56 protein-coding genes and 3 pseudogenes (1 of these 59 only partly in view) are annotated in these 55635 nt (G+C 68.7%); 14 read left to right on the top strand and 45 right to left on the bottom strand.

From position 1 onward, the window contains the following. Positions 1-209: 209 nt before the first annotated feature. Positions 210-1253 carry an IS630 family transposase gene (locus tag OHA11_RS00005; protein ID WP_266490634.1) on the bottom strand — a complete coding sequence of 348 codons (1044 nt, stop codon included), beginning with the start codon at positions 1251-1253 and terminating at the stop codon, positions 210-212. A gap of 141 nt (positions 1254-1394) precedes the next feature. Further along, the gene (locus OHA11_RS00010) at positions 1395-2288 is read right to left on the bottom strand and encodes an IS982 family transposase (protein ID WP_266490638.1); all 894 of its coding nucleotides are present in this window, start codon (positions 2286-2288) and stop codon (positions 1395-1397) included. A gap of 711 nt (positions 2289-2999) precedes the next feature. Between OHA11_RS00010 and OHA11_RS00015 the strand changes: the two genes are divergently transcribed. After that, positions 3000-3125 carry an ATP-dependent DNA ligase gene (locus tag OHA11_RS00015; RefSeq protein ID WP_266490640.1) on the top strand — a complete coding sequence of 42 codons (126 nt, stop codon included), beginning with the start codon at positions 3000-3002 and terminating at the stop codon, positions 3123-3125. Between the two features lie 351 nt (positions 3126-3476). Here the strand turns inward: OHA11_RS00015 and OHA11_RS00020 are convergent, their stop codons facing one another. Further along, positions 3477-4571, bottom strand: a complete 1095-nt coding sequence (locus OHA11_RS00020; RefSeq protein ID WP_266490643.1) for a cytochrome P450 — start codon at positions 4569-4571, stop codon at positions 3477-3479. 129 nt (positions 4572-4700) lie between these two features. Between OHA11_RS00020 and OHA11_RS00025 the strand changes: the two genes are divergently transcribed. Next, the gene (locus OHA11_RS00025) at positions 4701-4841 is read left to right on the top strand and encodes a hypothetical protein (protein WP_266490646.1); all 141 of its coding nucleotides are present in this window, start codon (positions 4701-4703) and stop codon (positions 4839-4841) included. A 398-nt stretch (positions 4842-5239) separates the two neighbouring features. Next, positions 5240-5443 (top strand): cold-shock protein, encoded by a 204-nt coding sequence (locus tag OHA11_RS00030; protein ID WP_266490650.1) that lies wholly within the window; start codon positions 5240-5242, stop codon positions 5441-5443. A 94-nt stretch (positions 5444-5537) separates the two neighbouring features. Here the strand turns inward: OHA11_RS00030 and OHA11_RS00035 are convergent, their stop codons facing one another. The 3 genes and pseudogenes from OHA11_RS00035 to OHA11_RS00045 form a co-directional block, all read right to left on the bottom strand. Beyond that, complete coding sequence (locus tag OHA11_RS00035; RefSeq protein WP_323186747.1) at positions 5538-6137, bottom strand: isochorismatase family protein; 600 nt, start codon at positions 6135-6137, stop codon at positions 5538-5540. Between the two features lie 166 nt (positions 6138-6303). Beyond that, positions 6304-6492: pseudogene (locus OHA11_RS00040) on the bottom strand (HNH endonuclease); the annotation flags it as partial. A gap of 336 nt (positions 6493-6828) precedes the next feature. Next, positions 6829-7017, bottom strand: coding sequence for a hypothetical protein (locus tag OHA11_RS00045; protein WP_266490655.1), 189 nt, complete (start codon positions 7015-7017; stop codon positions 6829-6831). Positions 7018-7427: 410 nt separating this feature from the next. Here OHA11_RS00045 and OHA11_RS00050 point away from each other — a divergent pair, with 410 nt between their 5' ends. Further along, positions 7428-7583 carry a hypothetical protein gene (locus tag OHA11_RS00050; RefSeq protein ID WP_266490657.1) on the top strand — a complete coding sequence of 52 codons (156 nt, stop codon included), beginning with the start codon at positions 7428-7430 and terminating at the stop codon, positions 7581-7583. Between the two features lie 88 nt (positions 7584-7671). Here the strand turns inward: OHA11_RS00050 and OHA11_RS00055 are convergent, their stop codons facing one another. Further along, positions 7672-8601: a phosphotransferase family protein gene (locus OHA11_RS00055; RefSeq protein WP_266490660.1), complete on the bottom strand. Its 930-nt coding sequence runs from the start codon at positions 8599-8601 to the stop codon at positions 7672-7674. A gap of 92 nt (positions 8602-8693) precedes the next feature. Continuing rightward, entirely contained in the window at positions 8694-9119 is a 426-nt protein-coding gene (locus OHA11_RS00060; RefSeq protein WP_266490663.1) for an HAD family hydrolase, read from the bottom strand. Here OHA11_RS00060 and OHA11_RS00065 point away from each other — a divergent pair. Both OHA11_RS00065 and OHA11_RS00070 read left to right on the top strand, forming a co-directional pair. Then, positions 9094-9345 carry a hypothetical protein gene (locus tag OHA11_RS00065; protein ID WP_266490667.1) on the top strand — a complete coding sequence of 84 codons (252 nt, stop codon included), beginning with the start codon at positions 9094-9096 and terminating at the stop codon, positions 9343-9345. The genes OHA11_RS00060 and OHA11_RS00065 overlap by 26 nt on opposite strands. Before the next feature lie 289 nt (positions 9346-9634). Next, the gene (locus OHA11_RS00070; protein ID WP_323186748.1) at positions 9635-11095 is read left to right on the top strand and encodes an NF041680 family putative transposase; all 1461 of its coding nucleotides are present in this window, start codon (positions 9635-9637) and stop codon (positions 11093-11095) included. Positions 11096-11112: 17 nt separating this feature from the next. Here the strand turns inward: OHA11_RS00070 and OHA11_RS00075 are convergent, their stop codons facing one another. The 3 genes from OHA11_RS00075 to OHA11_RS00085 form a co-directional block, all read right to left on the bottom strand. Continuing rightward, positions 11113-11619, bottom strand: coding sequence for a hypothetical protein (locus OHA11_RS00075; protein WP_266490670.1), 507 nt, complete (start codon positions 11617-11619; stop codon positions 11113-11115). Positions 11620-12054: 435 nt separating this feature from the next. After that, positions 12055-12528 (bottom strand): hypothetical protein, encoded by a 474-nt coding sequence (locus tag OHA11_RS00080; RefSeq protein ID WP_266490671.1) that lies wholly within the window; start codon positions 12526-12528, stop codon positions 12055-12057. 25 nt (positions 12529-12553) lie between these two features. Then, the gene (locus OHA11_RS00085) at positions 12554-13495 is read right to left on the bottom strand and encodes a hypothetical protein (protein ID WP_266490672.1); all 942 of its coding nucleotides are present in this window, start codon (positions 13493-13495) and stop codon (positions 12554-12556) included. 180 nt (positions 13496-13675) lie between these two features. Here OHA11_RS00085 and OHA11_RS00090 point away from each other — a divergent pair. Then, positions 13676-14484, top strand: a pseudogene (locus OHA11_RS00090) (IS5 family transposase). 489 nt (positions 14485-14973) lie between these two features. Here the strand turns inward: OHA11_RS00090 and OHA11_RS00095 are convergent. Then, the gene (locus tag OHA11_RS00095; protein ID WP_266490673.1) at positions 14974-16734 is read right to left on the bottom strand and encodes a S8 family serine peptidase; all 1761 of its coding nucleotides are present in this window, start codon (positions 16732-16734) and stop codon (positions 14974-14976) included. Between the two features lie 485 nt (positions 16735-17219). Here OHA11_RS00095 and OHA11_RS00100 point away from each other — a divergent pair, with 485 nt between their 5' ends. Together OHA11_RS00100 and OHA11_RS00105 are read left to right on the top strand one after the other, a co-directional pair. Then, entirely contained in the window at positions 17220-18281 is a 1062-nt protein-coding gene (locus OHA11_RS00100) for a hypothetical protein (RefSeq protein WP_266490677.1), read from the top strand. Beyond that, a complete protein-coding gene (locus tag OHA11_RS00105) occupies positions 18278-18478 on the top strand; it encodes a hypothetical protein (protein WP_266490680.1) in 201 nt (66 codons plus the stop codon). The genes OHA11_RS00100 and OHA11_RS00105 overlap by 4 nt, the downstream gene beginning before the upstream one ends. A gap of 49 nt (positions 18479-18527) precedes the next feature. Here the strand turns inward: OHA11_RS00105 and OHA11_RS00110 are convergent, their stop codons facing one another. Both OHA11_RS00110 and OHA11_RS00115 read right to left on the bottom strand, forming a co-directional pair. Next, a complete protein-coding gene (locus tag OHA11_RS00110; RefSeq protein ID WP_266490683.1) occupies positions 18528-18908 on the bottom strand; it encodes a hypothetical protein in 381 nt (126 codons plus the stop codon). Beyond that, entirely contained in the window at positions 18905-19162 is a 258-nt protein-coding gene (locus OHA11_RS00115; RefSeq protein WP_266490687.1) for a hypothetical protein, read from the bottom strand. The genes OHA11_RS00110 and OHA11_RS00115 overlap by 4 nt, the downstream gene beginning before the upstream one ends. A gap of 527 nt (positions 19163-19689) precedes the next feature. Here OHA11_RS00115 and OHA11_RS00120 point away from each other — a divergent pair. Next, positions 19690-20502 (top strand): pentapeptide repeat-containing protein, encoded by an 813-nt coding sequence (locus tag OHA11_RS00120; protein ID WP_266490690.1) that lies wholly within the window; start codon positions 19690-19692, stop codon positions 20500-20502. A 143-nt stretch (positions 20503-20645) separates the two neighbouring features. On the opposite strand, the gene OHA11_RS00125 is transcribed toward OHA11_RS00120, so the two are convergent. After that, positions 20646-20873, bottom strand: a complete 228-nt coding sequence (locus OHA11_RS00125) for a hypothetical protein (RefSeq protein WP_323186498.1) — start codon at positions 20871-20873, stop codon at positions 20646-20648. Between the two features lie 166 nt (positions 20874-21039). Further along, positions 21040-21624 carry a transposase gene (locus OHA11_RS48460; RefSeq protein WP_353962943.1) on the bottom strand — a complete coding sequence of 195 codons (585 nt, stop codon included), beginning with the start codon at positions 21622-21624 and terminating at the stop codon, positions 21040-21042. A 622-nt stretch (positions 21625-22246) separates the two neighbouring features. Between OHA11_RS48460 and OHA11_RS00130 the strand changes: the two genes are divergently transcribed. Beyond that, the gene (locus tag OHA11_RS00130; protein ID WP_266490692.1) at positions 22247-23023 is read left to right on the top strand and encodes a thioesterase II family protein; all 777 of its coding nucleotides are present in this window, start codon (positions 22247-22249) and stop codon (positions 23021-23023) included. 207 nt (positions 23024-23230) lie between these two features. Next, positions 23231-23428 (top strand): ferredoxin, encoded by a 198-nt coding sequence (locus OHA11_RS00135; protein ID WP_266506828.1) that lies wholly within the window; start codon positions 23231-23233, stop codon positions 23426-23428. A 93-nt stretch (positions 23429-23521) separates the two neighbouring features. On the opposite strand, the gene OHA11_RS00140 is transcribed toward OHA11_RS00135, so the two are convergent. The 15 genes from OHA11_RS00140 to OHA11_RS00210 all read right to left on the bottom strand — a co-directional run bounded on the left by OHA11_RS00140 (position 23522) and on the right by OHA11_RS00210 (position 38140). Then, the gene (locus OHA11_RS00140) at positions 23522-23965 is read right to left on the bottom strand and encodes a GNAT family N-acetyltransferase (RefSeq protein ID WP_266490695.1); all 444 of its coding nucleotides are present in this window, start codon (positions 23963-23965) and stop codon (positions 23522-23524) included. A 64-nt stretch (positions 23966-24029) separates the two neighbouring features. Then, positions 24030-25565: a UDP-N-acetylmuramoyl-tripeptide--D-alanyl-D-alanine ligase gene (gene murF / locus OHA11_RS00145; protein WP_266490698.1), complete on the bottom strand. Its 1536-nt coding sequence runs from the start codon at positions 25563-25565 to the stop codon at positions 24030-24032. Beyond that, the gene (locus tag OHA11_RS00150; RefSeq protein ID WP_266490702.1) at positions 25565-26401 is read right to left on the bottom strand and encodes a GNAT family N-acetyltransferase; all 837 of its coding nucleotides are present in this window, start codon (positions 26399-26401) and stop codon (positions 25565-25567) included. The genes murF and OHA11_RS00150 overlap by 1 nt, the downstream gene beginning before the upstream one ends. Continuing rightward, on the bottom strand, positions 26398-26820 hold the full coding sequence (locus OHA11_RS00155; protein ID WP_266490705.1) for a M23 family metallopeptidase: 423 nt from the start codon (positions 26818-26820) through the stop codon (positions 26398-26400). Before OHA11_RS00155 ends, OHA11_RS00150 begins: the two co-directional genes overlap by 4 nt. Before the next feature lie 158 nt (positions 26821-26978). Continuing rightward, the gene (locus tag OHA11_RS00160; RefSeq protein ID WP_266490707.1) at positions 26979-28169 is read right to left on the bottom strand and encodes an MFS transporter; all 1191 of its coding nucleotides are present in this window, start codon (positions 28167-28169) and stop codon (positions 26979-26981) included. 76 nt (positions 28170-28245) lie between these two features. Continuing rightward, positions 28246-28974, bottom strand: coding sequence for a phosphocholine cytidylyltransferase family protein (locus OHA11_RS00165; protein ID WP_266490710.1), 729 nt, complete (start codon positions 28972-28974; stop codon positions 28246-28248). Beyond that, the gene (locus OHA11_RS00170; protein ID WP_266490713.1) at positions 28971-30155 is read right to left on the bottom strand and encodes a pyridoxal phosphate-dependent aminotransferase; all 1185 of its coding nucleotides are present in this window, start codon (positions 30153-30155) and stop codon (positions 28971-28973) included. The genes OHA11_RS00165 and OHA11_RS00170 overlap by 4 nt, the downstream gene beginning before the upstream one ends. Then, the gene (locus OHA11_RS00175) at positions 30152-30817 is read right to left on the bottom strand and encodes a CDP-alcohol phosphatidyltransferase family protein (protein ID WP_266490715.1); all 666 of its coding nucleotides are present in this window, start codon (positions 30815-30817) and stop codon (positions 30152-30154) included. Before OHA11_RS00175 ends, OHA11_RS00170 begins: the two co-directional genes overlap by 4 nt. Then, positions 30807-31901: an alanine--glyoxylate aminotransferase family protein gene (locus OHA11_RS00180; RefSeq protein WP_266490717.1), complete on the bottom strand. Its 1095-nt coding sequence runs from the start codon at positions 31899-31901 to the stop codon at positions 30807-30809. The genes OHA11_RS00175 and OHA11_RS00180 overlap by 11 nt, the downstream gene beginning before the upstream one ends. Before the next feature lie 30 nt (positions 31902-31931). Then, the gene (locus tag OHA11_RS00185) at positions 31932-33071 is read right to left on the bottom strand and encodes a phosphonoacetaldehyde reductase (protein WP_266490719.1); all 1140 of its coding nucleotides are present in this window, start codon (positions 33069-33071) and stop codon (positions 31932-31934) included. Beyond that, positions 33068-34210: a phosphonopyruvate decarboxylase gene (gene aepY / locus OHA11_RS00190; protein ID WP_266490721.1), complete on the bottom strand. Its 1143-nt coding sequence runs from the start codon at positions 34208-34210 to the stop codon at positions 33068-33070. The genes OHA11_RS00185 and aepY overlap by 4 nt, the downstream gene beginning before the upstream one ends. After that, the gene (locus OHA11_RS00195) at positions 34186-35043 is read right to left on the bottom strand and encodes an isocitrate lyase/phosphoenolpyruvate mutase family protein (protein ID WP_266490723.1); all 858 of its coding nucleotides are present in this window, start codon (positions 35041-35043) and stop codon (positions 34186-34188) included. Before OHA11_RS00195 ends, aepY begins: the two co-directional genes overlap by 25 nt. Further along, the gene (locus OHA11_RS00200) at positions 35043-36140 is read right to left on the bottom strand and encodes an Ldh family oxidoreductase (protein WP_266490724.1); all 1098 of its coding nucleotides are present in this window, start codon (positions 36138-36140) and stop codon (positions 35043-35045) included. The genes OHA11_RS00195 and OHA11_RS00200 overlap by 1 nt, the downstream gene beginning before the upstream one ends. After that, positions 36130-37251 (bottom strand): glycerate kinase, encoded by a 1122-nt coding sequence (locus OHA11_RS00205; RefSeq protein ID WP_266490725.1) that lies wholly within the window; start codon positions 37249-37251, stop codon positions 36130-36132. Before OHA11_RS00205 ends, OHA11_RS00200 begins: the two co-directional genes overlap by 11 nt. A gap of 4 nt (positions 37252-37255) precedes the next feature. Further along, a complete protein-coding gene (locus OHA11_RS00210) occupies positions 37256-38140 on the bottom strand; it encodes a TauD/TfdA family dioxygenase (protein ID WP_266490726.1) in 885 nt (294 codons plus the stop codon). A 310-nt stretch (positions 38141-38450) separates the two neighbouring features. On the opposite strand from OHA11_RS00210, the pseudogene OHA11_RS00215 reads away from it, so the two are divergent. Further along, positions 38451-38719: pseudogene (locus OHA11_RS00215) on the top strand (UDP-N-acetylmuramoyl-tripeptide--D-alanyl-D-alanine ligase); the annotation flags it as partial. 19 nt (positions 38720-38738) lie between these two features. Here the strand turns inward: OHA11_RS00215 and OHA11_RS00220 are convergent. The 10 genes from OHA11_RS00220 to OHA11_RS00265 form a co-directional block, all read right to left on the bottom strand. Beyond that, positions 38739-39842, bottom strand: a complete 1104-nt coding sequence (locus OHA11_RS00220; RefSeq protein WP_266506830.1) for a peptidoglycan bridge formation glycyltransferase FemA/FemB family protein — start codon at positions 39840-39842, stop codon at positions 38739-38741. A gap of 205 nt (positions 39843-40047) precedes the next feature. Next, positions 40048-41385: a cation:proton antiporter gene (locus OHA11_RS00225; protein WP_266490728.1), complete on the bottom strand. Its 1338-nt coding sequence runs from the start codon at positions 41383-41385 to the stop codon at positions 40048-40050. 108 nt (positions 41386-41493) lie between these two features. Further along, the gene (gene dpgC / locus OHA11_RS00230; protein WP_266490730.1) at positions 41494-42792 is read right to left on the bottom strand and encodes a (3,5-dihydroxyphenyl)acetyl-CoA 1,2-dioxygenase DpgC; all 1299 of its coding nucleotides are present in this window, start codon (positions 42790-42792) and stop codon (positions 41494-41496) included. After that, entirely contained in the window at positions 42789-43430 is a 642-nt protein-coding gene (gene dpgB / locus OHA11_RS00235; protein ID WP_266490732.1) for an enoyl-CoA-hydratase DpgB, read from the bottom strand. Before dpgB ends, dpgC begins: the two co-directional genes overlap by 4 nt. Positions 43431-43456: 26 nt before the next feature. Continuing rightward, positions 43457-44557, bottom strand: coding sequence for a 3,5-dihydroxyphenylacetyl-CoA synthase DpgA (dpgA, locus tag OHA11_RS00240; protein WP_266490734.1), 1101 nt, complete (start codon positions 44555-44557; stop codon positions 43457-43459). 137 nt (positions 44558-44694) lie between these two features. Continuing rightward, complete coding sequence (locus tag OHA11_RS00245; RefSeq protein WP_266490738.1) at positions 44695-45771, bottom strand: alpha-hydroxy acid oxidase; 1077 nt, start codon at positions 45769-45771, stop codon at positions 44695-44697. After that, positions 45768-46829 (bottom strand): 4-hydroxyphenylpyruvate dioxygenase, encoded by a 1062-nt coding sequence (hppD, locus tag OHA11_RS00250; RefSeq protein WP_266490742.1) that lies wholly within the window; start codon positions 46827-46829, stop codon positions 45768-45770. Before hppD ends, OHA11_RS00245 begins: the two co-directional genes overlap by 4 nt. A 126-nt stretch (positions 46830-46955) precedes the next feature. Continuing rightward, entirely contained in the window at positions 46956-48152 is a 1197-nt protein-coding gene (locus OHA11_RS00255) for a cytochrome P450 (RefSeq protein ID WP_266490743.1), read from the bottom strand. A 14-nt stretch (positions 48153-48166) separates the two neighbouring features. Then, a complete protein-coding gene (locus OHA11_RS00260; protein WP_266490745.1) occupies positions 48167-49903 on the bottom strand; it encodes an amino acid adenylation domain-containing protein in 1737 nt (578 codons plus the stop codon). Between the two features lie 94 nt (positions 49904-49997). Continuing rightward, positions 49998-50825: an alpha/beta fold hydrolase gene (locus tag OHA11_RS00265; RefSeq protein ID WP_266490747.1), complete on the bottom strand. Its 828-nt coding sequence runs from the start codon at positions 50823-50825 to the stop codon at positions 49998-50000. 199 nt (positions 50826-51024) lie between these two features. On the opposite strand from OHA11_RS00265, the gene OHA11_RS00270 reads away from it, so the two are divergent. Beyond that, on the top strand, positions 51025-52278 hold the full coding sequence (locus tag OHA11_RS00270) for a PLP-dependent aminotransferase family protein (RefSeq protein ID WP_266490749.1): 1254 nt from the start codon (positions 51025-51027) through the stop codon (positions 52276-52278). A gap of 15 nt (positions 52279-52293) precedes the next feature. Here the strand turns inward: OHA11_RS00270 and mpaM are convergent, their stop codons facing one another. The 4 genes in view from mpaM to OHA11_RS00290 are tightly spaced (at most 15 nt apart) and all read right to left on the bottom strand, a layout consistent with a single transcriptional unit that may run on beyond the window. Beyond that, a complete protein-coding gene (gene mpaM, locus OHA11_RS00275; RefSeq protein ID WP_266490753.1) occupies positions 52294-53115 on the bottom strand; it encodes a daptide-type RiPP biosynthesis methyltransferase in 822 nt (273 codons plus the stop codon). After that, positions 53112-53948 carry a PIG-L deacetylase family protein gene (locus OHA11_RS00280; RefSeq protein WP_266490755.1) on the bottom strand — a complete coding sequence of 279 codons (837 nt, stop codon included), beginning with the start codon at positions 53946-53948 and terminating at the stop codon, positions 53112-53114. The genes mpaM and OHA11_RS00280 overlap by 4 nt, the downstream gene beginning before the upstream one ends. Positions 53949-53958: 10 nt before the next feature. Beyond that, positions 53959-55218, bottom strand: a complete 1260-nt coding sequence (locus OHA11_RS00285; RefSeq protein WP_266490758.1) for a glycosyltransferase — start codon at positions 55216-55218, stop codon at positions 53959-53961. Positions 55219-55233: 15 nt separating this feature from the next. Beyond that, on the bottom strand, positions 55234-55635 hold the 3' portion of the coding sequence (locus OHA11_RS00290; protein ID WP_266490762.1) for a tryptophan 7-halogenase. 1077 nt of this gene lie beyond the right edge of the window; only the last 402 of its 1479 coding nucleotides appear in the window; the start codon falls outside the window, past its right edge; its stop codon occupies positions 55234-55236.

The following is a 55635-nucleotide window of genomic DNA, read 5'->3' on the forward strand; positions in this document are numbered from 1 at the left end:
CGGCGGACAAGCTGCTGATCAAGCCAACGGGGTGGGCCAGGCCGACGCCGACGTCCGGCAGACAACTCGGGCGCACGGCAGGCTGCAACGAACCGCCAATTACCTTGTGGGTCATGCCGGAACGTCGGCGCCGAGCCTGGCGGCAGCCCAACCCAGGCCGCAGCTCGACTATCACAGTTACCTTCTATTGATCCGAAACTCAAAGGGTTCTATTCGAGGGTGCAGCGGACGTGGGGTCCGCCGAAGTAGCCGCGGACGATGTGTGGCTGACGCTGGCGGCGGTGGAAGAACCGGCGGGTCTCGGCGGCGAGTTGAGCCTGGTCACGGGCCCGGCTGTGCATGGGCAGGCTCCGTTTGAGGTCGGCGTTGACCAGCTCGTCGGGGTTCAGCTCCGGCGAGTACGACGGCAGGAAATGCCGTTCGATGCGGTCCGGGTGCTCGGCCAGCCAGGCGCGGACCTTGCGGGAGCGGTGCGCGGAGTGGCCGTCCACGACGAGGTGCACCTTGCGGTCGAAGTGGCCTACGAGCCGGTCCAGGAAGCGGCACATGACGTCGGCGTCGAAGGTCTCGGTGAACACCATGAAGTGCATGCGGCCCTTGGTGCTGATCGCGGACATCGCGTTCACCGAGAACCGGTTGCCTGTGCGGCGGACGACCGGGGTGCACCCCTTGGCGCCCCAGGTACGGCCGGTGACCTGGTCGGAGCGGATGCCGACCTGGTCGGCGAAGAACACCTCTGCGCCCTCGACCTTTGCCCTGGCCCGGATCGCCGGCCAGGTCTCCTCCCGCCAGACGCGGACCGCTTCCGCGTCCTGCTCGACGGCCCGCTTGTCCGGGCGCTGGAAGGACAGCCCCCACCGGCGCAGATACTTGCCCACCCCCTGCTCGGTCAGCCGCACCCAGTACAGCTTCGCGATCAGGTCCCCCACCCCGCCCCGCGTCCACAGCTGCCCGGCCAGCCCCAGGTCACAAGGACGGTGATCCAGTACGGCCTGCCGGATCGCCTGCTGCTCGACCACATCGAGAACCTGATGCTCGCCGACCCGGCGCCCACGCGGCCGGGCCACGAGCGCGTCGCGCCCGCCTGCCAGCCACTTCGCCCACCAGTCGTCCACGGCCTTAAGCGAGACCTGGAACACCTCAGCGACATCCTCGCGAGTCCGGCCCGCCACCAATGCGGCCACCGCCCGCAGTCGAAGGGCCTCCTGCGCCGACGGCGACAACTGCCGTGCGTCCCCCACCAGTTCCCTCACGCAGGGACCAACGACCCAGAACACCAACCGTTTCGGATCAATAGAAGCGACGCATTGCCTCGCGGCGAGCCGCTTGGTGCCGTTCAACCATGCCGACGCTGCCGCAGGCACAGCTCACCTAGACGAGTCATTCCGATGTGATCAGTGGTCGTAGGCGATCAGGGATCGCAGGACCGGCTGGCCGGTCTTGTGGTTGTGCCAGATTGCGGCGGCCATCGCGAGGATGCGCTGAGCGACGCGGACGGCGACGCCCTCGAAGGTCCGGCCGCCGTGCTGTTCCAGGTCGAGCTGGCCCTTGAGGGTGTCGTTGACCGACTCGATCAGCTGCCGCACCGACTTCAGCAGGGACTCGCCCCTGCGCTTCTTCTCACGCTTGAACGACGGCCGCAGCAACTCCGCGCCCCGGAAGGCCAGATCGGCCTCGAACTCCCTGGAGGCGAAGCCTTTGTCTGCGATGACCAGCAGGCCCGGCCGATCCGTGGCCAGGTGCGGCTCGCGGTCCAGCATCGCCGACAGCACCTCCCGCTCGTCCATCTTCGGGTTCGCCAGCGCCCACAGGACGGGCATCCCGGTCGGGGTGCACACCAGGAACAGGCGCAGGCCCCAGAAGAACCGGCTGTGGCTGGCGCAGTACCCGTATCCGGCCCAGCCGGCCAGGTCCGACCGCTTCACCGTCGACCGCGAGCGACCGCACTCCACCGGTGTGGAGTCGACGATCCAATGGTTGTCGAACCAGAAGTCCGTGTCGACGGCCAGCAGCCGTATTGCCTTCTTGACCAGCGGCAACGCGGCCCTCAGCCGCTTGTTCCAGCCCGGCTGCCTGGGCACATACGGGAACATCCCGCCCAAGCGGGAGTCCACGAACCGCAGCCACCGCGACTCCGAAGTGAAGCCCAGCAACGCCTGCGCGACAGCGAGGCAGACAAGCTCGGAATCCGTCAGCTGCGGCGGTCGGCCCAGCCACCGGGTACCCCCGATCTCGTCGTCGATCTTCACGTACAGTGCGGTCAGCAGGGCGTCCAGGTTGTTCGTCACACAACGATCTTGGACGCCCTGTCCGCGTTCCCGGACACACCGTCAGCATTCGGAATGACTCGTCTAGCTTTGTCATTGGTTTGATGGCCCCTTCTTCCGCTCCGCCTCGACGCTCACCGGTTCGCCGGCTTCGCCGATCTGAAGGGACCATTCCCCGCCGCGCACCCGATGCCTGGCCTTCACGCAGCGGCCGCTGCTCACCAATCCATCGGCTACCGCAGCCATAGTCCTTCGCTGCTCTCGGGCCAGCGCTACCCGTCCCCGAACTCGGACTGTCAGCGCACCCAGTCCCACCAGGCCGCTGACCGCCGCCAAGAGCTCACCCGGACCCACCGATTCGATCACCTGGTACCACCGCCTCGTCCCAACCGACCAGCCTTACGTGCTTCATCGGTTGGACTCAGCACAACGGGTACCTGTCGCCGGAATTTTGGGCAGAGCCTGTTGATCTGCGGTCGGTGAGGCAGGTGTTGTCTTCGAGTGCGGGGGTTCCTGGAGCCTTGGCTGATCGCGCTATCGGTCCTGACGGATGCGCGAATGCGTGCACGCAGTGCTCTGAGGGTTGGACGGTGAAGGCCTGCACCTTCACCTTCAGCAAAGCGACTCTGAGCCCAACCTCAACTCACTCGACACACTGAACTTGACGGAGAAGACGCCGGGTGGGACACCCGAGAGACGCTGAACGTCACACTGGTCCGGCCCGAACTGGTCGTGGAAGTCGGCATCGACGTCGCCCGCGACACCTCCGGCCGGTGGCGCCACCCCGCACGCTGGCACCGCGCACGCCCCGACCTCTCCCCCGCCGACATCCCCCGCCTGACGTCACCGCCGCGCTGACGGCGGCGCAGCGCGGAGGCGCGGCGGTGACGCGCAACACGAGCGAGCGCGCCCCGATCCCCGGCAGCGTCCGCGCCGCCCATCCCGCCCCCTCCCTCACCTCAACTCCAGCCAGGGACATGGGCGAAAGCAGCCGCAACGGGGATGTCGGCCTCCCGACCACGCAGAAATGGCGTACTGACCTGCACAGATGCGAGAGGGGATCTACAGGTCCCGCAACGCTCAGCGCAACATCCGGCGCAACACTTGTCGCAACACCCAGCGCAACCTGAAGTGTTGTGGTGGTGTCGCGGCAGGGCCGGTGCGTGTACACGTTTGGTCGGCTGGGCCTTGGGACGCGGGGCGGGCGAGTTATCGGGTTCGCAGGGTGGCGTGCAGCGGTGTGGCCGGCTGGAGCTGCAGTCCGGCTGTGGGTGTCGGGTCGCCTTCGATGTCCAGGTGGAAGCGCTGGGCAAGTGTGGCGAGGACGAGTGCTGTCTCTACCAGCGCGAACCGTGCGCCGAGGCAGGCGCGCTGGCCGCCTCCGAACGGGAACCAGGCGTGCGGAGGCGTGGTCTGTTCGGGGCCGGCGTCCCAGCGTTGGGGGCGGAGGCCGTGGGCCGCGGATGCCGACAGGAGGTACCAGGTCCAGGTCAGCGCCGTGGATGTGGTCTCGTGGCCGCCGATCCAGAGGGTGACGGCTTCGTCGCGTACCTGCGTGGTGGTCAGCGGCCGGCCTTCTTCGTCGTGGGCTGCAAGCAGTCTGCTCAGCAGGTCCTCAGCGCTGCCGTGTCCGTCCCCTGCTGCCTGGCGGGCGTGGATGAGCCGGTCGATCTCGTTGTCGATTGTCGCGACGGCGGCGAGCAGGCGCCGCCGGGCGTGGGTGCGCACCCACGGCGGCAGGAAGAGCCCGATCCCCCGTAGTTCGGCGCCGATCCCCTGTCCTGCCTGCGTCATCGCGTCACCCAGCGCGCGGGCCTGTTGTCCGAGGTCGTTGCCGAACAGCGTGCGGACCACGATCCGCTGGGAGAGCAGCGACATCTGGCGCAGCACATCGACGCGGCTCCCGTCTCGCCAGTGGTCGGCGAGCGCCGCCGCGCAGTCGACCATCGCTGTCGCGTATCGGCGTACCTGGCGGGGCCGGACCGTGAGTTGGACCATGGATCGCTTGCGACGCCATTCGGCTCCTTGGCTGCGCATGACGCTGTTGCCGATCAGTCGTTTGAACGCCCAGCCGGCGTCCAGAGTCTCGTAGCGTCGCTCGTCGGCTCCGAGCAGTTCCGCGATGCGCTCGGGGTGCGCGAGGAAGAGAATCCGCATCGGGCCGAGCGACCAGGTCACCGCGTCCCCGTAGTCGTCGCGCAGACGTTCCAGGAATGCCAAGGGGTCACGCCCGAAGGCGGGCAGGTTTCCCAGCAGCGGCAGTCCGTGCGGGCCGGCAACGGGGCGGAAGGGATGGGTGAGCACTCCTGGCCAACGAGCCGCGCCTGGCACGGTTGCGCCACAAGGAAAGCAGCGCCGCAGTTCAGAGACAGGTTGCTGCCGCGTGTCGGCGGCCGGGGCGCCGGCCCACCATCACCGGCGGCTATCGAACTCATGAGCGCTCTGGAGAATGAGTTCGGCGTGCAAATCTCCAACGGCGATGCCCAGGAGATCAGAAATGGCAAGGATGTGCTTGCGGCGATCGAATTGGCCAGGCAGCGGAAGTATTCGGCGTCCCCGACCGCGCTCATCTGACGGGGTGTGGCGCAGGCCGGGGGACGACGACTCCGACTCCTTCACGCACCCACCGCCCGCTCGGTGCGCCGTGGTCGGCCCAGTGCCGCTGGCTGCCGTCCCACCAACTGCGTACAGCTTCGAGTCGTCGCCGATGACAAAGGTGTACAGCCGCTGGGCCGCGCCCGGGGTGTCCCGGACCGTGACGGAGCCGACCTTTTCGAGGATGGTGCGCCCCGCTGGTACACCGTGCTCGCTCCATTGCCACGCGGCGAGGTTCGTCCCCACGGGTGAGGTGCGGGGATAATGGCGGATTTCACCGCGGCGGGAGGAAATGATCAAGTGCCGGAGTCTACTCGATGGGGCTGCGGCCGGGGCGTCCATATCGCGCCCTGGTATCGAATGAAGGACTGGGACCGATGGCAACAGGCACTGTGAAGTGGTTCAACCCCGACAAGGGCTATGGCTACATCAGTCAGGACGATGGCGGCGCGGACGTGTTCGTGCACTTCTCGGCCATCCAGACCAACGGATACAGGAGTCTGGAAGAGAACCAGCGGGTGGAATTCGAGGTCAGTCAGGGGCAGAAGGGTCCGCAAGCGGAAATGGTCCGCCCCTTTTAATCCCCGGAAGGCGCGCTCCATGGGTCGGCAGAGGCTGCGGCAGGCCCTGTGGGGCCTGCCGGTGGCTGGTGGTCCTGGACGACGTCGCCCGGTGTCAGGACTGTTCCGGTACCGGTGCCTTGCCGGATACCGCAATACCGGCCTGGCGGAAGTCGTTCACGGCGGCAGCTGTCGTGTGCGGGGCAACTCCGACCGAGTAGTCCAGGCGTACGCGCGTACGGAAGCCTGCTGCGACGGCATCCAGGGCGGTCGCACGCACGCAGTGGTCCGTCGCGATGCCCACCACGTCGACCTTCTTGACCTCGCGGGCGCGCAGCCAGTCCGCGAGGGGGGTTCCTTCTTCGTCGGCTCCTTCGAAGCCGCTCTTGGAGGCGCTGTGGGCGCCTTTGTAGAAGACGGCGTCGATCTTTCCGCCGGTGACGGCGGGGGCGAAGTGGGGGTGGAATTCGCTGCCTTCGTTTCCTGCCACGCAGTGGACGGGGAAGCTGTCCTTGAAGTCGGGGGTCTGGGAGAAGTGGCCTCCCGGGTCGATGTGGTGGTCGCGGGTGGCGACGATGTACTGGTAGTCACGGCCAGCGGTCTGTTCCACCAGGTCGGCGATCTTGGTCGCGATCCGTGCACCGCCCGGTACGGGGATACTGCCTCCTTCGCAGAAATCGTTCTGCACGTCCACGACGATCAAGCCTCGGCTCACCATGACCACCCTTCATCAGACGGAACAACCCCCTGCGTTCTACCCGCCCTCGCACACCCCCGGGGACCAAAAGCGGCTGGGCTCACCCGCACGGCCCAGGGGCTTCGCCGCAGGAACGATTCGCACCCGCCGAAGGCCATGCCGCGCCCGGGGTCGCTGCCAGCGGGCCGTCGGACAAATTGGCACCGGCGTTCCAGTGGCGGAAGGCGTCCCGGTCGTAGCCGTCCCGGGACTCCGTCCCCATAGGCAGGTTGGCGACGGCTTCGGTCAAAGGAAGCGTCTGTGCCGCGTGGGCGGGCGCTGAGACAGGGAGGGGCAGGACAGTGAGGGAGGCGGCGGCCAGGCCGCGCAGCACGGCTTTTGAGCATGACCTGATGATAGGACCCGCGACGGGGCGCAATCGCCTGTTTGCCCAGTGCGCCGCCCGTGTGGGTGCAATGGTCATACCGGACCAGGTATGGATCACCCTTCCTGCGAGCCCGCCCCTGATCTCCAAGGGCGGGCCTTGAAGTACGCACTCGGGACGGTGAAGACCGCGCTGCGGCCGGGCCCTCGCCGCAACTCCCAGCTCCCGATGAGGCTTGAGCGCGTGCCATCGAAGTCTGAGCAACCACCCGTGGGGTGACAGAACTGTCCTGGGGCACCGCCGTATGCGGCGACCCCAGGACGCCCGCGACCGCCTTCGTGGCTGCTAGAAGTCCTGCTGGGCGCTGGTGACCTGGATGTTGTCGGCGCTGGTGTTGCCTTCCGAAAGGACGGAGACCGGGACGCGCTTGACGTTGACCAGGTTGAGGATGTCGGTGGCGTGCGCCGGCGCGGTGACTGCCAGCAGGGCGCCGCTCGCGGCGGCCACGGTGAGGATTCGAGAGGTGATCTTCATGACCTGCGTAACGACCGGATCATACGACCGTCACCCACAGCTCCCACCGGACATGCGGGCCTGGGACCGGCACACATACTGCGGCGCTCAGAATTCGGTGGCACGCGCATTCGCTGGCGCCGGACAGCGGAACACACTCCCTGGCACGCTGACCAGCCGTGGTCAGGGCTGGACGCGGCACGGCCGGACCGTGGTCGGGGCCATGGTCTGGTTCTAGTGGTCGGGGCGACCACCGCGAAATCTGGGTTATCCACAGGCCGGAACAGGGCCGGCGGTTCCTTCGTACGCTGCTGCCCGAATCGATCACACGGGGTGTGCGGGATGCGGTACGGCTTGGTGGTGGAGGAACTCGCGGTCGAGGTCATGGCCCTCCTGCCGGACCCCCGGCCCGGCAGGAGGTGCTGGCGCTCGTGGAGATCGCGCGGATGGATCCGCGGGCCTGGCCCGATGTCCGCGACCCGGGCTCCGTGGAGGAGATCCGGGAGGCGTTCGGACGGCGGTGCTGGATCCAGTTCATGCCGCATGCCGGGGCGATCGAGGTCCGTGACATCGGGTGGGTGGGCTGACGCCTGGTCCCCTGCTGACGCGAGATGCCCACGTCACTGACACGGGGTCGACCAGCCACTGACACGAGAGCGAGACAGCGGTTTCAGCTCAGGCGGTAGCCGAGGAGCGCGAGGCCGGCGGCCGCAGCGCGGTGCTGGTAGGCGCGCAGTCCGGGGGCGCCGGGGGGTGCGGACTCGCGGGCGTTGCGGTGCCAGTGGCCGGTGAGCGCGGCGAGGAACGCTGTGGTGGTGTCGGGGCTGCTGGCGGTGGCGGGGTGATCGCGGAGCAGCGGGCGATGTCTGCGGGTGTGTGTCCGGCGAGGATGAGTTGCGGGGCGAGTGAGGCGGCGTCGATGCAGGCCGGGCCGGTGGTGGCGTGTGCCCAGTCCACGAAGGTCACCCCGAGGTGGTGGTCGCGGACCATGTTGTCGGCCCGCAGGTCGCCGTGGACGATGCGGTTGCCGTGGGCTAGGGCGGGCCAGGCGGCTTCCAGTTCGGCGAGCTGCGCCAGGTGGGCGCGGGCGGCGGGGGCGAGGTCGGCCGACGGGTCGGAGAGAAGTTCGTCCCAGCCGTGCAGGGCCGCCGTAGTGGAGGGTGTGGTGCTCACCGCCGCGGCGTACGGGGTCGGGGCGGGGCTGGAGGTGAGCTTGTCCAGCAGAGCCCAGGTCTGTTCGGCGTCGCCGGACTGCGGGGAGAAGTCGGGGTGCGGGCCATCGAGGTGGGCGATGACGACGGCGGTCCAGTCGGCCGCGCGGTGGATGCCCAGCAGGTCCGGGGCCGGGGCGCCGGGCGGCAGCGCATCCAGGACAGCGGCCTCGTGGACGTTGGCGGCGGTGAGCGGGTCGTCGTCGGGGGCCGCTTTGACGAAGACCCGTCGGCCGCCCTCCAGGGTGAGCGCGGCAGCCAGCTGGTGGCCGAAGCCGCCTGCAGGAGTGACCGTGTCGGTGACGGGTGCACCGAGGGCGTCTTCGAGGCGGGCGCGCAGGGGCGTGGGGACGTCGGTCCATTGCAGACGGCCGCTGGTGGGCGGTACAGGCATCGGGGCAGCTTTCAGAGGTCCGGAAAATCGGTGAGCGGGGTGATGGGGTGCGCGCCGAGCCAGACCGCGAGTCGGGCTGAGGAACGAGGTCCTCAGTGCTCCAGCTCGACGCCGGGTGCTCGTCGCCGCATCACGCGCATTCGCCTGTGTCCTCTGAGTGCAGAAGTGCAAAGGGGCGCCCGTAGGGGCGCCCCTCCACTGTAGTGGTGGTGCTGGGTCACGCGCTGCCGATTAGGGGCAGGTGGTGCAGCAGGGACGGCCCGATGCTGGCGGGTTCGGGCCGTGAGGTGATCGGCCCCGACGGCGCGGAGTGCGGCGGGCGGGTGCCAGCCCCAGACCGCTCCGAGCGCGACGACTCCGGCGGCGCGGGCGGCGGTCATGTCGGTGGGGCTGTCCCCGACGTACACCGCGCGCTCCGGTGGGACGTCCAGCTGGCTCAGGGCGGCGTGCAGTCCGTCGGGGGCCGGTTTGGGCCGGGTGTCCTGGCGGGTGATGACGACGTCCAGCAGTTCGGCCACCGTCGGCGGCAGGAGCCGCGGTCAGGAAGTCCGGCAGGACGCGCGGGCCGGGTTCCCGACCGGCGACCTCGAGGACGGCGAAGCCGCCGACCTCTGCACGACGCTGGTGGAGCACATCGCCCAGGCCGCCGAAGACGGGCCCCGCATGGTGTGGATGGACCGCGATGAGGACACCAAGGGCGTCTGGTGGAATCACGGACCCCTGATCGACCGCAGCGCCCGCTGACGAACGGGCCCGCGCTCCGGGCCCGGTCCTCCTGAGGGAGGGCCGGGCCCGGCTGTCATGAGAACGTCGCCTCCGCGAGGGTCAGGGAGATCCCGCTACCACCAGAGCCCCGTCGCTCGCCCTTCGGGTCTCACTGAGTGTCAGCTTGTCGTTTATCGACCCAGTGTCGAACGGCGCTCGAACTTGAGCCTTGTTTTCGCAGTTCAGCGGACATGCGGGCGGCCTTCGCCCGATCCTGTGCTCCGACCAAGGAGCGCACGTGACCGTAACGAAGGCCGTGGAATCGAGTCTGCTGGATGAGGATGTCCGCCGGGAGGCGTTCGCGGAAGCGTCACACTTCCGGTCGGAGTTGTATGCGTGCCTGACCAGACGGGGCGACGAACTGTTCGAGCTCTGCGAGGCACTGCTGTGCTCCGACGGGCCCGTGAAGACTCTGGTTGATCTCGCGCTCGCGCCTGAACACCGGCGTGGGCACGGCGCGTTGTATGGCGGGCTCAACCGCGGCCGCGTCGACGTCGCACGACTGCGGAGAACGCTGGCCGGGCTGCCGCTGCCCCGGGCCGCGGACGGGCGCCTGGTGCTAGCGGCGGATGTCAGCCCGTGGCTGCGGCCGGACGCGAACACCTCGCCGGACCGCTCGTTCTGCCACACCTACGGCCGGGGCAAGAACGAGCACCGGATGATCCCGGGCTGGCCGTACTCGATCGTCGCGGCACTGGAGGTGGGACGCACCTCCTGGACCGCGCTGCTGGACGCGGTCCGGCTGGAGCCGGGTGCCGACGTCGCGGCGGTCACCGCCGTCCAGGTCCGCGAGGTCGTCGAGCGCCTGGTCGCCGCCGGCCAGTGGAAGCCCGGCGATCTGGCCATTCTCCTGGTCCTGGACGCCGGTTACGACGTTCAGCGCCTGTCGTTCCTGCTGACGGACCTACCCCTTGAGCTGTTGGGCAGGCTGCGGTCGGACCGGGTGATGCGCCGGCCCACGCCGCCGAGGATCTACGACCCGAAGGGCGGGCGGCCGCCCAAGCACGGCGGCGAGTTCGTCTTCGGCCAGCCGGACACCTGGGGCGAGCCCGACGTCCGGACAGTCACGGAGACGGAGCGGTACGGCACCGCGGTGGCCACTTCCTTCGACCGGCTCCACCCGCGGCTGACCCGCCGCGCGGCCTGGCTCACCCACCGGGACGAGCTGCCGATCATCGAGGGCACCGTGATCCGGCTCAAGGTCGACCGCCTGCCCAACGGAGCGGACCCCAAGCCAGTCTGGCTGTGGTGGTCGGGCACCGGCGCGAGCGAGACGGATATCGACCGGCTCTGGCACGCGTTCCTGCGCAGATTCGATCTTGAGCACACCTTCAGAATGATCAAGCAGACGCTCGGGTGGACCCGCCCCAAGCTTCGTGATCCCGAGGCCGCCGACCGGTGGACTTGGCTGATCGTCGCCGCTCACACCCAACTCCGTCTCGTCCGTGGCCTGGTCACCGATCTCCGTCGTCCCTGGAAACGGCCGGCTCTGCCGAACAAGCTCACCCCAGCCCGGGTCCGGCGAGGGTTCAGGAACCTCCGTATGAAGTGCCCCTTGCCAGCCCGTGCGCCCAAACCCACCAAACCCGGCCCGGGCCGCCCGCCCGGCGTGAAAAACCGGTGCCGGGCCACCGTTCAGGACGTCGGTCTGGTCCTCAAGACCGGAGAAGCGCATTCACGCCCCAGTCATCACAAGAAGGGCACCAAGCCCAGACGCGTCACGGGATGAGCGGCAGCGTTCCCGGATCAGGAACGGAGTAGTGAGGCATGGATGCGGGCGATGGCCCGCAGCACCTCGTCGCGGTTCTTGGCCTGCTGCATCCATGCGGGCAGGCGGGCCACCACGGTCATCTTCCGGCCGTGGTCGTGCCAGGGAATCCCTTCACGCAGCGGCGCCTGCACGAATCGCCTGATCAGGTCCAGGTGTTCCAGGTTGTAGGCCCATACCCACCCGTGCCGGGTCTCGGTCTGCAGCCACAGACGGACGCCGAAGTACGGGTCCGTGGCCGGCTCGTCCCGGTCCCGGTGCAGGGCCACACCTCCACGGCTCCATGCCTTCGCCGCCCCGCAGTTCCGGCAGACGAGACGCCTTGGCGCAAAGAGGTCCGGATCGTGCACCCCGGCCGGCTCCGGTCCTGCCACGACGTGAGCGATCTTCTCGCAGCCGGGACAGCACACGAGGACCGACGCGAGAAAGTCGTACTTCGTGCTGCGTGGGTCCCGGAACCGATGGTGTGTGGAGATCGAACTCATCGGACCAGTATGCGAGCCAAGCGCCGAAGGCTCCTACAGGATAAATCTCAAGGTCAGTGCCTGTGTCAGAACCGCTGATCAGTGACGCTGCCGTGACAGAAGGGCGGCATTTCGTCGGTTGCCCGGACAGGAACGCTGCCCGGACCTACGCAGGGATCTCGACGGCGGCTGACGCCATCTGGGGCTGATGGGCGGATTCGGTCGTCTGGCAGTGAGAAGACGGCCTGAAGTCACGGGGGCTGGTGCGGACGCCTGGTGGCAGGCGGGCCGGAGCCCTTCTCGGCAAGGGACCACGCTATGGCCTGCGGGGTGCGCTCCCATGGGTGCCACCCGGACCGACCGGCCGGGTTCGGGCCTCGCCCTACCCAGGACGAGACGGTCACAACGGTGGGACCGTGCCGGGCCCCCGTCCCCGGCACGGTCGACATCGGCCGGTCAGCAGCCGTCGGTCCAGGAGTGCGAGGAGATGTTGTCGTTGACCGACTCGTTCTTCCCCGACCACCACGGCAGGCCGTTGTTGAAGATGTAGTCCCCTCCCGAAAGGTCCTGCCACGCGTCACCGTGACCGAGGCAGGCGTACACCCCGCTCTGGTCCTGGTTGTAGTAGAGGTCGACGTCGTCGTAACCGCCCGCGAATCCGCGGTTCTCCAGCGACGAGGCGAGATTGCGCATCGGCTGGCAGTTGCCCGTCACACCGTCGTCGCCGTAGTCCCAGTCACGCTTGTTGCCCTCCCAGGAGCAGTGGGCGCCCCGCTGGTAGGGGTCCGCCCACGCGTGCAGCCTGCCGTCCTCGGCGGCCGCCGCGCGCGGCGCGGCGGCCGGTCCGTCCGCGGCCTGCGCGGCGGCGACCGGGCCGACTGTCGCGAAGAGCATCGCGGCACCGGTGGCGAGCAGAGTCAGTTTCTTCATTTCCTCATACCTCTCAGATGGGGAGTCAGCTGGCCTTGACGATGTCCCGGGCACGGCTCAGGGCCCCGGACTCCAGCGTCTTCCTGTTGATGAACTCGGTGGAATGGTCGGACTTGGTCTTCGCCTGTTCGGCGCGCGTGAGCGTGCGGGCCGTCTTCGCGAGACCCGAGGTGCCGGCGCACTGGGCCTCCGCCCTCGCGGTCGCGATCTCGGTGGCGCGGGACTCGCCGGATCCGGTCGCGCCCGCTGGCCGCACGAACCGCTGACGTGCCTCCATGGGAGAGCTGTACGAGTGGCCCTTGGTCCGCATGCAGGTCGACCACCGTGAGACCGCCGCCGTGAAGCGCTCGTCCCGTGCGACCGCGGGCGGTACGGACCGCTCGAGAGCGTCCGTCACCTTCCACGCGCTGTACCACTTGCGCAGGTCCAAATAGAGGGACCGTTGCGCCTCGGACTCGCAGCCCTGATCGCTGTGCCGGACCGTGCCCATGCCGGGAACCCGCGCTTCCAGACCCGTCGGTTCCGGGCCGTTCAGCGCGTCCACGGCGGCGTCCCTGCGCTCCGCGGAGAGGCTCCGGAAGTAGAGCTGGTTCGGGTTCTTCGCGGCGAGGGTGTCCCGTTTCCGCTGGATGTCACTGCCGTAGCCGTGCTCGGCGGCCCAGCCCTCGTCGTCGACGACGTGCGGGAAGAGGCGGTTGACCCCGTCCGGCAGGTCTTCGACGACGTGGAAGGAGAATCCCCGCTCCTCCATGCAGTTCCGCGTCAGGAGCGTCTCGGCCTTGGCCAGGGTCTGCCGTTCCGCGGGCGTGAGTGCGCGGGCGGCGACGGTCGGCTCGGGGACGGGGGTCCTGGGAGACGGGGGTGGTGGTGCGGCCGTGCAGGCCGAAAGCACCGGGGCTGCCAGACAGAGCAGCAGTGCGGCCACGGCCTTGCCCCGCCCTGGACAGGACCCGGTGTGTCCGGCCATGTTCGTCCCTCTTCCCACGAAACGCTGCGACACCTCGAACGGTAGGAGGACCGGCTCGCCCGCGGTCCTGACATCTGTCAGGGCCGCGGGCGGTCGCGGCTGTAAGAGCTCGTAACACGATCTTGTTGAGGTGTCCTGGTCGGGCGTGACCGGTCTGATGATTTGGCCGTTCGTGATGGTGTGAGTACTCGGCCGTGGATCGTGGACGACGACTTGCGGGCGCTGATCGGGCCGCTACTGCCTGCCTGGCCCGAACGGTCGCCCGGGCCACGGCCGGTGGCAGACAGGCTCTGCCTGCAAGGCATCCTCTACGTCCTCTGCAACGACATCGCCTGGCAACTCCTGCCACTGGAGCTGGGGTTCGGCTCCGGGCAGACCTGCCGGCGCCGCCTGGAGCGGTGGCAGCAGGCCGGCGTCTTCGACCAGTTGCACCGAATCCTGTTGTCCGAGTTGAACTCGGCCGGCGAACTCGACTGGTCACGGGCCTGCGTGGACGGTTCCCACATCCGCGCGAAAAAGGGGGTGCCAACACCGGTCCGTCGCCGGTCGACCGGCGCAAGACGGGCAGCTAACACCACTTGATCTGCGACGGACGCGGCACCCCGCTCAAGGTCATCACCACCGCGGCCAACGTCGACGACGTCACCCGGACCCTCGCCCTGGTCGACGGCATCCCACCCGTCGCAGGCCGCCCCGGCCGTCCCCGCCGACGTCCAAAGGCTGTGCTCGGCGACAAGGGCTACGACTCCAACCCCAACCGCGACGAACTCCGCAAGCGCCGGATCCTGCCCGTCATCTCCCGCAAAGGCGCCCCGAACATCAAGGGCATCGGCAAGCTCCGCTACGTCGTGGAGCAGACCTTCGCCCTGCTCCACCACTTCAAGCGCCTCGCCGTCCGCTGGGAACGCCGCACCGAACTCCACGACGCATTCGTCTCCCTGGCCTGCAGCCTCATCTGCTGGAGACGCCTCAAGAAGACCCGCTCATGATCGTGTTACGAGCTCGAAGGCGCTGGCGATCGCAGCTGTCAATCCCTACCCCAGGCCAGGATCACAGGACCTTTGCAAACGCATCAGGCACAAACAAACGATGCGCAAGGAGTGGAACCGGTAACCAGACCGATGAGCTGTTTCAGCTGACCAGATGGGATAGCCACCAGCGATGCGCGTCAGGGGCGAGGGTTGGAGGCTGACCATTCCTGGAGTTCGCGATGACGGAACTGGTAGACCACGCCAGAGATTCGCAAAAGACCCGCCCCGTAGGCCCAATGGAGAAAAGATCCCAGCCGCCACGGAAGCCGACCCCGACAACAACAGAGAAAGACCAAATATCGGCGCGCCACCGAGGCCTATATGCCCTCTGCCGCCCAGCAGTTCGCAGCCCTGGCCGAACAGACCGCAGCTCCCCGCCCGCGGCCGCGGGCGGGGAGCTGTCGCCGGCACAGTGCGTGCTGTACGCGGGCGTTGCCGGACCCTGCGCTAGAAGGTCAGGTTCCAGGCGTCGGTCTTGCCTGTGTCGGAGGCGGCGTTGTCGTTGACGCGCAGCTTCCAGGTGCCGTTCGCGACCTCCGAGGAGGCGTTCACGGTGTAGGTCTGGGCGATGTTGTCGGCGCTGCCGCCGGCGTGGTTGTGCAGCGTGTAGACGGTGCCGTCCGGCGCCACCAGGTCGACCTTCAGGTCACCGATGTAGGTGTGCTTGATGTCCACACCCACCTTGAGGGTGGCCGGGGCGTTGCCGGTCACACCGGTGACGGCGATCGGGCTCTCCACGGTCGCGATGTCGTTGATGGCGAAGTCCGCGAGGTTCTCGAAGTACTTGCCGGGCGGCGGAGTGGTCCCGACGGCCTTGAGGGCGTCGACCTGTCCCTCGCCGAAGAACGAGTTGTTGGCCGTCGTGCCCGTGCAGCGGCTGTCCGAGGGGCAGGCGATGTCGTTGGCCTGGGCGGCCAGCTTGGCGCGGATCTGCGCCGGGGTGATGCCCGGGTTGGCGCTGGCGATGAGTGCCGCCACGCCGACCACGTGCGGGGTGGCCATCGAGGTGCCGCTCTTGCTGCCGTAGCCGCCGCCGGGGACGGTGGAGTACACGCTGCTGCCCGGCGCCGCGACGTCGATGACGCCCTGCCCGTAGTTGGAGAACGAGGCCTTGGTGACGCCCGTGCCGTTGGCCGCGACCGTGACCACGCCCGGCAGCTCGGTCGGGATGTCGAGGCAGGCGTTGGTGATAGTGCGGGTGACCGGCGTCGAGTCGTTCGGGCTCGCGGAGTCGGTCGTCTTGTGGGCGAGGTCGTAGTTCTCGTTGCCCGCGGCGGCGATCTGGAGGGAGCCCTTGCCCTCAGCGTACTCCTGGGCGCGCTTGACGCCCTCGATGATGGCGGCCTGGTCGATGTTGTCCGGGCAGTTGAACTGCCACGGGTCCGTGTAATAGCTGTTATTGGTGACCTTGAAGCCGTGGTCACCGGCCCAGACGAAGCCGCAGATGGTGTTCTCGGCGAAGAAGAAGGAGTTGCCCGGCTCGGCGACCCGGACCGCGGAGATCGTCACCCCGGGGGCCACGCCGACGACGCCCTTGCCGTTCTTGGCCGCGGCGATGGTGCCCGCTACGTGGGTGCCGTGCGTGTCGACGTCCCGCCAGGCGCCGGCACGGGTGTCGGGCTTGCCGTAGGCGCAGGAGACCGAGTCGGCCGCGTTGAAGTTGGGCGCCAGGTCCTGGTGCTGGTCGTCCACACCGGTGTCCAGGATGCCGACCTTGACTGAGGCGGAGCCCGGGTTCACGGCCCAGGCCTGGTCGGCCTTGATCTGGCTCATGTCGGCCCGGACCGGTTCTCCGGCCGGGGTCGAGGCCTGAACCGGATTGGCCGGGAGCGCCGGGTTGTAGGCGTCGGCCGGGACGTCCGAGGTGCGCGTGGCGCCGACCTGCTGCACACCGGCGACGCCGCGCATGGTGGCGGCGAATCCGCTGGACGCCGAGTGGGCGACGATCACGCCGATGGCGTCGAAGTCCGAGAAGACGGTGCCGCCGTTGACCGCGATCGCGGAGCGGACCGCCGAACTGTCACCGGGGGCGGTGATCACGAGGTAGGCACGCGTGCCGGCCACCCAGGTCGCACTCCGGGAAGCCGGCACGGCGGCCGGAACGTGGGCCTTGGCGGCCGACGCGGTGGAGGGGGCGACGGGGAGCGTGCCCGCGAGGGCGCCCGGGACGCCGAACGCGAGGGCAGCGCCGAGCGTGGCCGCCAGCACCAGCGTGCGTCTAGGCCAGCTGGATATGTGGGGTATCAAAGCGTCCTCCGGAGACGGCCCGGCCGTGCTGAGGGCACCGGCCGGGCCGTACGAAACGAGTGGTGGATGCAAGATGTCAGACGGGCCCTCCTGTACGGAAGTACCTTTCCGTACCGCGACGTTATAGAGGCATGGCTGAAAAACCCCGCTGGGAGTGCTGGCGCAGTACCGAACGGCCGCCACCGAGCAGATGCACCGGGTGATCGCTCCCTCTGTGCGTATCGAGCAGACCCGGCGGCGGCTGGCCAGACCGCGCGTGGAGGGGCCCGCCGACCGCATCACCCTGCCGCAGGCCGGACGGACCGGATATGGATCCCCACGGCGTACGGCCTGCAACTCACCTCCGAGAGGCCCGAAATGAGCGGGCACCGGCCCTCCAGGCCCCTCTCCGATCCGACCGCCCTGCGGATGATCGAGCGGCCCTTCGTCCGGAAAACGTGTTCGCCTTGTGGCCGTTCCGCCTGCACGGGCTGGTCCGCTCCACCATCCGCACCGCCGACGACCACACCGACGACCGCTGGAGCCCCGCCGACTGGCAGCAGGCCGCCCAGCGGGCCTTCCACGCCCTGGGCGAGCAGTGGAGCTCCGGCCCGGACCGCGACCGCATCCTGTGGTCGGAGCTCTCCGCCAGGGCCTGGCTCTGGCCCGCGACTTCCGCCTCGAACTCGACTGGCTCACCGGCGCGGCCTGGCACTACATCAGCGACTCCGTGTGGGAACCCCTCGCCCCGCCCACCCCGGCGACGGCGGCCGCCCCGCTGGAGACCGCCGCGGACGCCCTGGTGGAAACCCTCAGCACTCGCCCGCCGCCAGCACGAACACCGTGCCCGCACCGTAGAGCGGCTGGCTTCTGTCATCGACGCCGGCCAACTGCCCATCGAGCTGAACGAGATGGCCGTCTACTACCGGGCCAAGGCCCAACGCGACCTCGGCCTTTCTTCCGAGTCCCGCCAAGGGATGCAGTACGTCGCCGACCGCGACGGCCGCCTGGCGCCCGCCGCCCGTCGCGGTCTGGCTCACCTCGCCCGTCTCGCTGGTGACCTTCCCGCCGCACTGGCCACCGCCGACACCCTCGGCTGGGCCGGCCGTCACCATCGCGTCCGCGGCGACATCTGGTGGCCCCATGGCGACATGCAGCGCGCAGCCGCCGACTACGCCGCCGCTCGCGCCGAAGCCGAAGACAACGGCATCGCCGGCGAGCGCGCGACATCCCAGGCTCAGCGCGCTTTTGTCCTCGCCTTCACCAGCCCCGGTCACGCCGCCGACGAAATCGACCTCGCCCACCAGCTCCTGACAGGGCTCGTCCTGCGCGTCACCACCGCGACCGTCCAGCTCGCCGAACTCATCCGCGACGCCGGCACCAGCCAGGACATCGAAGACCGGGCCGAACGGCTGCGCACCGAGATCCGCACCTTGCCGGCGCCGCCGTCGCCGTCGCCGTCGCCGAACCCATCCTCGAACTCGCCCTGGCCTTTCACCACGCCGTCCTCGACAACAGCGCGGGCGTGAGCACCTGCATCAGCCGCCTGCGCGGCCTGACCGCGTCCGGCGACTACGCCTACTACCTCGATATCGCCCACTTCTTGGCCGGGCTCCCGCTCGAGTCCCCCTCACCAGCAGGGTGGCTCCATGGACAACAGATCGCGCGCCAGCGGTGGCGGGGCCTGGTCACCGGCCGGCGCAATCACCTGCGCGCCACCCGATGAAACAGTGCGGCCCCGCCAATCCGGCGGGACCGCAGGCGTCTGCCGCTGATCAGGGAGTGAGGTCCAGTACCCGGACCGGCTCGCCGACCCACCGGTTCGGGGCGGTGGTGGCGATGATCGCGCCGTCGGGGCGGTCCGGGGTGGGCTGCGCCGTGTAATGGCAGTGGGCCGCCGCCCACGTCTTTTGCCGCGCGAGGGCCAGGGCTGCAGCCAGATCCAGATCGAGGACGGTGACGCCGGGAAGAGAGGCAAGGTGCTCGGCCGTGCCGGGCCGGGCGCGATCGGCTTCGACTAACGCGCACGCTGGGGCGTACAGGAACCAGCCCGATTCGGCGTGAGCGCGGTGGATCAGACGGGAAGCAAGGACGTTGCCCTGGCCGGCCGCGGCCATCGCGGTGTCGTCCAGAACGATGTGCACAGCGTCGCTCACCAGTTGGTCACCTGGGCCAGGCGCCGGTCCAGCTCGTTGTCCAGGTCCTGCTCCTCGGCAGCGGTCGGCGCGTAGCCGTTCCACTCCTTCAACGCGGCCAGGGCCTTCTCCGCCCGTTCGGCACGCTCGTCCGGAGTCAGCAATGTCTCAGCGAGACGGGCGAGATACGCGCGCAGCGACAGCCCCTCAGCGGCAGCTATAGCGGCGAGCCGGTCCTTGGCTTCCTCGGGGATACGGACGTTGGCATCGGACATCGTCGTGCTCCTTCCCATCCCTCAAGGCTACGGGTACGTACCCGTAGCCGTCATGCACCCGATTCCAGTCACAACTCTGTCGCCTGGCCGAATCCAGTGCCATGCTGTGACGGCGGTGATCCTCCAACCCCCGTGGAGGCCCCACCCCTGGTCCCGCCCGCGTGCTGCCACCTGGGCGGGACCGCGCCGTCCCTCCCGGCCTCCCTACGGGAGGGCCGACGCCTGCAGGAACGCCCCTCGGCCGCCCCGTCCGAAGGCAGGGTGCTGTTCGTACGGGTGCGGACGCTGTGTGAAAACCTCGGAGCCGACGCACCCTTCCTGGGCGTGACCGCGCACTCACGCCCGACGTTCATCTGACGATGACCACGAACCGCCGCTCCACGCACCGCCCTCGCACCGCAGGTCCTCGCATCCCGGTACAGCGCAATGCGCGCGGCCGGCCAACGCCTGCGACACCCAGCCCGACGTCACCAGCAGAACGCAACTGGCACCAGCACATCAGCGCCGCCGGCACGACACTCACAGCCTTGGCAGCCGTCGCCGCCCTCCTCTTCACCGGAGTCTCTGTGCAGCAGGCCAACGGTGAACTCGACAACCGGCGCAAGGAACTGGAGATCGCTCAAGAAGGGCAGGTCACCGAACGCTTCACCACAGCTGTGGGGCAACTCGGTGACAAGTCCCCGGATGTGCAACTCGGAGGGATCTACGGGCTGCAGCGCATTATGAAGGACTCACCACGCGATCAACCGGCGGTGATCGACATTCTGTCGGCATTTGTGCGCACCCACGCAGTGAAGTCCAAGACTCATCCCCGTGTCGGGGCACCTGCGGATGTGCAGGCCGCAGTGTCAGTGCTGGTCAATCGCGACGAGCGGGAGGACGGACCGGCGCGCGTAGATCTCGGTGGCGCAGTCCTGTCGGCAGCCAATCTCCACAGGACCGTCGACGAACGCGGGGTGCCACTCGCAGGTGCGGTTCTCAACGCCGCGAACCTGTTCGGTGCAGACTTGTGGGAAGCGGATCTGGCAGGAGCCAAGATGGGAGGCGTAGATCTGCGCCACGCCGACCTGAGGGAAGCCGACTTGCATGGTGCGTATTTGGAAACAGCTGTCCTAGGGTCCGCGGATCTGACAGGCGCGAACCTGGATGGGGCTTTCCTGGTCGGCGCCGATCTGGGCGGCACCGATCTGCGCGAGACCACAGGGTTGACCGTCGAGGCCCTGATCTGGGCCGATCCTCCCGAAAAGGACTACCCGCCAGACCTCCCACCGAAGCTGGCGAAAGATCCTCGCGTAAAGAAGTGGCTGGCCGGCAAGGGCCCGCAACCGGCGCCCGCCTAGTTGTGGTGTCCAGTCCACCGTTCTTTCGCCGAGAATGGGGGGCGGCGTCCCCGGGCCTCACCTCAAGCACATGGGGACGATCGTCCGGCTGAAGCCCCATGGAGCCTTTCGCCGAGAGGCGACCGCCCTCCGCGCGCCACCGCTCAAAGTCCCGGCTGTCTCTCCCCCCGTCCAGCCGGGACCTTGTACTGTCCTCGCCGGGCGCTACGCGGCGGGCTCGTACGCCACGGACCCAGCGGGCATCCGCCGGCGACGTCCCGCAGGGCCGCGAGTTCGGCGTCGTCGGCGGCCAGACCCCAGCGCAGCTTCGTGCCCACCCATTCCACGGCGTACTGGCAGCGCACCGCGTCGTCGGGGCGGGCGGCAGCCACTCGGCCGGGTCCTGGTTGTGATCGGCCTCGTCTCAGAGTTGTTCGGTTTGATTCCCTGGGCGGACCCGCGTTGACCTGCGGACGGGCGCCACAAGGGAGGGGCGCCGGGCAGCCGGAGGGGATCTCACCCTCTGGCCCCCACAGAGCCGCGCGTAACGATCTCTCGTTACACGGCTCTTGTCGCTCTGATCACCAGGTCATGGCCGGTGCTGCTCTCGCACCTCACAGCCTCATATGACGACGCGTCTACCGCCGAGCCCTGGTGGCGCGCTATCCGCGGTGCTTGCCCCGGCCGGCTGGCAGGATCGCCTGACGAAGACCGCGAGCGGCCCGTTTCGGGTCCTTTCCCGGGCCTGGTTCCCCAGTGGCGTCTGGCGTGTGGTCCTTTCGCAGGGGCACCAGTTCCCCGCTCGTGGCCGGTTCCCGGAGGGCGGCGGACCGTCTTGATGGTGATGTCGAGGTACTTCTTCGCCCAGCGGAACAGTAATTCTCGTGCGAAAAGGGGGTCCTGGGCGTCAGCGGGGGTGACCATGACCAGTAGGACAAGGCCGCGGTGGTCACAGATGAGGTGCCGCTTCCGCCCATTGATCTTTTTCCGCCGTCCTACCCCCGGGGCGCTTTGCTGACGGTTTCGAATGCCTCGCTGACGCCGTCTGGGGTGTTTTGCCCGCGGCAAGGCGGATGCGGCGGCGGAGCTGGTCACGGATGATACCGAGGACGCCAGCGGCGGCCCATCGTCTGGTGAACCCATGAATCGTGCGCCAGGGAGGGTAGTCGACGGGCATCGCTCTTCATGTGATCCCGTTATCGACCAGATAGCGTGTGCCGTCGACGATCTCCGGCTCTTGGGGAAGGGCCGTGCATGCCCGGCCAGGATCCCGTTGATCACGCTGCTGATCTGCGTGGCCTTGAGGAAAGCCCCGGCCGGGCGGGGGAACACCGGCCGGGGCAGTCTGGGGTGGGAACTGGTTCGGTTACCGCGCGGGGCGCTGCCGTGGGTTGTGGGTTACCTCTCCCACATGGGCGCAGGCGCTCTGACGGAATGGGGGTACGTCGTTGGGATCTCCGCGGCTGAATCCCAGCGCCTCTACCCGGGCGGAGCATCTTCCTTCATGTTGCGCGCCTTTCGGCGTGTGAGCGCAGGGACAACTTAACTTGGGTCGCCGTCGTCGCGGCCACGTCCAACTGCGGGTTTCTGGCCGCCCCTTCCGCAGGTCAGGCCAGTTGACTTGCGGAGTGCGTGCGTTATTCGATGCGGGGGCATTCTAGGCCTGGGCACCGCTGGCACCCCGTCGACCCGTGGCGCCTTCTGTGCAACGCTGGGCGGATTCGATTTCGTATAGGGGCGCGCCCGTTGGAGGGGGTCTATTGGCATGCTTGAAACAGCTTCGAGTTCGGAGGACTGGATCAGCAGTTTCCATCCGGCGCCGGACAGTCCAGTGCGGCTCGTATGCCTGCCGCACGCCGGCGGGTCGGCAAGCTTCTTCTTTCCGGTTTCCAAGGCTCTCGCACCCGCGGTGGAGGTACTGGCGATCCAGTACCCCGGTCGTCAGAATCGGCTCGATGTGCCGCCGATCGACAACCTTTCAGAATTGGCGGATGAGATCTTCGGCGCGCTACGGCTCAGGATCGATGACCGGCCGCTGGCGCTGTTCGGGCACAGCATGGGTGCTGTGCTCGCGTATGAGGTAGCGCTTCGTCTGCAGCGGAGCGGTCTTCCGTCGCCGGCTCGGCTCTTCGTCTCCGGTCGGCAGGCCCCGTCCTGCTATCGAGACGGGCGGATCCATCGGGCGTCCGATGACGAGGTCGTGGCTTCGGTGCAGGCGCTGAGCGGCACCAGCCAGGCGATTTTGGACGACCCGGAGATGCTGGCGATGATCCTTCCGGCGATCCGCAGCGACTACCATGCCGTCGCGGGGTACCGGCACGAACCGGGTCAGGTACTCGACTGCCCGGTGACCGTGCTGCACGGCGGCAGCGACCCGCAGGTGTCGATCGACGAGGCACGCGCTTGGGCGGAACACACAACTGGGCAAACCGACGTGGAAGTGTTTCCGGGGGGTCACTTCTTTGTCGTCGACCGCCGTCGTGAGGTGATCGGACTGCTGTCACGGGAGTTGAGCGACCTGTGCGCGGGACTGAACCGATGAATCATCTTCGGGGACACCAGCTCGCGGCGAGCAGTGTCTTTGCAGGCGTATCCGGCGGGCCGCCGCCCTGCGGTCGCATGCTCGACGGCTGGATCAACGGCTTTGGGCTCTCCCACAGCCCGTCCGGAACGATCCGACTCCACGTTTCGCTGCCGCCGGCGTTCCAGGCAGGAGTCCGCCCCATACAGAGAAGCAGGGAGAACAATGATGCGTGTTGAAGTCGACGTTCCCAGCTGTGTTGCTTCGGGCCAGTGCGTGATGCTCGCCCCCGACGTCTTCGACCAGCGTGAGGAGGACGGCAGCGTTGTCCTCCTCGATGACACTCCGCCTTACGAACTTCACGACGCCGTGGGCGACTCGGCCACGATGTGCCCCGCGCAAGCGATCCGGCTCGCGGAGTCGTGACCGCCGCCGCCGAGACCCTCCACCGGTCGGGCCACAAAGGAGACCCTGTCCGGCGCCTGGACCCCTGTCCGGCTGCCCCTGCGCACTGGCGGCTCAGCCCGGGAGGTTCTTCCAATAGCGGGCGGAAAGCGTGCAGCGGTCGTCGTATCCGTGGTGCTGGTAGAAGGCATTGGCATCGAGCCGTGAGCGCAGGGTCGTCACTTCGACGGCGGAGCAGTCCCATTGCCACGCCAGTTCCTCGGCGGCGCTGATCAGCCGGCTGCCCGCTCCTGTGCGGCGGGCCGCCTCGTCGACGACGAGGCTCTCGATGCGGGCCCAGCGCCCGGTTTTCTCGAGGTACGGGACGGCGTGCAGGGAAAGGCAGCCGACGACGCGTCCACTGTGCTCAGCCACCAGGACAGCGCTGAACGGATCGTCGAACCAGAAGGTGAAGCGCTTTTCGACGTCCGGTGCCGTACTGGGGTACCCGAGTTGGCACAGCAGACCGGCGATCTGGTCGGCATCCGAGAGAGTGGCTCGGCGTACGGTGACTGTCACGTCGTCAGCCTACTGCGGTCCAGGTCGCGGCGCTGCGACCGTCCGGCGGTCCTCGCCGGCCCCGTCACCGGGGACCCGGACTGCCGCCAGGCGCCACGACATCGAAGTCGCTGTCCCATCCCGTGCTGGGGGTCTCGGCGGGAAGGAGCGCGTCGGCTATCCGCCAGAGTGCGGCTTTCCGGGAACCCTTGAGAAGCACGACGTCGCCGGCGCGCAATTCGTTACGCAGGAGCGCCGTCGCGGCTTCGACGTCCGGCACCAGTTGGGTACGGGTGTCCTTGCTTGCGCTTCTCGCCGCGGCTTCATGGATCTGCCGGGCGTCCTCGCCGATCACCACGATCCGGTCGGCGGACTGCGCGGCGAGCCGTCCCCAGCTGTCATGCCTGGCGTCTCCGGAGAAGCCGGGTTCGTGTACCGTCCCGAGCAGCGCCCACTTTCGTGCATCGCCGGTCATGGCCATCGCGGCCAGGGTGCGCAGGGCAGCCCGCACCGATCCCGAGCTCACGTTGCGCGCGTCGTCGATCACGGTGACCCCCTCCGGCGTCCGATGGACCGCCATCCGGTGCGGGGGCGTCGAGCAGTCGTTCTGCAGACCCGCGATGACCTCGTCGTGCGTGGCACCGAACTCCAGCGCGACTGCCGCGGCGGCCAGCGCGTTGTCGATCTGGTGCTCACCGTGCGTCGGCAGGGCGACTCGCGCGGAACCACTGATGCCGGGCAGGTCGAGCCGCATGGTGAACCGCGGTCTCGCTTGGCTGTCGAGCTCGATGCCGGTGGCGCGAACGTGTGCGTCGGCGGTGCGTCCGGTCAGCACGACTCGGGCCGAGGTCCGATGCGCCATGGCGGCGACGCGCGGGTCGTCGGCGTTGAGAACGGCGACCCCGCCGGCGGATGCGTCCGGCAGTGCCTCGACGAGCTCGCCCTTGGCGGCGGCGATGGCGTCCTGGGAGCCGAACCTGCCGAGATGGGCGTCACCGACGTTCAGCACGACGCCGACACGGGGCGGCGCCGTCGCGCAGAGCGTCACCAAGTGACCGATGCCCCTGGTGCCCAGTTCGAGGACGAGGTGCTGGGTGTCTTCCTCGATCCGGAGGACCGTCCACGGTTGTCCCAACTCGTTGTTGAACGACCGCGGTGACGTGACGGTCGGACCGAGCCGAGCCAGCAGGTGCCCGATCAGGTTCTTGGTCGAGGTCTTCCCGACCGACCCGGTCACCCCGACAACAGCGCAGTCGGGCACTTGACGCAGCACGTGGCTTGCGAGCTTCGCCAGTGCGGCCAGCACCGCCGCGCCGGATCCGTCGTTGTCGCCCGCCAGCGCGAGCACATCGGTGGACACGCAGCTGCCCAGGGACGGCACGACGACAGCCGGTGCTGCCACCTCGCGCGCCGTGAGCACCGCGACGGCTCCCCGCGCGACCGCCTGCTCGGCGAACTGGAGGCCGTCGGAGCGTTGTCCCGGCAGTGCCACGAAGAGCGATCCCGGCCCCACCTTCCTGCTGTCGAACTCGACGGTGCCGCGAACATGCTGCGAGCCGTCCGCCCGGTGGAGGCGGCCACCCACCACGCCCGCAACGGCGTTGAGATCGAGCGGGATCATTATTCCTCCACGGAGTCGCTGTGCCGTGCCTGCGGAACGTCGGTCAGGCACAGGGTGGTGTCCTCGGGCCGTGGCGGCGGGCCGGCCTCGTGGTAGGACGGATGGTCGAACAGGTGCTGACCGCTCAGATCGTTCTGCCGGCTCAGAAAGAGCTGAAGTTTTTTTCGGTCGTCCGACCAACCGAGACCGTCGAAGAACTCCATGCCGGTGAACCTCGTCTTGTACCGGGCGCCTTCGTAGTAGCACGTGCCCAAATACACGTGGGAAAGGCCGCGGCGCTGTAGCTCGCCGATCACACTGCTCATCAGGTGCGAGCCGACACCCGTCTTCCGGTACCGCACGTCGTAGAACGCCAGAGCGTAGTAGGCGATGGGAGGTTCGACGTACAGGGCGCCCAGCGCTGCCGGCGAATTGTCGGAGGTATCCGTCAGCGTCAGCAGATGTGTCGTCATGGGCGAGTCCAGCCGGGCCATCAGGTCTGCGGTGCGAAACGGACGACCTCGCCGCGCGAGCCACCACGAACTTTCGTTCATGTAGCGGACACACATGTCCGCCCAGTCATCCGGCCCGGCGAGCTGCGCACGCGGGAGAAATACGCGGCGGAGCGTGTCGCACTGTCTCCTGATGTAGCGTTCGCGTCTGCTTTCCGTGTACCTGCCGAGGTCGACGCGCACACTGCGGGCCAGGTAGAACCTGGTCAGCTCGCGGTTGCTCGGCAACATGCCGTAGCCGAACGCGGTGGCGGCCGTCTCGCCGTCATCCGGAAAGCCCAGTACCTGGTACGGCGCGAGATGGTTCTCGTAATCAGGGGTGGTTTCCGAGAAGGCCAGCCTCATGGAACGTATCCATCGACTTCGAGGCCGGTTTCGATGAGATCGAACAGGCGTGCCGGATTGGCATTTACGTGGTCGCCGTCCGGGTGGTACTGAAAATGCAGGTGTGCTGCCCTTGCCGGAATCGACCTGCCGTCGGCGACAGCGCCGCCGGTGTGGCCGAGGTAACCGATGACCGTTCCCGCGGCGACGGCAACCGACCGTTCGCTCTTGCCGATGAATTCTGCCGGGAACGCGTCTGCCGGGCACGCGGGGTCGGTACCCAGGTGCAGGTAGTGGTAAAGGGCGCCGCTCGCCCCGGTCAACCGCACACGATGCCCCCCGCTTCGGCCTTCCACGGCCAGGATGAACTCCGCGGTTCCCCCTTCCACGGCCAGCAACGGGGTGCCGATCGGGGCCTTGAGATCGATGCCCTTGTGCACGTGGCTTTCGCTCCTCCGGTGGTGCCAGCCGCCTCGGCCCGGCTCACCGGCATCCGCCCCCCGAAGTTCCGGCCGCTCCCGGAAGTCTGTCCAGCTCATTCCCGCGACAGGGAACACCAAGTCCGGCACGTATGTCACACCCCTTCTTCGGTTCTTCATCAGTCGACTCGGCTGCGGAGGCCCATGGCCCGGTGTGCCGGGGCCGCCGCTGCCGTAAGCGCACAACAGGACACAAGGACGGCTGCCGCTACGCCCCAGCCGGCGATGCCAAGGGTGGCGACGACGCTGGCCAGAACCGATCCGGCGATGTTGCCGACGGTCCGGCCCAGGGCGAAGACCGACTGGTACCGGCCGTGCATCGCCGGGTCCGCCAGCTCGTAGCTGTAGGTCCACGCCGCCGCCGCGGTCCACATCTCGCCCAGCGTGAACAGCACGATGCCGGTCACCAGCATCGCGATCGCGACACCGGTCGCGGTCGTACTGGCGAAGGCGATGAGGGTGAATGCGCCGGCAAAGGCAGCTCCGCCGAACAGCGTCACCTTCGATGCGCCGGCCAGATCGGCAGCGCTTCGGGACAAGCGCACCTGGAGCAGGACCACCACGGCGGTGTTCAGGAACAAGAGAAACCCGGTGAGGCCCACCGGCGCGTGCGTGTGCGCGACGATCCACAGCGGGACCGCCACGGTGAGTATCCTGGCGCGCGCGGTGAGAAGGCCGCACAGAACGGCCATCACCACATAGCGCACATCGGCGATCGCCGTTCGGGGCGACTTCCGTTCGGGAGCCGTTTCCGGACAGGGGCCTTTGACAGTGCACGGGATGGCCGCGGCGATGGCGAGCGCCGTACACAGGAAGATGGCCGTGTAGGCCGCGCGGGTGTCGGCCTGCAGCAACGGCACGACGGCCAAGGTACCGAACGCGTACCCGACATTCGAAAGAGAGCGGCCGTAAGCCTGGTACCGGACCCGGTCTTCTGATCCCATGACGCGCCCGACCAGCGCACGCTGCCCGACCGACATGCCGAGCAGCGCGGAGTTCGAAACGCTCTCGAAAAGGATGAACGTGAAAAGAGAGCCGATCCAGACGAAACACGTCGTTGCCGTGGCCGCCAGGACAGTCGAAACGACAATTACCTTGCGCGGGCCGAAATGGTCCACTGCTGGGCCGATCACGAACAACGCGGCGAAGCTGATCGCCCCGACCGCGGCCATGCCGATACCGACATCGGCTTCCGGAAGATGCACGGAACGAACGAGGAAAATGGCTGCTGTGGCCAGGATCGCTCCGGTGCCGATGGAGGTGAAAAGCTGCCCCAGAAGCAGGTAGTTGGACTTTCCGAACGAGGTCAACGGCGCAGCTTTCCCGTGCAGCCATGTTCCACGCATGAGATGAAGTGCACCCCCCGCTTGATCAAGCGCTGGCCGGTCAAGGGAAGTTCACCTCGTCGCGTTCGACGAGGGCGGCCGCCACGGGGACGTCTTGGGCGGAGTCGACTTCGGCCCATTCATCGGAGGTCGCGTGCAGCACGTCCAGCCCATGGGTGATCGCCAGCTTCCGCATTGCGAACTCGTACCAGTCACCGACCCGGCCCGCCGCGAGCATCTCGTCGATGGCCGACGAGAACCGGGCCGCATTGGCTCCGCTCCACCGGCTTACGCCGAAGAACTCGCCCTGGCGCGGCGACGGTTCGAGGTCCTTTCCGAAGTCGACGGCCCTGCCGTCCTGGATCCGGACCTTCATGTCGATGTCCGCGTAGGCCTTGCTCGTGTCGACCGCCAGGACATCTCGCGGGGAGTCGACCATCCGCTGCAGAAGGTCGCGACCGACCAGCACGTCCCCGTCGATCACGCAGAACGGCTCATCCCAGAACGGCCTGGTCAGCGCGAGGGACACGATGCTGTTGGTAGTGGCGAAGTCCGGGTTCTCCACTAACCGCAACGGCGGCGCCTCGGGGCAGGCATGCAGTGATGACCGGAGCATCTCGGACCGGTAGCCGCAGACGACCACCACCTCCGAGACCTTCACCTTGGCCAGCCGCCGCATGGTGTGCCAGATCAACGGTGTACCTGCGACCGGCACCAGAGCCTTCGGCGCCTCCTCGGTGTATGGCCGCAGCCGCGAACCGGTCCCGGCCGCCGGAATTATCACTCTCACTCTGCCAGCCTCTCCAGTGCGCGGTCGAGTTGCCCCGGGCCACCCGCGAACGACATGCGGACAAACCGTTCGCCCGCCCGGCCGAACGCCGAGCCGGGCACTACCGCCACACCACACTCGTGCAGCAGGTACTCGGCCACCGCGGAGCCGATCGAATCCTCCACGTGAATACCGCGTAGCCGAGCGAACTCACCTACGTCGACGAAGGCGTAGAACCCACCGTCGGGAAACGCCGTCCCACCCAGGCCGGGGAGCTGGGCGACATCGGCCAGGAACCGCTCGCCGTGGCGCTGTATCTCCGCGGCGTGAACGGACAGTTCACCGTCCGCTTCCGGGTCGCGCAACGCTGCCGCGGCCGCCAGCTGGACCGCATGACTCACCGCGAGCATGAAGAACGTGTGTGCCTTGGCCGCCTCGGCGATGACCGCCGGGCTGCCGACCATCCATCCGATCCGCCATCCCGACACGCCGAATCGCTTGGAGAGGCTGTTGACCGCGATGCCGTGGCCGTGGTGGTCCAGTGCGGCGACCGAGCGATGCTCGATTCCGTAGGCGAACCGGTCGAGCACCTCGTCATGGATCACGTACAACCCGTGTTCGGACGCGAAGGTGCAGAGATCCGCCAGCTCGCCCCCGCCGGTCACGCGTCCGGTCGGGTTGCCGGGCGAGTTCACCAAGACGACCCGTGAGCGTTCCGTGAGGTGTTTTCGCAGGTCCGGCACGTGCAAGGCGAAACCGTCGGCCGCGCTGGTCGGGACGCGGACGACACGCCGGCCAAGCAGCTCGATCATCGGTGGGTAGATCATGTAGGCCGGATCGGCGAGGAGAACCTCGTCACCGGGCTCGGTCACCGTCAGGACCGCGATCCAGAGCGCGCCCGCCGCCCCGTTGGTGACCAGCAGCTGCGTGTCCGGATCGAGGTCGATCCCCTGTTCCGACCGGTATACCTGGGCAATCGCCGCACGAAGCTCGATCGCGCCCCGGGAGTGCGCGTAGCGGTCCTCGGGCCGAGCACTTTCGCCGGGACTGCCCGACAGCACGGCCAATCGCTCGCCGAAGGACCGCGGCGGGCCGAACGAGGGAAGGCCGACGGTCAGGTCGATCGTTCCCGGATGACGCTGAGCGTACTCCGAGATCCGCTTCGACGAATGTGGCGCAAGTGCACTCAACGCACCGTTCACAACTGGTCTCCTCTCGCCATCGACGTGACCCGGTAACCGCGGACCAGCAGATTCAGGCCGATCGCGCCCGTCTCGACCCAGAGAACCGCCAACGCGGGAGCCGGGCCCCAACCCGCCCACAGGACAAGGGCGATCGTCAGCACCAGCAGCCGGGCGTCGCTGCCGGCGCTGATCCAGATGAAGGGCTTCTCCGCATGCTTCTTCGGATATCGCCTGCCGAACGCGGAGTGGAACTTTTCGGAGCTCACCGCGAGCAGCAGGGCACCGGCCAGGGCCAGGAGGCCGGCCCGGAGTGCCCCCGTGCCGACCGACGAGGACAGCCTGACGGCAAAGGCGATGATCAAGACCGTTTCGACGATCCGGTCGGTCATCGTGTCGTAGAAGTCGCCGATCGCCGACGGCTCTCCCCGGATCCGGGCGACCTCTCCGTCGCAGCAGGACAGCACGCCGAAGACCTGCACCAGCAACCCACCGGCCAGCAGCTGGCCGGTCAGAATGCAGGCAGCGGCCGCAATGCCCGCGAGGAGGTCGAACGTGGTGACCGTGTTCGGCCCGAACCGGCGCGCGAGCACCGGTGAGACGAGGCCGGACAGGCGCCGTTGCACGACTTGGCAGTAGACGCCGTCCACGGCGGCCTTCGCATCTTCGACTTCACTGCCCACGCCGCAGTCCCCCCTCGCCGAGCACGGCGCCGAGCGCGGCCAGCACATGCGTGACGTCACTGTCGCCGACGTATCCCATGTGGCCGATGCGCAGCGCACTGTCCTTCCATGTCCCTCGCCCGGACGCAATGTGCACCCGGTGTTCCGTCGCCATCCGCTCCCGGAGGTCGCTCGCCCGCACCTCGGCCGGCACGAAGAAGGACGTCACGGACGGAGAGGCGTGCGACTCATCGGCCGCGAGCGGCAGCCCCAGGCCGACGAGCCCGCTGCGGCACTGCCCGGCAAGCTGTTGGTGCCGGGCGAGAACCCGGTCCCAGCCTTCGTCCGAGATCATCCGCAACGACGCCTGGAGCGCGTGGAAGACCGGGATGGCGGGTGTATAGCTGGTCGTGTTCTCTTCGACGGCCCGCGCCATCGCGCTGAAGTCGAAGTAGTACCGCCGAGCCGGGTTCGCCGCAGCCGCGTCGAGGGCTCGCGTGCTCACGCCGATCAGCGCCAGTCCAGGCGGCGCCATCAGGGCCTTCTGGCTCACGCCGACCGCGACATCGATCCCCCAGTCCCGCATGAGCACCGGTGTCGCCCCGAGGCTGCTGACGACGTCGACGATCAGCAGTGCGTCACTGCACTCACGTACCACGCGACCCAACTCGGGCATCGGGTTCAGCACACCGGTGGACGTCTCGTTGTGCGTGATCAGGACCGCAGCCACGGCACGGAACCGCCGGAGCACGATCTCCAGATCCCGGGGATCGACCGCCTGGCCCCATGGCACCTCGACCAGCTCGACAGCCAGGCCGGCCATCCGGGCGATCTCGGCCATGCGGCGTCCGAAGTACCCGGTCGACACCACGACGACTCGCTGCCCCGGACTCACCGTGTTGACGACGGCCGCCTCGAGTCCACCGGTACCCGAGCAGGTGAAGGGCAGAATGGTCGCCGGACCCCCGAAAACGGGGGCCAGAGCACCGAGAACTTCCGCGACGAGGTCCCGGAACCCCGCCGATCTGTGGCTGATCATGTCGCTGGACAGGGCCGTGCGGACCTTCGGCGGCAAGGGTGTCGGTCCGGAAATCCGGAGGTTCACGGTGTGCACCTGATGTCTCCCCTCGATCGCTCACAACCTGGACCGCAGCAACCCGAGAACCGGGTCCTTGCGGAGCGCGATCGGATGGTTCTGCGCGCGGTTGTTGCTCAGCGCTTCATCGAACATCGGCTCCAGGTCCGAGGCGCGAACCCCGACCTCGCCGAGCCGGGTCGGGCAGCCGGCCAGGGACAGCAGCCGCGCGAGGGCGGCTCCGGAATCGGCAGCTGTCCGGGCACCGAGAAGCGTCAGCATCTGGTCGGTCTCCTCCTTGGCCATGCGGGAATCTGACGGCTCGCGGTCGAGTTCACCGAGCGTGAAAGGCAGCAGCCAGACCAGATGCAATGCGCACGCGAGTCCGTGCGCCACCCCGAACTGCGCGGTCGTGGGGTATGCGAAGGCGTGTGCCGCTGTCGTGCGGGTCAGATCGATCGCGTGACCGGCCATGACCGCGGCGTTGCTGAGCAGCTCCCGCTGTCGCGCAGTGGTGTCACGAAAGCCCGTTCGCAGGATGGGAATCAAGTGCGACAGTGCCCCTCGCGCGAGCGCCCGCGACGACGAGCCGGCGCGTGGCGACCACCACGACTCGATGGCGTGCGCGGTGGCATCGAGCGCGCAGTGCGCGGTCAGCGTCGGCGGGCACGTCCGCGTGAGCACGGGGTCGATCAGCGCCACATCCGCCCGCACGGCCGGATGGTCCAGTGATTGCTTTCGCCTGCCGAGGTAGATCGTGGCGAACGTCGTGACCTCGCTGCCCGGACCGGCCGTGGTGGGGATCACCACGAGCCTCGGTGGTCTCGTTGCCCGCACGGGAGCCACGCCGCGGAGGACTCGCTCGGCTTCCGCGCTGACCGGCGGCAGCAACCGGACAGCCTTCGCCGTGTCCAAAGTGGAACCGCCACCGATGCCGAGCACGACATCCGGCCGGTACCGCGCCACGGCACCCGCGCCTCGGACGACGTCCGCGGCCTGGGGATTCGGCACGATGTCGTGGAAGTAGTCGTGGTCGTGCCCCACCAGCCACCCTGCCGCGCCGGTCCGGAGCACCGTGTTCCGCGTCGCGACCACGAGAACCCGCTGGGCTCTCATCCTTCGGAGCACCTCCGGCAACTTCGCGGCGATTCCGGCGCCCGCCATCACCTCAACCCGGCGCTGCTCGTCCAGTTCACTCACTCCAGCCGCCCCCCGCGCGCGGCGGCCAGCTCTTGCTCGAACCTGGCCCGGATCCCGGCGAGCGGCAGGTGCGCACTTGCCCGCGGCGGCACATCGGTCTCCGCCGCCCGGATGCGCACGGCGACCAGGCACGGACCCGGTTCCGTCAGGGCCTTGTCCAGCGCGGTTGGCAGCTCGGAGCCGTCGGCGCACGACCAGGCAGCGCGATAGCCGGTGGCGCGCGCCAGCTCCGGCCAGTCGACCGCGGCGGAGGTGGTCGGCTGGCTTCCGGTGGAACCGTAGGTCCCGTTGTCCAGCACCACATGCAGCAAGTTCGCCGGAGCGAGATGGCCCACGGTCGACATGGTGCCCAGATGCATCAGCGCCGCTCCGTCGCCGTCGAGGACGACGACGCGTCGATCGGGCCGGCGCAGTGCTGTCCCGAGCCCCAGGGCCAGCGCGTGTCCCATCGAACCTTGCATGTAGAAGTTGCCCGGCCGATCGGCGGCGGCGAACAGCGCGCGCGAGGTGTAGCCGGTCGTGCCGTAGATCGCGGCGTCCGCAACCCGCGCCGACACCATCCGGACCGCCTCGGCACGGCTCAGCGTCCTGTCCGGACCGACGGAGATCGGGACCGGCTCGGCCGTTTCGACCGTCCCCTTCGGCACCAACAGGAAGTACGGCTTGCCGGTCGCCTCGGCCTCCCGCGCGCACGCCAACGCTTCCTCCAGCGAGGCGGGCGACGGCTCGAGAAGCATGCTCGGCACGCCGTAGAGACCGGCCGTGGACTCGGTCGTGCGTCCCATGACGCTGTGCTGCGGTTCGTCGGTCCCCACCGGCCAGCCGCGGAGACTCACCACGATGAGCACCGGGATCTCGTAGGCAAGCGCCAGGGAGGTCAGCGGGTTCACCAGGTTTCCGAGACCCGAGTTCTGGATCAGGACGGCTGAGCGGGTGCCGGCCATCCGTGCGCCGGCGGCGACAGCCAGGGCGGCACCCTCGTTGGCCGCCGGGACGTAACGGCCTTCGTGGCCGGACAGGACCGAGACCAGGCCCGCCAGACGGGAACAGGGAACACCGGAGAAGAACCGGTAGTCCTGTGCCAGCAGCGCTGCGGCGAACTTCTCCGCGCCGATCACCGTTTCTCCAGGTGCAGCCATTTGTCGAGGTGGGTCAGCTCGAACACCTCGGAGACCGGGGAGATCAGGTCCTCGACCGCGGTGGACGTGCCGGACGACTCGATGCTGGTCAGCACCCGGTACATCGACCTGACCGCGGCCCGCAGGGCGTGGTTGGCGTAGATGACCAAGGACACTCCGGAGCTCTCCGCGTCCGTGAAGTGCCAGTCGTGGTAGGTGGTGGGCACCACGACCACCGGTGCTCTCGCCTGCCAGGCATCGAGGAACTCGATCACCTCGCGGGGGGAGTCCTTCTTCGAGTGCACCAAGATCACGTCGGCACCGGCATCGACATAGGCATGGGCGCGGTGCAGCGCCTCCTGCACGTCGTGTCCGGCGATCAGTGCCTCCGTGCGTGCGACGAGCACGAAGTCCGGGTCGCGTTGCGCGTTCTTGCCCGCTTCGATCTTCCGGGCGAACTCGTCGACGGCGAGGAGTTCCTGCCGTCGATCGACGAAGCTGTTGGTCTTGGGGAAGACCTTGTCCTCGATGCAGACCCCCGCGACGCCGGCCGCTTCGTAGCGCTGGACCAGATACGCGACGTTGGGGGCGCCACCGAAACCGGTGTCACAGTCGGCGAGAATCGGTACCGAGCAGACCGCCGCCATCCGCCCGGCCGCCTCCAGGAAGTCTGCCATCGACAGCAGGCTCATGTCGGGCAGGCCGTTGGCCGCCGAGATCGTGAAGCTGGAGGCCCACACCCCGTCGAAGCCGCTGATCTCCACCAGGCTCGCGCTCAGCGGATCATGAGCTCCCGCCAACCTGGCGATCTGCCGGCTCGCGATCAGTTCGCGAAGCTTCGTAGTACTGTTCATCAATCCCCCACTCCGGTGTCCTCGACAGGCGTGCCAAGCGGTGCCACACCACACTCCTCCGCTACGCGCACCAGATCCGTCACGACAGCGGGCCTCAGCGGAATGCCAGCCGCCAGCCGGTGCCGCTCGATTTCGTGCTCGCGCTCGCCGGCGACCAGGATGCGGTCGTGCCCGCGCGCCTTGGGCGAGGCCCGCAGTTCGTCGAACATCCTGTTGGCCTCGGCCTGGAAGTCCGCGAGCGTGGTCAGTGCGGCCACTTGACCGCAGAGGAAGAAGTGACCGAGGCCGGCTCCTTCGGCTCCGTACACGTGGCGTCCCCAGCGAGCACCCGCAAGTGGTCCGCAGAACAGCTCCACCACGGTCGCGAGGCCGTATCCCTTGTGCCCACCGTGCGACTCCCCCGAGCCCCCCAGCGGAAGAAGGGCGTAACCCTCGCGGGCTTTCAGGCCCTCCACGACCCTCGGGATGTCCGTGGTCGACTCGCCGCTCGGGTCGACCGCCCACCCGGATCGCATGTCCCGCCCTTCTCGATGCAGGCGTTCCAGCTTCCCTCGCGGGACGACGCTGGTCGCGGCGTCGAACACGAAGGGCTGGTCGGCGTCGGTCGGGAAGGCGACCGCGAGCGGATTCGTCCCGAACATGGGCGTGGCACCGTTGGTCGGCGCCACCTGCGGTGACGCGTTGGTACCGACGATGGCGAACAGGCCCTGCCGGGCGGCGCGCAGGGCGTAGTAGCCGGCGATGCCGAAGTGGTTCGACCGGCGTACGGTCGCCATGCCGATGCCCGTCTCGACGCTTTTCGCGATGGCCATGTCGACCGCCTCGCACGAGGCCGGCTGGCCCAGGCCATTGCCGGCGTCGAGGGCCACGGTCGCCGCCGTCTCGGCCAGGACGGTGGTCCTGGCATCGGGCAGGATCTTGCCGTCCCGCACTCCGTCGACGTACCTGCACAGTCTGGCCACGCCGTGACTGTCGACACCGCGCAGGTCCGCTGCCGTCAAAACGTCGGCGACCAGCGCCGCGTCCTCCTTGAGCACGCCGACGGCCAGCAGGCACCGGCACGTGAAGTCGTGCAGTGATCGGTGGTCAACTCGCATGAGGCATCGCTCCATGGGCGAGGGCCGACAGCGCCGCGCGCTCGAACGCGTGCCGGCGCTCGGCGGTCTCCGCGTTGGCCGGTGTCGGCGGTTCGAGCCCCAGCTCCACGCAGTGGACACCCGAGGGCAGGTCGCCGGCGGGCACCGCCAGCTCGCCGACGATGATCACGACAGGCTTGCCCTGCTGCCTGGCCATGGTGGCGACCAGTCCCGGGACCTTGCCGTCCCACGACCCGCGGTCGAACCGTCCCTCGGCCGTGAGCACCAAGTCCGCGCGCTCGATCTGACCGGCGAGCCCGGCGAGCGAGGCGAAGAACTCGCCTCCGTGGCTGACCGGCGCGTCGAACGCGGCGCGCAGACCGGCGGCCAGGCCGCCGCCTGCACCGAGGAACGGCTCGGCCAGCAACGTGTCATCCTGTCGGCCGAGCGCGGCCAGCAGCGCGTCCAGCATGTCGTGCAGGACCACCGCGTCCGGCGGGGTGATCCCCTTCTGGGCACCGAACCGCTCGATGTTGTGCCGCAGCGGAGTGGACACGTCGCTCAGCACTTCGACGCACACGTCGCGAAGCAGTTCCACGGCGGGACCGGTGTCGACGCGTCGCACATGCACGAGGTCACGCGGCGTAGGCGTGAGCAACCGGCCGGCGGAGTCGAGAAAGCGAACTCCCAGTGCGGCAAGGGCACCTGCACCGAAGTCGACCGAGGCGGTTCCGCCCGCCGTGACGACCACGCGAGTCGCTCCCTGCCCGACTGCATGCGCGATCAGCTGTCCGGTCCCCTTGGTGTTCGCCACGAGGGGTTGCCGGGGACGGCCGGCGACCAGCCGCAGTCCGCTCGCTCGAGCTGTCTCGACGAACGCGGTTCCGTCGTCCGTCAGGAGGTAGTCCGCCGACACCGGCGCGCCGAGGGGATCCTCGGCCGTCGTCCGGACGCGAGTACCGCCCAGCAGTTCGGCAGCGATGTCCAGTGCGCCGTCACCGCCGTCCGACAGCGGGATCGTCACCACGCTGTCCACCAATCCGGTCCGCACCAGGCCGCTCGCCAGCCCTTCACCCACCCACCGTGCACCCGGCCCACCGCGGAACGCGTTGGGCGCGACCAGAACTCGCATACGATCACCGCCCGGCGGTGTGGTGGACTGCTGGCGTTCGCCGAATCCACGTCCGGTAGAGCAACCGCGCTCGGCCGGGGTCGGGGTGGTCGTCGAACGTGGTCCTGCCGTGCAGAATCCGCAGGTTGTTGAAGACCGCGAGCTCGCCGGCGGCCATGCGGCCCTCGACCGCGCTGGCCGGGTCCTCGAGCACCGCGTCGAACGCGTCCAGCGCACCGCGTTGTGTGGGCGTCAGCGGGTCGGCGCCGGGCTGACCGTGCCCGATCTCGATGTACTGCCGCAGATAGGTCACGGCGTGCCTGTCGTCAGCAGTCCTGAACAGCACGGGTTTGCGCACCGTGGCCGACTCCCCCGACGCCTGGTCACCCCGTCGGTCGAAGTGGAAGTCCTGTTCCAGCACCGCAAGCGCGTCGGGCCTGTCGGCAAGGAGAGCCCGGAGGCGGTCCACCGGAACGAGCCTCAACATGCCGCCGGCCTTCGCCGGCCGCACGCACAGGAGGGTGAAGTAGTCCGGCAGCGGGAAGGGCCGCTCCGCGCCGTCGGTGTGGAGGTGACCTCCGTGCCGCGAGTCCGCGTAGCGAGCCGATCTGCCCTCGCCGACCACAGTGCCGCGGTTGCGCACGGATCTGATCCGCGTGCCCGCTTTATCCTGGTCCATCACGGTGCCCAACGCCTCGGAGGCCCACAGCAGCACCTGCTCGCAGATGTCCTGTTCGGTCACCTCGAGGCCCGTCATGACCAGAAACCCGGCGCCCGCGTCAACGTGGTCCCGCACGAGCATCCGCACTCTTTCACGCTCGGACTGGGCCGCACTGCCGTCGAACTCTCCCTGCCGGACGGCGGCGAGGAAGCCTTCCGACCACCTGTGTCGTTGCCGATCAAAATCCACGCGGGTTCACCTTCGCAGGCTATGGAGTACACGACCGTGGAGCCACTCACATTGGGCGCACGCCGTGCGTCCTGCGGGCGCATTAGTCACGTTCCGTGGTTTGCGCTGTTTGGTGCCGTGAAGGGTGGCAGCGTATTCCGGATACCAGGGCGTCCACAAAGACGCGTTGCCGGAGAGTCCGTAGCGCCCTTGCTCCAGAATGAGCAAGTTCCGTGCACGCTGCTGTTCGGCGAAAGCCATTTGTCCGCTCGATGAGTTGCTGCGGCTGGATGTCGTCGAAGGCATCTTCTACGCCGAGGTGGGCCACTCCGACGTTGAGGGTCCCCGGGTGGTCGCGATGCGCGCGCTCACCGACGGTTCGGTGCTCACCTTCGGGCGGGCCGGGCACGCCGACGCCTCGGGTCGGGACGGGCTGCCGCTCGTCGATACCCACCAGGCACTCAACGCGTCGGCCGCCGCGGCGGCGTTGGCACGGTCTCGCTGTCGAAGTGGCGGATGGGGCTGCGCGACCTCGCCCGCGGGGCGACGCTGCTCAACGACTCCTACAACGCCAACCCCGACTCGATCCGCGCCGCGCTCGCGTAGTGGGCTGTGCGGTTCAGCGTCCGCGCCGTTTCATATAGAGGTCGAAGACCCGGTAGACCACCGGCCGCAGCGGCAGGTCCCACTCACCGACGTACGGCACCGCCTGGCCGCCGGTGCCGACTTTGAACTGGACGAGGCCGACGTGCGGGTCCTCCCCGTCCAGCGTCGGCGTGATACCGCGCAGGTCGTAGACATCGCAGCCGGCGGCGGGCGCGTCGCGGATCATCGCCCACTGGCAGGCGTTGGAGCCGCGCAACTCGCGCTTCGCGGTGGCGGAGGCACCGTAGGCGTACACCGCGTGGGCGCCTACGCGGACCAGGATGGTGGCGGCGACCAAGTCGCCCTGATGGTGGGCCAGGTAGAGCGTGATCCGCTCGGGGTCCTCGGCGCTCAGCGCCGCGAACATGGTCTCGAAGTAGCGCAGCGGCCGGGGTGTGAAGTGGTCACGCTTGGCGGTGTGCACGTAGAGGTCGTGAAACGCCTTCAGGTCTTGCGGACCCCCGTCGCCGACCATGACCTCGACGCCCTCCTTGGCCGCCTTCTTGATGTTGCGGCGCCACTGCTGGTTCATGCCCCTGAGCAACTCGTCCTCGGTCCTGCCTGCCAGCGGGACCTCGTACTTGAACTGCGGATGCCCGACCCCGAACCCGTCCAACGGGTTCTGCGGCAGCCAGCCCGCGTCCTTCAGCCTGCTGCTCACGCGGGCGCCGACCGGGTCACACCACTGTCCCGGCAGGTCGGTCAGCCGCCGGATGTCCGGGCCGGCGATACCCTCCTTGACCTGGGCGGCGCTCCAGGTGTCCGTGACCACCGGCGGGCCGAGCCGGATCGCGAACGCCCCGTGATCCTTGAGATACGCCGCCAGCGGATCGAGCCACGCACCGATGTCACCGCTCCAGTCGATGACCGGGCCCTCGGGCAGATACGCCAGCGTGAAACGGTCGAGCCGCGGCACCGGTCGGTGCAGGACGAGCCCGGCATCGACCAGGCGCCGGCCGTCGAACCAGCCGAGGGACTCACTGCGCCAATCGGTCTTGACGCGGGCCCACGCCGGGGTCTGCAGAAAGCTGACCGACCGCTGGGCCCGCACGAACACCAGATGCTCGACGGCGCTGATCGGCCTGACGACAAGATTCCCGGCTGCAGTTCACATTGGTTCGCTGGAAGGGTTGTAGGACATGGCGCCAGTCAATGTAGCGGGGTGTTGCCCGGGCGCAAGCGATTCTCGATACGCCGACGATATGTCACGGCAGCGACCGCCTCCTCCGAACTATCGCCCCACTCAACCGTGTTGGTCCGGAACTCCGGCGGGTACTTGCAGATCAGCGCATGTCGGTTGGCGCCAAGGAACGGGGTGCCGGCGCCGGGATGGGCGCTCCGCTGCCGAGTTGCGTCTCCAGCCGCTTCGGGAGCGCCCGGCGGTACAGCGGCAGGGCCGCGGCGCTCGTGACAACGGCGACCACGACGAGAACGGAGAACACCGGCTTGGTGATAAGTCCCTGCGCCAAGCCGATGTTGATGAAGATGAGGATCATCATGCCGCGGGCGTTCATCAGTCCTCCCACGGCGAAGGCCTCGCGCCAGCTGAAGCGGAGCGTCCTCATGGCCAGGGTGCTGCCGAAGTACTTGCCCGCGAATCCCGCCAGCAACACGGCGACGCCGAACAGCAGGCTGTCGGCCGAAATGCCCCGCAGGTCGGTGGTGAGACCGGACAGGCAGAAGAAGACGGGCAGCAGCAGCGTGGAGACGGTGTCCATCATCCGGCTGTGCAGCGCCTGGCGAAACCGCGGGTCACGGGGCATGGCCAGGCCGGCGATGAATCCGCCGAAGACGGAGTAGATGCCGATCAGGTCGGTGAGGTATCCGCAGACGAGCGGGACGATGACGACGACGTACATCACGCCGGGGCTCAACGTGCCCTGCCGGCCGACGTGCCGCGCCAGCGGCCGCAACAGCCGGTTCACTCCGAACAGCATCACGGCGGTGAACAAGAGGCTGTAGCCGATCATGGGGAGAGCGTCGGCGGCCCCGGAACCGGCGTGCACGGCCGTCAGCACGGCCAGGAAGCACCAGGCCGCCGCGTCGTCGATGGAGGCGGCGACCAGGGACAGCCGCCCCAGGCGGGAGTTCTGCAGACCCCGCTCGTACAGCATTCGGGCCAGCATGGGGAGCGCGGTGAGGGACAGTGCTCCGCCCACGAAGAGGGCGAACTCCCACCGGCCGACATCCTCGCGCGAGAGGTCGTCCCACATCAGCAGGCCGACGAGACCGCCGAGGACGAGGGAGGGCAGGAACCCTGAGGCGGCGAGGACCGCCGGGTGGTGCTTGCGATCGGACTCGTGGCGGCCGGGGTCGAGACCGGCACCGACGAGGAACATGTAGAGCGTCAGCCCGATGGTGCTCAGGACGTACAGCACCGGCCGTGCGTCCGCCGGGAAGACATCCGCCTGAAGATCGGGCGCCAGCCAGCCGAACAGTGTCGGGCCCAGCATGATGCCGCCCACGATCTCGCCGAGTACCCGCGGCTGTCCGAGCATGGCCGCGAGCCGGCCGGCCACGGCCGCTGTCAGCAGGATGACCGCCAGTGCGGGAAGCACGTCGAGCGCCAATTCGAGGTTGGTGTCGCTCGCGGCCAAGGACACGTGGTCCTGCATGGGCATGGGGCCTCCTTGAGTCGGGTGCCGAAGGCTGTCGTCAGTGAGGGACCGGACAGAGGCGGTCGCGGGTGACGTGGGTGGCATGGTCCGTCTCGGCGTACCGGATGTGGTTCATGTTCGCCTCGCGGCGAACCGGCCCACCTTGTCGATGACGTCGGCGCCGTACAACCGCAGCGCCTGCTGGAGCGCGAACTCCGCCATGTAGCGGCGGAACTCCTCGGGCGGCTCGTCGGACAGGTTCAGCATCCGACGGTTGGCGAGTACCGCTTCCCCGCCCAGCCGTTCCAGGGCCCGTTCGATCGCGGCGTCCAGGTCGGCTGGTTCGGCGACCTCGTCGACGATGAGACGGGCGTCCGGTTCGCTCGCCCACAGCCGTCGGCCGCCGAGGATCACCTGCCGGGCGGCGCGCGGGCCGACCGACCGGGTGAGGCGGAAGTTCGCGACGCCCGGGATGATGCCCTCCTTGGCGGCGGGCAGGCTGAGGAAGGCGTCGGACGCGGCCAGCACATGGTCGAAGACGAGCAGCAGCTGGGTGCCGCCGCCGATCGCGAACGCGTCGACGGCGGCCGCCCACGGCTTGGCCGCGTACGGCGGCCGCCAGTCACCGTCGTCCAGGCGGAGCCCGCGAACGATCTTGTTGATGTAGCCGAGCTCCCGGCGGAGCAGGAACCCGACGAGCGGAATGTCGCCCGATGACAGGTACTTGAGGTTGATTCCGGCACTGAACACGCGCCTGCCCCGGTAGCGCGGGTGGGTCATCTCGCCGCCGCGCACGAACCCGACCTTGACGTCGTCGTCCAGCAGGGCCAGGTCGACCGCGGTCTCCATGTCCTCGACCTGTTGCTCGTCCTCGGCGTTGAGGCGGTCGCAGCGGCACATCGTCAGGTGGGCGACACCGTCGCGCCGCTCCAGCCGGACGGCCTCGGTCTGCAGGAGGCCGGTCCGCCGGAACTCCGGGAGCAGTGCGAACGCCCGCGCGGTCGGCCGGAGCATCGCGTCGACCACGTGTGGGCCCGTGACGGGCGAGCCGAGCACCGCCCGCAGGAAGATGCCCTGGTCGATCTCCCGGCCTTCTTTGTCCGCCTGGGTCCGCGACCGCTCGTCCGCGAGCTGTGCCGCCGTCGGGACCAGGCCGGGGAAGACTTCGGCGGCCTGCGTGACCAGGGCTTCGATGCGCAGACTGCGGCCGCCGGTGATCCCGGCGTACACCTCCTCGACGTGCTCGGCCAGGAACCGCGAGCGCAATCGGCGCACCTCGTCCTGGGCGGCGGCGGCCTCGGCCCGCCGGCCGGGGGTCCGTCGCGTCGGCTCGGGCAGGGCGGCGAGCAGGTCGTCGACCTGCTCGGCCGCCTTGTGCAGCGCCTCCGCGGCGGCGGTGAGACCGCTCGGGAGTTTGCTCGCGATCGTCATGCGGACGGTCCCGTGCGGCGCAGGGTGCGGTCGCAGGCGGCGAGGTGTCTGCCGAGCGCGTCCTCGAAGGCCGTCGAGCCGGCTTCGAAAATCAGCTGCCTGCGCATCGCCACCTCCGTGCCGTCCACGGCACCGGCCGCCTCGGCCAGGTGGGCCAGCGTCGTCGCCGGGTCCTCGGTCACCTCGTCGATCAGGTGGAGCGCGAGCGCGCGGTCCGTCTCGATCGGGGCCCCGAGCAGCACGGCCCGCCGGATGCCCGCCGCACCGGCCTGCTGGGTGAGCCGGTGCACGGTCATCCCCGGCCAGGTGGCATCCCCTGCCCGGGAGAGCAGCAACCGGGTGTCAGGAGCGACGATCCGGACGTCGGCGGCGAGGAGGACGTCCAGGGCCGTTCCGGCGCAGTCGCCCGACGCCACCACGACCGTGAGGCGGCTGAGCCGTTCGAACCGGCGCACCACCCGTTCCCATTTGGAGAGCAGGCCGACGGTCAGCTCCGTCCACCAGTCGGCCGGCGGGACACCCGTGACGTGGAGGGTGACCGGGCCGGATTCCCGATGGTCCTCGGCGCGGTCGCAGAGGTCGTCCATCTCCTCGACCGACGCGGCCGACAGGGGCCGGGTGCCGTCCAGGCGCAGCATCAGTTCGCCATCCGTTTCCCCGGGCGTCACCACTGGATCAGCGCCGTTTCGATCGAGGAGCCGGGCCCCATGGTCATCAGCACTCCGTAGTCGCCGGGCCGGGCGATGTCCTCCTCGGCGAGTCGCTCGTAGGAGAAGAGGAAGGAGCCGCTGGAGAGATTTCCGTAATCGCGGAGCACACCGGTGGTGTGCCGGACGTCGTACCGGCTCAGGCCGAGGTTGACCACGACGGCGTCGATCACCTTCTTGCCGCCGGAGTGCACCAGCCAATGGCTGATGTCGCTGCGGCGCAGCCCCGTACCGGACAGCAGCCTGTCGACGACGATCTCGGCGTGCGCACCGACCACGTAGGGAATCTGCGGATCGAGGAAGAAGCTGAACCGGTCCTGGTCCCGGTCCCATTCGTAGCGCATCGCGTCGATCGCGTCGGTGATGAGGTAGCTCGCGGACTTCAGCATGCGTGTGCCGGGTGCCCGCCCGTCACCGGAGACGACAGCGAGGGCGGCGGATCCGTCGCCGAACAGGCTGTTGACCACCGCGGTCCGCATCGTGCCGTCCAGGGCGTACGCGGCGGAACACGCCTCGCTGCACAGGACGACGCCGAGCTCACCCGGGTGCGCTGCGGACCAGCCCGCGACCACGTTGAGCGCGTTCAGACCCGCATTGCATCCCATGCCCACGATGTCCGAACGGCTGCAATGCGGGTCTATACCGAGTTCACGGATGATCAATGCGCTCAGGCCGGGAGTCAGGTAGCCGGTCGAGGTGACGCAGCACAGGTGACGCAGGTCCGAGAGCGTCGCTCCCGCCGACTTCAGGCAGGCCTCGAGCGCCCGGCATCCCATGTCGACAGCGATCTTCTTGTGTTTGTCCAGGAGATCGCCTTGGGGTTCCGATACGCGCACTCCATCGGGGCCTTCCTGCGGCAGCGTGAGAAAGCGCCGTTCGATCGCGCTGTTCAGGAAGACCGATCGGACCCTGGGGTCCTCGATGTCGAGGATGTCGAGCAGTTCGGCTTGCGAGTAGGACGTGTCGGACACGGCGGTCCCGACACCTGCGAACCTGGTGATCTCGGTGAGTCCGGTGAGGACGGAAGGGTCCGCAACCGGCGCGACAGTGGTAGTCATCGGTACATCCAGCCCCAAGTCCTGAGCTTGCTGCGCAACACCGGCTTTATCTGTGACGCGGTCATTGATCTCACCTTTCGTGTTTCGTCGTGCGTAGGTGGAGGGTGCTTGTGACGCCGGGCCCCTTCCGCGGAGCATCAGCCGTACCGGGGTCTCCTCGTGCTCAGCCGTCCGGCCGCGTACACCGACTCGCAGCCCGCCAGGCCCAGTGCGTCCCGGAGCTCCGCGGCGAGCAGTTCGAGCACCTGTCGGGCGCCGTCCTGGCCCGCCGTGGCCAGCCCCCACATCAGGGGCCGTCCGATCAGCACGGCCGACGCACCGAGGGCGACCGCCTTGAGGATGTCTGTGCCGCTCCGGATTCCCCCGTCCAGCAGCACGTGACAGCCGTCGGCGACCGCTGCGGCGATCTCGCCCAGCACCTCGATCCCGGGCACGGCACCGTCCAGCTGACGGCCTCCGTGGTTGGACACCACGATGCCGCTGACACCGGTCTCGACGGCACGGCGGGCGTCCTCGACAGCGAGAATCCCTTTGAGTACCACCGGCAGGTTCGTGCGTGCGCACACCGCCGCCACGGAGTCCCAGTTGGCCGGGGCGAACTCGCGCGCGGTGTGGTCGGCCACGGCCGAGACGCCCGGAATTCGGCGGTGCGCGGCCGCGGATGCCTCGAAGTTGGCAGCCGTCACCCACTCCGGCAGTGCGAAGCCGTTGCGCATGTCGCGCAACCGCCGTCCCATCCACGGCACATCGACGGTGAACACGATCGCCTCACAGCCGGAGTCCTCCGCCCTGCGCACCAGATCCAGAGATCGTTTCTGGTCACGCAGCCAGTACAGCTGGAACCACGGCCGACCGCCGACAGCCGCGATCTCCTCCAGCGGCACGCTGCTCATGGTGCAGATGGTGTACGGCACGCCGGCGTCCCGGGCCGCGCGGGCCGCCGCGAGCTCGCCCTCGGGATGGAACAACCGCTGGTACGCGATGGGCGCGACCGCCAGCGGCAATGCGGCGTTGTGGCAGAGGACCTCGGCCTCCGTGCTGCTGTCGGTCAGGTCACGCAGCATCCGGGGCACCACGAAGATCCGCTCGAGCGAGGTGCGGTTGGCCACCAGAGATGCCTCGGCGCCGCTGCCCCCGGCGAGAAAGTCCCAGGTGTGGCGGGGGAGGACATCCCGGGCGGCACGTTCGAGCTCCTCCAGGCGAAGGTACGTCATCGTCGAACGGCGCCGGGATCGCTCTGTCCGGTCCGTTCCAGCTCCACGGCCTCGTACAGGGCCTTGATGTTGGAGCTGCCGAAGGTCTCCGCCCCCTGCCTCTCGATGATCTCGAAGAAGATCGTCCGCCGAGGATGAACGGAAGCGGTGAAGATCTGGAACATCTGGCCGCCGTGATCCTCGTCGGCGAGCACGTTCGTCGTCCGCAGATCATCCAGTTTGTGCGTCTCCAGCGCGATCCGTTCACCGAGCATGTCGTAGTAGGTCGTCGGCGTCTTCAGGAACTCCACCCCGCGCCGGGACAGCGCCTGGACCGAGCGGACCGCGTCGTCGCTGGTGAATGCGATGTGCTGGACACCAGCCCCGTGGTGCTCCTTGAGGAAGTCGTCGATCTGGCCCGGGTCGGCGCTCCCGTCGGGCTCGATCAACGTGAGGGTGATCGCTCCCGACGCGCTCTGCACGACGGTGGAGTTCATCGCCTGGGCGCCGACCACGATGTGCTCCTCGAATATCTGCCGGAACCCCAGTGCCCGCTCGTAGAACCGCACCGTGGGGCCGAGGTCGCCCCCGCTCAGACAGACCGCGAAGTGATCGATCCCCAGCAGGTCCACGTCTCCCCCGCGATGGCCGTTCGCGTGCGGCGGGGCGGGAGTTTCGTCCCTCTGGACCAGGGTGTGCACCACATCCCCGAAACCGAGGATGGCGGCCGTGACGGCCGGTCCGTGCGGCTCCGCTGCGCTGCGCCGCGCCGGTTCCCGGACAGCGACGGCCCCGCCCCGCACGGCAGCCTCGAAAGCGGCGGCCACGTCCGACGTACGCAGCGCGACGTCGGCCACACCGTCGCCGTGCGTCTGGAGGTAGGCCGTCGCCGGATGACGATCCGACGTCGGCTCGGTGAGAACCAGCTTGATCGGCCCCTGGCACAGCGTGACGCTCCGGTGGTCCGCCGAGCGGCTCGTACCGGCGACGGCGAAAGCGTATTGATCCACCCAGCCGAACGCGGCCTCCTCGAGATTCCCGACATATATCTCCACATACTCGATCTCGAAATTCTGCATAGCGCTCAAGACTTCCTCCAAGAAACGGATAGATGCCTATTCACAGCATGACTGCGAGGCAATTTCGCATCAACGGTGTCAAATTGACACCTCCTCGGCGCAGGCGTCCTGGATACCGGGTCCGGGTCAGCGCCCTGTGAACCGCACCGGGAGTTCCCGGTACCCCTGCACGGCGATCGCGCGCAACCAGGTGGGCTCCTGCACCAATTCCACCCGCGAGACCCGCTCGGCCAGTGTGCGCAATACGACCGACAGTTCAATTCGGGCGAGTGCGGAACCGAGGCAGTGATGCACCCCGTGGCCGAACGTGATGTGCCGATTGGGCTTTCGCCCGGGGTGGAACGCGTCGGGGTCGTCGAACTCGGCTGGGTCCCTGTTCGCGGCGGGCAGCCACGCGACCACCGGTGCGCCCGGCGGCAGGTGACGGCCGTTGATCGTGACCTCGCTGGTCGTCACCCGGAGCACGTGCATCGCCGGCGAGGTCCAGCGCAGCACCTCCTCCACGACAGTGCCGACGTCCGCGCTCCCGTCGCGCAGGCCGGTCAGCAGGCCGGGCACCGTGGCGAGCGCGTGCACCGCGCCGGTGATCGCGTGCCGGGTGGTCTCGTTGCCGCCGATCAGTACGTTGTCGCAGTTGAGCAGGGCATCGTCGATGGTGAGGCTGTCATCGGCCATCAGCGTGCTGACGAGGTCCGCCCCGGGGCGCTCACGGCGCTCGGTGATCAACTCGTAGAAGTAGACGAGGATCTCGGTGTGGGCCTGACGCGGCGTCATCCCGTCGAACAATTCGTCCGCACCGCCGAACGCGTGGTTGGTCAGCTCGATGAGCAAGTCCTGGTCCCCGGCCGGTACGCCGAGGATGTCGCACACGACCGCGGCCGGAATGCGTGAGCCGATCGCCGGGGCCACGTCGCACACGCCGCCGTCGAGCGCCTGGTCGAGCACGCGGCGCACCTCGGTCCGCACCCGCTCCGCCAGCTCCTGCGCGGCCACTCTGGAGAGCAGCGGTCCGACCAGCCTGCGCAGCCTGCGGTGCCGCTCCCGTTCGGAGACCACCATCATCCGGCCGCCCGAGGTGTCCGGATGATCGCGGTCGAAGCCGATCATCATCCCGTACTCGGAGGTGAACGGTGCGGAGGGCGCGAGGACCGCGGCACACGCGCGGTGCGAGAACACGGACCAGAAGCCGGTGGGTGAACTGCCCGGATCGCTCCACACCATCGCGTCCTGCGCCGCGAGTGCCCGCCAGCGGGCGTGCCGGTCGAGCGTCGTGTACAGGTCGGGGTTGCCGAGATCGGTCCTGTCGGCGGTCTTTGTCCACATGGAGGATCTCCAGGTCACGTCGGTGCGCCGTCGAGCACCTTGGCGAGCTGTGCCACGGTCGGCGCGTTGAAGAAGGCCTGCACCCGCAGCCGGACGTGCAGGCTCTCGCGGATGCGGGCCACCAGCCGAGTCGCGAGCAGCGAGTGGCCGCCGACCTCGAAGAAGCTGTCCTCGACGCCGACGCTGCTGACGCCGAGCACTTCGGCGAACAACGTGGCCAGGTGGATCTCCGTGGGGGTACTCGGCGCTCGCCCCGATGTCGCGCGTCCGGCGTCCTCGGGGTCGGGCAGGGCGGCTCGGTCGACCTTGCCGTTCGGCGATGTCGGCAGACGCGGCAGGGCGACGACCACGTCGGGTACCAGGTAGGAGGGCAACCGTCCGCGCAGCTGTGCCAGGAGGTGTTCGGTCGGAACCGGCGTGCCCGCCGTGCCGACCACGTAGGCGACCAGCCTGTTCTCGTGCTCAGTCACCACCGCCTGGGCCACTGTGTCCACTTCGAACAGGGCGGCCTCGACCTCGCCCGGCTCGATCCGGTGACCACGGATTTTCAGCTGGTCGTCGGCGCGGCCGACGAAGACGAGCTGACCGTCCGAGCGCGCCCGCACCCGGTCGCCGGTGCGGTACATACGGTCGCCCGGAGTGCCGAACGGATCCGGCAGGAACCGCTGCGCGGTCTGCGCCGGCCGGTTCAGGTAGCCGCGGGCGAGACCGGGGCCGCTCATGTACAGCTCGCCCACGTCCCCGTCCGGGACGGCTCGTAGCCGGTCGTCCAGGACGTACGTGCGGACGCCGGTGATCGGCCTGCCGATCGGCGGCGTTCCGTCGCCGGTCAGTGGCTCGCTCGCGGTCACCGCGACCGTGGCCTCGGTCGGGCCGTACGCGTTGATCATCACGCGGTCGGTGGCCCAGCGTTTCGCGACCGGTGCCGGGCACGCCTCGCCCGCGACCAGGAGGGTCAGCCCTGCGGGCAGACCGCCGGCTTCCTCCAGCGGCGCCAGCGCCGACGGCGGCAAGGTGATGTGGGTGATGCTCTGGTCGCGCACCAGCCGGGCGAGCGGTTCACCCGGGACCAGGTCCGCCGCGGGAGCCAGCACCAGGCAGCCGCCGGCCAGCCAGATCGGCCAGAACTCGGCGACGGAGGCGTCGAAGCTGGGTGACGCGAACGCCAGCAACCTGCTGTCCGGCAGCAGCCGCTGGCGGCGCACGTAGTCGGCGGCCAGGTTCGGGATTCCACGATGCGTGACCAGCACGCCTTTCGGCCGTCCGGTCGAGCCCGAGGTGTAGATGACGTACGCGGGGTGGTCGGGAAGCAAGGCGCCGAGCCGGTCGTGGTCGGCCAGGTCCGGCACGGACCGGGACGGCTCCCGTTCCACGCTCAGGGCGGCGGGGGCGCCGGCCACATCCTGCCCCGGCAGGGACAGCACGCAGTGCGCTGACGCGTCGTCAAGCATCTGCCGCCTGCGTTCCTCCGGATAGTCCGGGTTGACGGGCACGTATGCGGCACCGGCCTTGTGCACGGCCAGGACCGCGATGACGAACTCGATCGACCGCGGCATCACCGTTGCGACCAGCCGTTCCGGGCCGGCCCCGTGCTCGACGAGGCGACGCGCGACGAGGTTGGCCTCCCCGTTCAGCTCGGCGTAGGTCAGTGTGGTGTCACCCATCACCACCGCCGGCCGGTCCGGCTGCGCCGCGGCGGTCGCCTCGAACAGTGCGGGCGCCGTGGACGGCGGCACGATCGCGCCGGTCATACCTGCTCCTTCGCGGCTCCGGGCGCATCGGCGCTCGTGTCGACGGGGCGTCCGGCACGGCCCGGCTGACTGTCGCGGGCTGACTCAAGGGGTGTCATGCGGTCTCCTCCCATCGCGCGGGCTCGGCGCGCAGGAACCGGATCAGCTCGCGATTCACCGCTTCCGGGTTCTCCAGGTAGCCGAAGTGCCCGCACCCGGGGATCGTGCGGTGCGTCGCGCCGGGTATCGCGGCGGCCAGCTCCCGGCCGGCTGCCGGCGGCGTCACGAGGTCGTGCTCGAACGAGACGACGTGGCAGGGCACCTTGATCGCGCGGTAGGCCTGGATGCGGTCGGGCAACGCGCTCAGCAGCAGTTGGGCCCGGATCCCCGGGCCCCCCGTACCTGACGCCTCGAGCAGGTCGAGCCAGTCGGCGGTGAGGTCGTCGTCGGTGAGCGTCGCGGGCCCCAGATTGTGCATGGCGCGGACGGCGGCGAGGTACCTCCGCGGCAGCTCCGTACCGCGTTCGATCAGCTCCGCCTCGGCCTCCGCCAGCAACCGCTGGACGAGACTGCTCCTGCCGCAGGCCGCCATCAGCACGGCCGAGTCCAGCAGTTCGGGGCGGGCAAGTGCCAGCTCCTGCGCGATGTACGAGCCCATCGAGGTGCCGACCACGCGGCACGGCGCCACTCCGAGGTGCTCGATCAGGGCGGCCACGTCCGCGACGAGGTCGTCGATGATGAACCCGTCCGCGCCGTCGTCGCTGGGCGGGATCCCGCGGTTGTCCATGGTGATCACCCGGAATCCGGCGGAGCGGAGCGCGGGCACCTGGTGCAGGTCCCACACCGAACTCGGCGCCCCGGTGCCGGTCAGCAACAGGACGGGCGAAGCATTTCCGTGGTCGTGGTAGGACAACCGAATTCCGTTCTCCGTTGTCATTAACATGCCGGTCCTCCCCCACCAGATACTGTGGCATATGTGTGACCGTACCTTCGGATATCGAGCATCTGGAAGAGCGGCCATAGACATCCACAATTTCGGACGCGCCGGAGACATGCGTCCACGGCCGTCGGCTTGACACCTCGACCGCCTATGAAAAACCCTGGCATTCATGAATTCATACGGTCTGTCCACGCGCTTGAGCATGGAAACTCTGCACGGCTCGCTCACCGATCCGGCTATCTCGTCGATGAACCTGCTCAACGAGCTGGTCGGCGAATATCCCGTGGCCATTTCCATGGCGGCGGGTCGCCCGTACGAAGAGTTCTTCGACGTCCGTCTCATCCACGAGTACATCGACGCCTACTGCGACCACCTCCACAACGATCGGAGGCTGACCGAGGCGGAGGTCACCCGCACGCTCTTCCAGTACGGCACCACGAAGGGCGTCATCACCGATCTCATCGCCCGCAACCTCGCCGTGGACGAGAACATCGACGCCGACCCCGAGTCCGTGGTCGTCACCGTGGGCGCGCAGGAGGCCATGTTCCTGGTTCTCCGCGCGCTGCGGGCGGACGAGCGGGACGTGCTGCTCGCCCCCGCCCCCACCTACGTTGGCCTGACCGGAGCCGCACTGCTGACCGACACCCCGGTCCGGCCTGTTCGGTCCACCGAGAACGGCATCGACCCCGAGGACCTCGCCCTCCAGCTGAAACGCGCCAACGAGCAGGGCAAGCGCGTCCGGGCCTGCTACGTGACGCCCGACTTCGCCAACCCGACGGGCACCAGCATGGACGTGCCCGCCCGCCACCGGCTCCTGGAGGTCGCCGAGGCGGGCGGCATCCTGCTGCTGGAGGACAACGCGTACGGGGTCTTCGGGTCCGAGCGCCTTCCTACGCTGAAGGCGCTCGACCGGTCGGGGACCGTGGTCCACATCGGCTCCTTCGCCAAAACCGGCATGCCCGGCGCCCGGGTCGGTTACGTCGTGGCGGATCAGCACGTGGCCGGGGGCGGCCTGCTCGCCGACCAGCTCTCGAAGCTCAAGGGCATGCTCACGGTGAACACCTCGCCCGTCGCGCAAGCGGTGATCGCCGGAAAGCTCCTGCTCAACGACTTCAGTCTGGTCAAGGCCAACGCCAGGGAAATCGCCATCTACCAACGCAACCTCCAGCACACGCTGGGCGAGCTCGCCCGCAGGCTCGGCGGCTGCCCCGGGGTCGGCTGGAACGCGCCGAAGGGCGGTTTCTTCGTCACCGTCACCGTGCCCTTCGTCGTCGACGACGCGTTGCTGAAACACGCCGCCGGCGACTACGGCGTCCTGTTCACACCGATGCACCACTTCTACGGCGGCAAGGACGGGTTCAATCAACTCCGGCTCTCGATCAGCCTGCTCACACCGGAGCTCATCGAGGAGGCCGTCTCCCGGCTCGCCGCACTCATCACCGCACGCCTCCCCTGATCCGGGCCCGGAGAGTCATGAGGGATCGCTCCGCAAGGACGCCTGCAGCAACAAGGCGTCATGGCGGCCGCTGCCCCCGGCGGACCTGAACGAAGCCGGCTCCCTCACGTCGAATCCGGCCTGTTCCAGTTCCCGTACGACCTGATCCGGCTCCAGGAGCCGCAGGCGACTCGTGCAGACGACGAAGGGGTCCGACGCATCATCGGCGGGGTAGACGGTGATGTCCTGGATCGCTTCCGCCGGCGACCGCCGCACGTGCAACACGTACCGTCGGCCGCTGCGACCTGACAGCTCCTGATCGCGCTCAAGCGACTGCGACCCGCCCGTATCGGCCATGCTGATCAGGAATGTCCCGCCGGGCTCGAGGTGCTCACGAACCGACGCGTACAAGCCACGCCTGTCGGCATCCTCCAGGAGGCTGATCGAGCCGTAGCTGATGACCACGGCCCCGAAGCGCCGGCCCAGCACGAAGGCGCTCATGTCTCCTTGCACCACGGTGCACCGGTCCCGACGATCTGCCGGCTCGTCCTCCAGCTGCCGCCGAAGGGCGGCGACCATCGCGGTCGACAGCTCCAGTGCGGTCACCTCGAACCCGAGCGCCAGCAAGGGGAAGGTCAGTCGGCCCGTTCCGGCAGCGAGTTCGAGGACCGGTCCGGACGCGGAGCGGATGCGGGCGCCCATCGCCTGTGCCTCCGAGACGCCGTCCGCATCCTGCATCAGATCGGACCCGGTGTCGTCGTCGTAGAAGCTGCGCAGCACACCTCGCTCACCTACGGAGGCCAGCAAAGCGTCCGCGCGAGTCGTCCGAACCGGGCCATGTTCCAGCTGATTACTCATGAGGCCAACCTCCTGGTCGACATTGGTCGGACGACAGCCCAGGTCTTTTCGCCGTATCCGCCGTGGGGCGAGCTCTCCCGCGCATGCTTCTCCAGCTGGGCGAACAAGTCCTTGTCGGGCCCGTTGAGCATCGACATCTGAGAGGCGTAGCGCCTCAGGGCCTCGAATTTCCGCGTCCGCGCCTGCGTCTCGACGGAGCTGAAATCGGGAGGACCGAGACGAAAGCCCCTCGGCAGCTCGACGGAGTCCAGCCCGAAGATCGCGTGCGGAAGGTCTTCCCACAGGCGCACCGGAATGCCGTGCTCGTGCGCCGTGAACAGCGCGGCGTCTCGTGCGATCTCGCTGTCGATATGACCGTTGGCGGCCGCGCAGGTGACGATCAGCCTCGGAGCACACGCGTCGACAGCCGACTCGATGTCGGCCTTCACCGCGGAGAACAGAGCCGCATCACCCTGTGACGGTCGCCTGCTGATGGCCACCTTCTGCCGGCCCGGCACGTTGTCGGCCAGCCATTGGCCATCGGGCGACTTGCGATAAATGGCATCAAGGAACCGGCCGTGCCGGTGGCCGACCCCCAGGTGGTCGAGCGCGGCGATGTCTTCTTTCCGGCGGTGCAGCGATGCGTCGTGATCCGGCGAGATGCCCCAGATTCCGTGCAATCGCTGCGCCGCCGGGGAGTAGGGAGGTGAGGGGGTGCCGGCGAATACCGTGAAGACGGTCACCTGTGCACTGTCCTGCACCGCTTGGGCGAGGCCGGCCCCGAAGGACAGGACCGCATCGTCCAGATGAGGGGATATCACCAGTAGTCGGGTCCGGTCGGAGCCGCGAAACATGGCAGTCAATCTATGGACGGCGTTGCCGCGTCGCAACGAGTGAGGACTGGACGGGCCGGTGTGGTTCCCGGCCGGCCGCATCGAGCAGCAGCTCCGCGGCCACCCGTGTCCCGTCGCCGCGGATCGTGCCCGCCGCGGCCGTCGCTCGCGCGCGGGTTCCTGGGGCAAGGGCTGTGCCGAGCGCGGCCGACAGGGAGTCGAATGTCGGGGCCGGACCGTCATGTGCCACCCCGATGCCCAGCTCGGCCACCCGGCCGGCGTAGTACGGCTGGTCCGCGATCTGGGGGACCACGACTTGGGGGGCGCCTGCCCGCGCGGCCACGTGCGTCGTGCCCGCGCCGCCGTGGTGGATGACGGCGGCCACCCGGCCGAACAGCACCTGCTGGTTCACCTCCCCGACGGTGCAGCAGTCCGCCCGGTCGTCGGGCGGGATCAGATCGGCCCAGCCGCGGGAGAGGATCACCCGGCGGCCATGGGCACGGACCGCTTCCACGGCCACCCGGACGGCGTCCGCCGGCGCGCGCAGGCTGCCGAAGCCCACGTACACCGGCGGTGACCCGGCAGCCAAGAACGCCTCCAGCTCTGTCGAAAGGGGCCGTTTGTCCGGCAGGATCCACGCGCCGGTCTGCACGGCGTCGAGGTCCGTCGGCTGCAGCGGGGCCAGGACCGCGTCCGCCGCCAGCCAGGGATGATCGGTGTAGCCGAACCTGAAGATGTCCTTGACGGGTGGCAGGCCGAGCGCGCCCCGCCTGTCGTTGAGCGGGCCGCCGTACCGCTGATAGGCGCTTTGGTTGTTCCGGTCCCACAGCGCCCCGATGTCGGTCACGTCCCGTGCGGGCGGCTCGCCGAGGGGCGGCGGCGGCGGGTAGTACGGCGACGGCACGTAGACCGGGCAGTGGAAGGTGTAGCTGTAGGGGATGCCCAGTTGCTCGGCCACCGACCGCACCCCGATCGCGACGGGCAGCAAACCGGTCGTCACCACCGCGTCACACCCCTCGGCGGCTGCCGGGAGTTGGTCGAACTGCGTGGCGATCGCCTCGGCCGAGAACCTGCGCATGTCCTCGGGCGTCGGCGGCGCGGTTCCGTGTCTCGGCGCGCGCGCCGACGGGCCGACCGGCACATGCTCCACACCGACCTCGGCCAGCCGCTCCGCGCAGTCCGGCGGTGCGCACACCCGCGCCTGCGCGCCGAGCTCCCGCAACCCCGCCGCCAGTGCCGCCAGCGGTTCGACATCTCCGCGGCTGCCATACGTCGTCAGCAATACGCGCATGTCGCACCCCCTGTTTCAGGCCGGCTGATGAGGCAGCCATTTCATCCCGTCGGGCGAGGTCACGAGGCCGCCGGGGAACAGCGGCAGCTCGGGCTCGGCGTCCTCGCCGAGCAGCGCCTTCATCTGGACCTGGCCTGCCTCCTGCATCGCCTGCCTGACCACCTGTGACTTGAACATCGGCACCATGTTTTCCTGGTCGCCGCCTGCCATCTGGTCCACGGCCGCGGCGAACTCGGCGCTGCGCTCGACTATCCTGTCCGCCGTCGTGAGCGCCGTCTCACCGGACGACACCCCACCGATCAGTTCCACGAACGACTCGATGTCGGTGTTGTTCTGACTGTTCGTGACCTTCTTGGCCTGCCAGAAGTACGAGTCCTCGTTCACGTTCATTTGGTAGAACGACATGAGGAACTCGTA

Source organism: Streptomyces sp. NBC_00878 (assembly GCF_026341515.1).
In the GTDB taxonomy this organism is placed as follows: domain Bacteria; phylum Actinomycetota; class Actinomycetes; order Streptomycetales; family Streptomycetaceae; genus Streptomyces.

What these genes read in the sequence shown, in the direction of transcription:
- OHA11_RS00025 (WP_266490646.1), top strand. Translation starts at nt 4,701, where the DNA reads ATGAGCGCTCTGGAGAATGAGTTCGGCGTGCAAATCTCCAACGGCGAT.
- OHA11_RS00030 (WP_266490650.1), top strand. Translation starts at nt 5,240, where the DNA reads ATGGCAACAGGCACTGTGAAGTGGTTCAACCCCGACAAGGGCTATGGC.
- OHA11_RS00045 (WP_266490655.1), bottom strand. Translation starts at nt 7,017, where the DNA reads ATGAAGATCACCTCTCGAATCCTCACCGTGGCCGCCGCGAGCGGCGCC.
- OHA11_RS00055 (WP_266490660.1), bottom strand. Translation starts at nt 8,601, where the DNA reads ATGCCTGTACCGCCCACCAGCGGCCGTCTGCAATGGACCGACGTCCCC.
- OHA11_RS00065 (WP_266490667.1), top strand. Translation starts at nt 9,094, where the DNA reads ATGACGACGTCCAGCAGTTCGGCCACCGTCGGCGGCAGGAGCCGCGGT.
- OHA11_RS00075 (WP_266490670.1), bottom strand. Translation starts at nt 11,619, where the DNA reads ATGAGTTCGATCTCCACACACCATCGGTTCCGGGACCCACGCAGCACG.
- OHA11_RS00080 (WP_266490671.1), bottom strand. Translation starts at nt 12,528, where the DNA reads ATGAAGAAACTGACTCTGCTCGCCACCGGTGCCGCGATGCTCTTCGCG.
- OHA11_RS00085 (WP_266490672.1), bottom strand. Translation starts at nt 13,495, where the DNA reads ATGGCCGGACACACCGGGTCCTGTCCAGGGCGGGGCAAGGCCGTGGCC.
- OHA11_RS00115 (WP_266490687.1), bottom strand. Translation starts at nt 19,162, where the DNA reads ATGTCCGATGCCAACGTCCGTATCCCCGAGGAAGCCAAGGACCGGCTC.
- OHA11_RS48460 (WP_353962943.1), bottom strand. Translation starts at nt 21,624, where the DNA reads ATGGGTTCACCAGACGATGGGCCGCCGCTGGCGTCCTCGGTATCATCC.
- OHA11_RS00130 (WP_266490692.1), top strand. Translation starts at nt 22,247, where the DNA reads ATGCTTGAAACAGCTTCGAGTTCGGAGGACTGGATCAGCAGTTTCCAT.
- OHA11_RS00135 (WP_266506828.1), top strand. Translation starts at nt 23,231, where the DNA reads ATGCGTGTTGAAGTCGACGTTCCCAGCTGTGTTGCTTCGGGCCAGTGC.
- murF (WP_266490698.1), bottom strand. Translation starts at nt 25,565, where the DNA reads ATGATCCCGCTCGATCTCAACGCCGTTGCGGGCGTGGTGGGTGGCCGC.
- OHA11_RS00150 (WP_266490702.1), bottom strand. Translation starts at nt 26,401, where the DNA reads ATGAGGCTGGCCTTCTCGGAAACCACCCCTGATTACGAGAACCATCTC.
- aepY (WP_266490721.1), bottom strand. Translation starts at nt 34,210, where the DNA reads ATGGCTGCACCTGGAGAAACGGTGATCGGCGCGGAGAAGTTCGCCGCA.
- OHA11_RS00195 (WP_266490723.1), bottom strand. Translation starts at nt 35,043, where the DNA reads ATGAACAGTACTACGAAGCTTCGCGAACTGATCGCGAGCCGGCAGATC.
- OHA11_RS00200 (WP_266490724.1), bottom strand. Translation starts at nt 36,140, where the DNA reads ATGCGAGTTGACCACCGATCACTGCACGACTTCACGTGCCGGTGCCTG.
- OHA11_RS00205 (WP_266490725.1), bottom strand. Translation starts at nt 37,251, where the DNA reads ATGCGAGTTCTGGTCGCGCCCAACGCGTTCCGCGGTGGGCCGGGTGCA.
- OHA11_RS00225 (WP_266490728.1), bottom strand. Translation starts at nt 41,385, where the DNA reads ATGCCCATGCAGGACCACGTGTCCTTGGCCGCGAGCGACACCAACCTC.
- dpgC (WP_266490730.1), bottom strand. Translation starts at nt 42,792, where the DNA reads ATGACGATCGCGAGCAAACTCCCGAGCGGTCTCACCGCCGCCGCGGAG.
- dpgB (WP_266490732.1), bottom strand. Translation starts at nt 43,430, where the DNA reads ATGCTGCGCCTGGACGGCACCCGGCCCCTGTCGGCCGCGTCGGTCGAG.
- dpgA (WP_266490734.1), bottom strand. Translation starts at nt 44,557, where the DNA reads ATGACTACCACTGTCGCGCCGGTTGCGGACCCTTCCGTCCTCACCGGA.
- OHA11_RS00245 (WP_266490738.1), bottom strand. Translation starts at nt 45,771, where the DNA reads ATGACGTACCTTCGCCTGGAGGAGCTCGAACGTGCCGCCCGGGATGTC.
- hppD (WP_266490742.1), bottom strand. Translation starts at nt 46,829, where the DNA reads ATGCAGAATTTCGAGATCGAGTATGTGGAGATATATGTCGGGAATCTC.
- OHA11_RS00255 (WP_266490743.1), bottom strand. Translation starts at nt 48,152, where the DNA reads ATGTGGACAAAGACCGCCGACAGGACCGATCTCGGCAACCCCGACCTG.
- OHA11_RS00260 (WP_266490745.1), bottom strand. Translation starts at nt 49,903, where the DNA reads ATGACCGGCGCGATCGTGCCGCCGTCCACGGCGCCCGCACTGTTCGAG.
- OHA11_RS00265 (WP_266490747.1), bottom strand. Translation starts at nt 50,825, where the DNA reads ATGTTAATGACAACGGAGAACGGAATTCGGTTGTCCTACCACGACCAC.
- OHA11_RS00270 (WP_266490749.1), top strand. Translation starts at nt 51,025, where the DNA reads ATGGAAACTCTGCACGGCTCGCTCACCGATCCGGCTATCTCGTCGATG.
- mpaM (WP_266490753.1), bottom strand. Translation starts at nt 53,115, where the DNA reads ATGAGTAATCAGCTGGAACATGGCCCGGTTCGGACGACTCGCGCGGAC.
- OHA11_RS00280 (WP_266490755.1), bottom strand. Translation starts at nt 53,948, where the DNA reads ATGTTTCGCGGCTCCGACCGGACCCGACTACTGGTGATATCCCCTCAT.
- OHA11_RS00285 (WP_266490758.1), bottom strand. Translation starts at nt 55,218, where the DNA reads ATGCGCGTATTGCTGACGACGTATGGCAGCCGCGGAGATGTCGAACCG.